Source organism: uncultured Bifidobacterium sp. (assembly GCF_959020155.1).
Lineage (GTDB): Bacteria > Actinomycetota > Actinomycetes > Actinomycetales > Bifidobacteriaceae > Bifidobacterium.
Window position 1 is genome coordinate 1 of sequence record NZ_CAUERC010000012.1, and the last position, 45,587, is coordinate 45,587.

49 protein-coding genes, 1 pseudogene and 1 riboswitch are annotated in these 45,587 nt (G+C 60.7%); of the genes and pseudogenes, 23 read left to right on the plus strand and 27 right to left on the minus strand.

Annotated elements, in window-relative coordinates:
- Positions 1–195: 195 nt before the first annotated feature.
- Complete coding sequence (locus Q5H31_RS04590) at positions 196–564, plus strand: response regulator transcription factor (RefSeq protein WP_007058044.1); 369 nt, start codon at positions 196–198, stop codon at positions 562–564.
- 400 nt (positions 565–964) lie between these two features.
- On the opposite strand, the gene Q5H31_RS04595 is transcribed toward Q5H31_RS04590, so the two are convergent.
- The gene (locus Q5H31_RS04595; protein WP_007056270.1) at positions 965–2,038 is read right to left on the minus strand and encodes a histidine kinase; all 1,074 of its coding nucleotides are present in this window, start codon (positions 2,036–2,038) and stop codon (positions 965–967) included.
- A gap of 65 nt (positions 2,039–2,103) precedes the next feature.
- Positions 2,104–2,790, minus strand: coding sequence for a response regulator transcription factor (locus Q5H31_RS04600; RefSeq protein WP_013140734.1), 687 nt, complete (start codon positions 2,788–2,790; stop codon positions 2,104–2,106).
- Positions 2,791–2,924: 134 nt separating this feature from the next.
- On the opposite strand from Q5H31_RS04600, the gene Q5H31_RS04605 reads away from it, so the two are divergent.
- The 7 genes from Q5H31_RS04605 (at position 2,925) to Q5H31_RS04635 (ending at position 7,264) form a co-directional block, all read left to right on the plus strand.
- Positions 2,925–3,440, plus strand: coding sequence for a hypothetical protein (locus Q5H31_RS04605; protein WP_032685213.1), 516 nt, complete (start codon positions 2,925–2,927; stop codon positions 3,438–3,440).
- The gene (locus tag Q5H31_RS04610) at positions 3,437–4,327 is read left to right on the plus strand and encodes a hypothetical protein (RefSeq protein WP_007056280.1); all 891 of its coding nucleotides are present in this window, start codon (positions 3,437–3,439) and stop codon (positions 4,325–4,327) included. Before Q5H31_RS04605 ends, Q5H31_RS04610 begins: the two co-directional genes overlap by 4 nt.
- Entirely contained in the window at positions 4,324–5,004 is a 681-nt protein-coding gene (locus Q5H31_RS04615) for an ABC transporter ATP-binding protein (RefSeq protein ID WP_003829413.1), read from the plus strand. Before Q5H31_RS04610 ends, Q5H31_RS04615 begins: the two co-directional genes overlap by 4 nt.
- Positions 5,001–6,170, plus strand: coding sequence for an ABC transporter permease (locus Q5H31_RS04620; protein ID WP_007056274.1), 1,170 nt, complete (start codon positions 5,001–5,003; stop codon positions 6,168–6,170). Before Q5H31_RS04615 ends, Q5H31_RS04620 begins: the two co-directional genes overlap by 4 nt.
- Before the next feature lie 184 nt (positions 6,171–6,354).
- Positions 6,355–6,624, plus strand: coding sequence for a type II toxin-antitoxin system RelB/DinJ family antitoxin (locus tag Q5H31_RS04625; RefSeq protein WP_007056990.1), 270 nt, complete (start codon positions 6,355–6,357; stop codon positions 6,622–6,624).
- Positions 6,625–6,627: 3 nt separating this feature from the next.
- The gene (locus tag Q5H31_RS04630; protein ID WP_007056255.1) at positions 6,628–6,963 is read left to right on the plus strand and encodes a type II toxin-antitoxin system YafQ family toxin; all 336 of its coding nucleotides are present in this window, start codon (positions 6,628–6,630) and stop codon (positions 6,961–6,963) included.
- Between the two features lie 16 nt (positions 6,964–6,979).
- Entirely contained in the window at positions 6,980–7,264 is a 285-nt protein-coding gene (locus tag Q5H31_RS04635) for a hypothetical protein (RefSeq protein ID WP_007056282.1), read from the plus strand.
- 202 nt (positions 7,265–7,466) lie between these two features.
- Here the strand turns inward: Q5H31_RS04635 and Q5H31_RS04640 are convergent, their stop codons facing one another.
- Positions 7,467–8,051, minus strand: a complete 585-nt coding sequence (locus Q5H31_RS04640; protein WP_007056278.1) for a Fic family protein — start codon at positions 8,049–8,051, stop codon at positions 7,467–7,469.
- Positions 8,048–8,227: an antitoxin VbhA family protein gene (locus Q5H31_RS04645; protein ID WP_007056286.1), complete on the minus strand. Its 180-nt coding sequence runs from the start codon at positions 8,225–8,227 to the stop codon at positions 8,048–8,050. Before Q5H31_RS04645 ends, Q5H31_RS04640 begins: the two co-directional genes overlap by 4 nt.
- A 213-nt stretch (positions 8,228–8,440) precedes the next feature.
- On the opposite strand from Q5H31_RS04645, the gene Q5H31_RS04650 reads away from it, so the two are divergent.
- Together Q5H31_RS04650 and Q5H31_RS04655 are read left to right on the plus strand one after the other, a co-directional pair.
- Complete coding sequence (locus Q5H31_RS04650; RefSeq protein WP_007056262.1) at positions 8,441–9,082, plus strand: hypothetical protein; 642 nt, start codon at positions 8,441–8,443, stop codon at positions 9,080–9,082.
- A gap of 92 nt (positions 9,083–9,174) precedes the next feature.
- Positions 9,175–9,468 carry a hypothetical protein gene (locus tag Q5H31_RS04655; protein WP_041080539.1) on the plus strand — a complete coding sequence of 98 codons (294 nt, stop codon included), beginning with the start codon at positions 9,175–9,177 and terminating at the stop codon, positions 9,466–9,468.
- A gap of 649 nt (positions 9,469–10,117) precedes the next feature.
- On the opposite strand, the gene Q5H31_RS04660 is transcribed toward Q5H31_RS04655, so the two are convergent.
- From Q5H31_RS04660 to Q5H31_RS04675, 4 genes are all read right to left on the minus strand, one after another.
- Positions 10,118–10,477, minus strand: coding sequence for a carbon-nitrogen hydrolase family protein (locus Q5H31_RS04660; protein WP_016507617.1), 360 nt, complete (start codon positions 10,475–10,477; stop codon positions 10,118–10,120).
- The gene (locus Q5H31_RS04665) at positions 10,470–11,090 is read right to left on the minus strand and encodes an NUDIX hydrolase N-terminal domain-containing protein (protein ID WP_007054239.1); all 621 of its coding nucleotides are present in this window, start codon (positions 11,088–11,090) and stop codon (positions 10,470–10,472) included. The genes Q5H31_RS04660 and Q5H31_RS04665 overlap by 8 nt, the downstream gene beginning before the upstream one ends.
- A gap of 101 nt (positions 11,091–11,191) precedes the next feature.
- On the minus strand, positions 11,192–11,881 hold the full coding sequence (locus Q5H31_RS04670; protein ID WP_307781455.1) for a YidC/Oxa1 family membrane protein insertase: 690 nt from the start codon (positions 11,879–11,881) through the stop codon (positions 11,192–11,194).
- On the minus strand, positions 11,866–12,087 hold the full coding sequence (locus Q5H31_RS04675; protein WP_007054237.1) for a YidC/Oxa1 family membrane protein insertase: 222 nt from the start codon (positions 12,085–12,087) through the stop codon (positions 11,866–11,868). The genes Q5H31_RS04670 and Q5H31_RS04675 overlap by 16 nt, the downstream gene beginning before the upstream one ends.
- A 7-nt stretch (positions 12,088–12,094) precedes the next feature.
- Here Q5H31_RS04675 and Q5H31_RS04680 point away from each other — a divergent pair, with 7 nt between their 5' ends.
- The 3 genes from Q5H31_RS04680 (at position 12,095) to Q5H31_RS04690 (ending at position 14,809) form a co-directional block, all read left to right on the plus strand.
- Positions 12,095–12,250, plus strand: a complete 156-nt coding sequence (locus Q5H31_RS04680; RefSeq protein WP_007056283.1) for a hypothetical protein — start codon at positions 12,095–12,097, stop codon at positions 12,248–12,250.
- A 31-nt stretch (positions 12,251–12,281) separates the two neighbouring features.
- A complete protein-coding gene (locus Q5H31_RS04685; RefSeq protein WP_007054235.1) occupies positions 12,282–12,914 on the plus strand; it encodes an MFS transporter in 633 nt (210 codons plus the stop codon).
- Positions 12,915–13,234: 320 nt separating this feature from the next.
- Positions 13,235–14,809, plus strand: coding sequence for an amino acid permease (locus Q5H31_RS04690; RefSeq protein ID WP_007056992.1), 1,575 nt, complete (start codon positions 13,235–13,237; stop codon positions 14,807–14,809).
- A 204-nt stretch (positions 14,810–15,013) separates the two neighbouring features.
- Here the strand turns inward: Q5H31_RS04690 and lepB are convergent, their stop codons facing one another.
- Positions 15,014–15,664 (minus strand): signal peptidase I, encoded by a 651-nt coding sequence (gene lepB / locus Q5H31_RS04695; protein WP_007056268.1) that lies wholly within the window; start codon positions 15,662–15,664, stop codon positions 15,014–15,016.
- A gap of 77 nt (positions 15,665–15,741) precedes the next feature.
- Positions 15,742–16,170, minus strand: a complete 429-nt coding sequence (locus Q5H31_RS04700) for a hypothetical protein (RefSeq protein WP_007052245.1) — start codon at positions 16,168–16,170, stop codon at positions 15,742–15,744.
- Positions 16,171–16,490: 320 nt separating this feature from the next.
- On the opposite strand from Q5H31_RS04700, the gene Q5H31_RS04705 reads away from it, so the two are divergent.
- The 6 genes from Q5H31_RS04705 (at position 16,491) to Q5H31_RS04730 (ending at position 23,313) form a co-directional block, all read left to right on the plus strand.
- Positions 16,491–17,447 (plus strand): hypothetical protein, encoded by a 957-nt coding sequence (locus tag Q5H31_RS04705; RefSeq protein WP_007056248.1) that lies wholly within the window; start codon positions 16,491–16,493, stop codon positions 17,445–17,447.
- 55 nt (positions 17,448–17,502) lie between these two features.
- A complete protein-coding gene (rhuM, locus tag Q5H31_RS04710) occupies positions 17,503–18,192 on the plus strand; it encodes a virulence RhuM family protein (protein ID WP_131227746.1) in 690 nt (229 codons plus the stop codon).
- Between the two features lie 371 nt (positions 18,193–18,563).
- Positions 18,564–19,754: a pyridoxal phosphate-dependent aminotransferase gene (locus Q5H31_RS04715; protein WP_007052235.1), complete on the plus strand. Its 1,191-nt coding sequence runs from the start codon at positions 18,564–18,566 to the stop codon at positions 19,752–19,754.
- A 39-nt stretch (positions 19,755–19,793) separates the two neighbouring features.
- A complete protein-coding gene (locus Q5H31_RS04720) occupies positions 19,794–21,557 on the plus strand; it encodes a bifunctional ADP-dependent NAD(P)H-hydrate dehydratase/NAD(P)H-hydrate epimerase (protein ID WP_007052234.1) in 1,764 nt (587 codons plus the stop codon).
- Positions 21,558–21,658: 101 nt separating this feature from the next.
- Positions 21,659–22,288 (plus strand): HAD family phosphatase, encoded by a 630-nt coding sequence (locus Q5H31_RS04725; protein ID WP_007056272.1) that lies wholly within the window; start codon positions 21,659–21,661, stop codon positions 22,286–22,288.
- A 101-nt stretch (positions 22,289–22,389) separates the two neighbouring features.
- Positions 22,390–23,313 carry a LysR family transcriptional regulator gene (locus Q5H31_RS04730; protein WP_007052232.1) on the plus strand — a complete coding sequence of 308 codons (924 nt, stop codon included), beginning with the start codon at positions 22,390–22,392 and terminating at the stop codon, positions 23,311–23,313.
- Between the two features lie 154 nt (positions 23,314–23,467).
- Here Q5H31_RS04730 and Q5H31_RS04735 read toward each other — a convergent pair whose 3' ends face one another.
- The 15 genes from Q5H31_RS04735 to Q5H31_RS04805 form a co-directional block, all read right to left on the minus strand.
- Positions 23,468–24,589, minus strand: a complete 1,122-nt coding sequence (locus tag Q5H31_RS04735; RefSeq protein WP_060662159.1) for a DUF2974 domain-containing protein — start codon at positions 24,587–24,589, stop codon at positions 23,468–23,470.
- 214 nt (positions 24,590–24,803) lie between these two features.
- Positions 24,804–24,956 carry a hypothetical protein gene (locus tag Q5H31_RS04740; protein WP_007054223.1) on the minus strand — a complete coding sequence of 51 codons (153 nt, stop codon included), beginning with the start codon at positions 24,954–24,956 and terminating at the stop codon, positions 24,804–24,806.
- Between the two features lie 108 nt (positions 24,957–25,064).
- Positions 25,065–25,760, minus strand: a complete 696-nt coding sequence (pyrE, locus tag Q5H31_RS04745; protein WP_007052229.1) for an orotate phosphoribosyltransferase — start codon at positions 25,758–25,760, stop codon at positions 25,065–25,067.
- 8 nt (positions 25,761–25,768) lie between these two features.
- Positions 25,769–26,740 carry a dihydroorotate dehydrogenase gene (locus Q5H31_RS04750; RefSeq protein ID WP_007052228.1) on the minus strand — a complete coding sequence of 324 codons (972 nt, stop codon included), beginning with the start codon at positions 26,738–26,740 and terminating at the stop codon, positions 25,769–25,771.
- 2 nt (positions 26,741–26,742) lie between these two features.
- A complete protein-coding gene (locus tag Q5H31_RS04755) occupies positions 26,743–27,567 on the minus strand; it encodes a dihydroorotate dehydrogenase electron transfer subunit (RefSeq protein WP_007052227.1) in 825 nt (274 codons plus the stop codon).
- 135 nt (positions 27,568–27,702) lie between these two features.
- The gene (pyrF, locus tag Q5H31_RS04760) at positions 27,703–28,656 is read right to left on the minus strand and encodes an orotidine-5'-phosphate decarboxylase (protein WP_007052226.1); all 954 of its coding nucleotides are present in this window, start codon (positions 28,654–28,656) and stop codon (positions 27,703–27,705) included.
- A 17-nt stretch (positions 28,657–28,673) separates the two neighbouring features.
- Positions 28,674–30,170 (minus strand): dihydroorotase, encoded by a 1,497-nt coding sequence (locus Q5H31_RS04765; RefSeq protein ID WP_007054219.1) that lies wholly within the window; start codon positions 30,168–30,170, stop codon positions 28,674–28,676.
- Complete coding sequence (locus Q5H31_RS04770) at positions 30,167–30,586, minus strand: aspartate carbamoyltransferase regulatory subunit (RefSeq protein ID WP_007052224.1); 420 nt, start codon at positions 30,584–30,586, stop codon at positions 30,167–30,169. Before Q5H31_RS04770 ends, Q5H31_RS04765 begins: the two co-directional genes overlap by 4 nt.
- Positions 30,586–31,548 carry an aspartate carbamoyltransferase gene (pyrB, locus tag Q5H31_RS04775; protein ID WP_007054218.1) on the minus strand — a complete coding sequence of 321 codons (963 nt, stop codon included), beginning with the start codon at positions 31,546–31,548 and terminating at the stop codon, positions 30,586–30,588. Before pyrB ends, Q5H31_RS04770 begins: the two co-directional genes overlap by 1 nt.
- A gap of 141 nt (positions 31,549–31,689) precedes the next feature.
- Positions 31,690–34,920, minus strand: coding sequence for a bifunctional [glutamine synthetase] adenylyltransferase/[glutamine synthetase]-adenylyl-L-tyrosine phosphorylase (locus Q5H31_RS04780; RefSeq protein WP_032746432.1), 3,231 nt, complete (start codon positions 34,918–34,920; stop codon positions 31,690–31,692).
- A 55-nt stretch (positions 34,921–34,975) separates the two neighbouring features.
- On the minus strand, positions 34,976–35,929 hold the full coding sequence (bsh, locus tag Q5H31_RS04785; RefSeq protein ID WP_007052221.1) for a choloylglycine hydrolase: 954 nt from the start codon (positions 35,927–35,929) through the stop codon (positions 34,976–34,978).
- A gap of 133 nt (positions 35,930–36,062) precedes the next feature.
- A complete protein-coding gene (gene metF / locus Q5H31_RS04790) occupies positions 36,063–36,917 on the minus strand; it encodes a methylenetetrahydrofolate reductase [NAD(P)H] (RefSeq protein ID WP_007056718.1) in 855 nt (284 codons plus the stop codon).
- A gap of 58 nt (positions 36,918–36,975) precedes the next feature.
- Positions 36,976–39,279 carry a 5-methyltetrahydropteroyltriglutamate--homocysteine S-methyltransferase gene (gene metE, locus Q5H31_RS04795; RefSeq protein ID WP_129923512.1) on the minus strand — a complete coding sequence of 768 codons (2,304 nt, stop codon included), beginning with the start codon at positions 39,277–39,279 and terminating at the stop codon, positions 36,976–36,978.
- Positions 39,280–39,389: 110 nt separating this feature from the next.
- On the minus strand, positions 39,390–39,947 hold the full coding sequence (locus Q5H31_RS04800) for a histidine phosphatase family protein (protein ID WP_007052218.1): 558 nt from the start codon (positions 39,945–39,947) through the stop codon (positions 39,390–39,392).
- Positions 39,948–40,052: 105 nt separating this feature from the next.
- A complete protein-coding gene (locus Q5H31_RS04805; RefSeq protein ID WP_007054214.1) occupies positions 40,053–41,123 on the minus strand; it encodes a tRNA (adenine-N1)-methyltransferase in 1,071 nt (356 codons plus the stop codon).
- A gap of 82 nt (positions 41,124–41,205) precedes the next feature.
- Here Q5H31_RS04805 and Q5H31_RS04810 point away from each other — a divergent pair, with 82 nt between their 5' ends.
- Positions 41,206–41,838, plus strand: coding sequence for an alpha/beta hydrolase (locus Q5H31_RS04810; protein WP_007056256.1), 633 nt, complete (start codon positions 41,206–41,208; stop codon positions 41,836–41,838).
- 124 nt (positions 41,839–41,962) lie between these two features.
- Here Q5H31_RS04810 and Q5H31_RS04815 read toward each other — a convergent pair whose 3' ends face one another.
- Positions 41,963–42,343, minus strand: coding sequence for a hypothetical protein (locus Q5H31_RS04815; protein ID WP_302457545.1), 381 nt, complete (start codon positions 42,341–42,343; stop codon positions 41,963–41,965).
- Positions 42,334–42,465, minus strand: a riboswitch (TPP riboswitch). (Overlaps the previous gene by 10 nt.)
- A gap of 100 nt (positions 42,466–42,565) precedes the next feature.
- On the opposite strand from Q5H31_RS04815, the pseudogene Q5H31_RS08220 reads away from it, so the two are divergent.
- Positions 42,566–42,817: pseudogene (locus tag Q5H31_RS08220) on the plus strand (hypothetical protein); the annotation flags it as partial.
- A 124-nt stretch (positions 42,818–42,941) separates the two neighbouring features.
- On the opposite strand, the gene Q5H31_RS04820 reads toward Q5H31_RS08220, so the two are convergent.
- Positions 42,942–43,901, minus strand: coding sequence for an aldo/keto reductase family oxidoreductase (locus Q5H31_RS04820; protein ID WP_014485672.1), 960 nt, complete (start codon positions 43,899–43,901; stop codon positions 42,942–42,944).
- 256 nt (positions 43,902–44,157) lie between these two features.
- Between Q5H31_RS04820 and Q5H31_RS04825 the strand changes: the two genes are divergently transcribed.
- Positions 44,158–45,093 carry an alpha/beta hydrolase gene (locus Q5H31_RS04825; protein ID WP_302457546.1) on the plus strand — a complete coding sequence of 312 codons (936 nt, stop codon included), beginning with the start codon at positions 44,158–44,160 and terminating at the stop codon, positions 45,091–45,093.
- A 137-nt stretch (positions 45,094–45,230) separates the two neighbouring features.
- Positions 45,231–45,497 (plus strand): hypothetical protein, encoded by a 267-nt coding sequence (locus Q5H31_RS04830; protein WP_117786975.1) that lies wholly within the window; start codon positions 45,231–45,233, stop codon positions 45,495–45,497.
- The last annotated feature ends 90 nt before the right edge of the window (positions 45,498–45,587 follow it).

The following is a 45,587-nucleotide window of genomic DNA, read 5'->3' on the forward strand; positions in this document are numbered from 1 at the left end:
AGCGAGGGAACACAACAATGAAAACGCCAGTTACACACTTAACGAGACAGGCCCGTTCGCGCCCGCAAGCGCAACATCGTGTCAAGTAATCGCATGATAGCAGGTTTTGTCCGGCTGCGACCGTGGCCACGATGAGCGGCATGGGACATGATGACATGACCGGGGCTGCGGCGCGGTCGATCCGTATCGCCCGTATTGGACAATGATCCGTTCGCCCTGGATGCGATGTGCGCGATGATCTCGGCCGTATCCAAGGACTTCCATGTCATGTGGGGCACGGGTTCGCCCGCGGTGGCGATCGAGCATTGCCATAACCCGCATACCAGGCCGGATGCGCTGGTGTTGGATATGGCGTTGGGGGGAAAAATCACGGGCGCTGACGTGTGCCGGCGCATCCGTCGCAGGAGCGGCGGGACGGGCAGCGTGTTCACGTACGTGCACCGCGTGGCCGACAAGCTGGGAGTCGCCAGCCGCAAGGAGGTGCTGGACGCATGCGCCAGATACGATCTGCTCTGCCCCGGCTTTCCGACCGGCTTGGCCTGCGGCATGCCGGGCATCCGGTGATCGCGGCGTCCTGCGCCGTATTGTACGTGGCGGTGCTCGCGGAGTACGTGTTCTCGATGGCGGCACGGGTCCCCGGCACCGCGACCGTGCGCGATATCATGTTGGCTCTGGCTGTGCTTGCCGGCCTGGTCGGCGGCATGTTCCGCCCGGACCGGTTCCTGTGGCCGGCGCTTGTCACGGGCGTAATCCTCATGCTGGATGTCCCGATGGTCACGCCGGGACCGACGGCATGCCCGCCGACGAACACGAATACCAGCAACAGCTCGACGAATTGCGCGACGCCGCCAGCCGGGCCATGGGCCACACGCACGAGGTCATCGACTCGCTCGAAGAACACACACCAGCGCAAGCCAGCCGGACACCGAACAAGCCCACTGGCAGCTGGAGGCCGTCATTCCCTTTACCGGCGTGTTACAGACAATGGAATGGTGATGTTCGCGTTCCAGTTGTCGGAATCATCGGTGATGTCGAACGTCCCGGACATGGATTCGATAACGGTTCGGTATCTCTTGAGGCCGCTGCCGAGTCCGAGCCGTACCGCTTCGTCCTTTAGTACGTCGCTTGCCGAAATGATGACGTGCCGCCGGTCGAAGGAGATCGTGACGGCGTACCATTCGTGCGGGGCGGCGTGCTTGGCGATGTTCGCGTACAGTTCGTTGAGCAGTCCTTCGAGAAGGTCGAGGATGTCGTCCGCCAGTGGATGGTCGAACGTCCCGAGGATGTCGTCACCTTGGAATCCGAGGCCGCCAAGGCGACGTCGTTGCGATTGAATGATGCCGTCAAGCCGTTCACGCTGCTGTTCGATTTTCCTGTCGGTTTTGTCGTCGTTATTTGTTTTGACGATGCGGCTGCGATCGTCTGGTTTGTCGGTGCGTTCAAGTTGTCGTATCACCTGGTGGGTGTGGTCGAGCGCCGTTTCGGCGATGGCGCGCAGATCGGTGAGTTGGCGCTGATATTGCTCCCGATCGGCGGGGCAATCACTGCGGCTTGCCTGGTCGATGCGCAGGATCATGTAGGCGAGGTCGTTGCTGATGGTATCGTGCAGGTGACGCGCCGTGTGTTCGCGGTCGAGTCGTTGCCTGAGTGTCGCGGTCGCCTGCCGTTGGGCGAACAGCAGGTTGAGACTGAACCCCAGCGACAATGGGCATAGGCACATGATGATCATGCCTACGATGTTCGACGAGGTGAGGTTGTTCTGCATGTTGTTCGCGGCGAGGGCGGCGAGGGCCGCCAGTGCGGAAGCGGCTCCAAGGCGGGGTTTGACGAACGAGAGGACCGCTATGGAGGTCAGTGCGGCGATCATGATGGTCGTCAACGGCGAGAACAGCCACAGCAACGCGTATCCTGAGACCGCGAACAGCAGACAGGCGGCCCATACCGGTGCCGCTCCGAGCATGGCGCACAGGACGGCGACGAGCAGCGATATGCGTATGGTCGACCATGACAGCAGGTTCTGGGATGAGTACACGCCCATCTCTACAGGGATCGCCACTGCGAGGACCAGCCCCGCGGCCAGTATGGCTGGGTGGTGTATACGGTTCAGAGCAGATCGTATCGGGCGCATATGGCGAGGGCCTCCTTGCGGTCGGCGGCATGGAGCTTGCGGCATGCCCTGTTGACGTAGGTGAAGACGCTGCCCTTGCTGACATTCAGGAGCGCGGCTATCTCGTCGGTGGATGATCCATGCGCGTAGAGGCGCAGTACGTCCCGTTCCCTGGAGGACAGCGATGGCTTGTCGTTTTCCGGCAGCCGGCCCTCGGTCGCGTGTCCTTCGTTGAGTTTGCGATTGGCTTCCCGTGCGGTGGGGAATCCGGTGCCGGGGACGGGCTCGCCCTGTGCCGCGCATCGTATGGCCTGCGGGAGCTCTTTGACGATGTCATCTTTGGCTATCAGGCATTGTGCGCCCGCCTCGACCGCGTCTTGCCGATATGGATCAAGGTCATAGGAGGTGACGCACACCAAGCCGATCGTCGGAGTGCGCCGACGGATTCTGGCGCATATGTCCGCGCCGGTGATGCCTCCCAAGGCCATGTCGACGACCAGCACGTCGGGTCGCGCGCCGTGGGTCATGCAGCGCTGCAATGCCATCGCCGGGGACGTGGTGCTCCAGATGATGTGGAACCGCGGGGAGAGACGGCTCGTCATCACGGCTATGGCGTTGAGGGCGAGCGAATCGTTGTCCAGCACCCCGATGGAGATGGTATGCGAGTCCGATAGGTCTGTCATGCCACCCATCGTATGCGCATCCCATGCTCCTCGACGTATCGTTGTCATGCGCGCGCATGACAGTCTTTTGCTCCCGGATCGCCGTCTGTGGGCTAATGGTTGGCGACAGTTGTGCAATCGTCCGAAGGGGCATGATGATGAAATCGGGAACACGACGCAGGGCCGCCATTCTGACCGCAGTGATGCTGCTGTCCGGTTGCGGGACGACTCCGAACCGCGGCACCTCGGGAAGTGGCGGCATGCTGACCTGGCAGCAGGCGAACGAGGAATACAAGGCGACCGTCGAGGATTTCCCCTTTGAACTGATGAACGGCGATGCGTTTCCAGCGAATATACCCAAGGCGCAGGCCGCGTCCTCGCTGTATGCCAAGGGAAGTGGGGAAGGACAGGCGTATGTCTACTGGCAGTGCTCGGTGGAACGCGACATTCTCGACAACAGCCAGACCAACGCGGAAGCAGCCCGAGGCGCCCTCCAGCAGCTGCGCAAGCTGCTGGATACCGACTGGTTCAAGAACTACTACGAGGACAAGGATGGCATATACGAGAACGATGTGATCGGCAAATCCGAACTCGGCGACTATTCGACCATGCGGGACTTCTACACCACGGACTGCACATGGTACCGGCATGAGAACGGACTGACGAAATGAATGCGATCGCACCGTTCAAATGCCTGTTGGCGTGCGTGACGGCCACGACGATGTGCGCGATGATGACGGCTTGCTCGCCGTCGCGGACGCCATCGTCCGACGCCTCCTCCACGGCGAAGCGGCCAGCATCCACGGTCGAGGTGCGTAGGGGCGGCATCACGCCGTTGTCCTCTTCCTCCACCGGCGTGCAGGTGGCTCCTGTGTTCTCGCTTACGACTCCGGCGAAAGGCTGGTTCCACTCCACGACTGATCAAGGAGCATACGTGCATGCGGGCGACGTGTTGGGTACCGTCGGCGATCAGCAGGTCACGGCTCCGGTCGACGGCGTGATCGAAACGGTCGCGCAGGACAACGACATGGCCGCGGACTATCCGCTGTTCTCGATACGGTATGGCGGCATGAGCGCCAGCGTGGATGCGACCGCGCTGCTGGCGACCATAGACCCGGACCAGCCGTTGACGGGCCGATTCCAGATCACCGACGCGCAGGGGCCCACGGACTGTGCCGCGGTAGTGAATGACGGCGTCGCCACTCCGCCCTCTTCAGCGGAAGATACGGCCGGATCGGCGACGACTGCGCATGGGACGGAATCGACTCGCACACTGCAATGCCTGTTCCCAAAGGACGTGCAGGCGCGTCCCGGGCAGAACGCCACCGTGGTACTGACCGCGACTGCGGTCGAGGACGCCTTGATCCTGCCTGTCACCGCAGTCGCCGGCAGGCTCGCCTCCGGCCAGGTCAGCAGGCGTGACGGAGATTCGTTCGCCACCGTGAACGTGAAGTTGGGGGCATCGGACGGCACGTCGATCATCATCCTCGACGGTCTCGAGGAAGGTGACATGGTGTCCGCGACAGCTCCGAATCTCACACCGGGAGCGCAATCATGAGCACACTCATCCGGTTGGAACATCTGAGCGCCGAAGTCCGGCTGCCCGACGGCGAACGCCTGACGACGGTGGACGATGTCAGCGCATCGTTCGAGAGGGGAACGTCCACCGCCATCATCGGGAAATCAGGATCCGGCAAAACCAGTCTCGCCTCCATCGTCGGGCTGCTCAACAACGACTATGACGGAACGCTCTCCTATGACGGGCGGGACTGCGCCGCGTGGAACGACGCCGACCGGGCGCGCTTCCGCTGCCGGCATGTCGGCTTCGTGTTCCAGAACTACTCCCTCATACCGCATCTGAGCGCATGGGAGAACGTGGCACTCCCATTGCAATACCGGGGAGGCATCCCCCTGCGGGTCATCAGAAGACGAGCCTCGCGCATGCTGCACACCGTCGGGCTCGGGAGCCGGACGGTGTGCAGCATGCCGTCGCGCCTGTCGGGAGGCGAACAGCAGCGCGTGGCCATCGCCCGAGCGCTGGTGGGCGATCCCGATCTGCTGATCTGCGACGAGCCAACCGGCGCGCTCGACACCGAAACCGGCGACATGGTCGCCGACATACTGTTCCGACATGTTCGTGAACTCGGGGTCACACTCATCCTCGTCACGCACGACCCGCAGCTCGCCGCCCGATGCGAACGCCGACTGACGATCGACAGGGGGCGACTGTCGTGATCCGCATGATCGCCAAGGATCTGCGCATCAACCCGTTGCGTACCAGCCTCACCGCCCTGTCGATGTTCATCGGCATCATCGCCCTCATCGCCGGCGTTCTCGTCGGCACGCTCGGACGCGACTATCTGGAAGCGGTCAACGCGCGACTGGGAGGCAAGTCACCCACCTATAGCGCCATCGTCGACGTGCCATCATCGGTGAACATACAAGTCGTCACGGCTTTGCAGGAACGCCTCGCGCATTTCCGTCCGGGAATCGCATCGGCGCAATATCACCTCAACGACCTCGCCATATGGGCGTCGTCCGATGACGGCAACACGGAGATACGCCGCGTCACCATCATCATCACCGACGCCGAACGGACAAGAATCATGCCCGCCCCCATCATCGAGGGCACATGGCTGACCGGAGCGGACGAACCCGCCACGCTGGAAACCGCAGTCAACGAAAGCGCCCGCCAATACGTGCACGATGGCACCGTGGCACTCGCCCGGACAGGAAATCCGCAACAGGTGCCGGCACGGGTGAACGGTGTCATCGCCGACGGGACGGACACACCCACCATCTACGTCAACGCGACCACACTGCAACGCTACTGGCCGCAAGCCTGGGAACCGGATGGGCTGACCATCCTCGTCCATCCCAATGAAGGCGTGGACGATCAACACGCCAAAACCGTGTTGGACGATCTGTTGTCCGACGTCGAGACCGGCAGCATATCGTCATGGAACCGTTCCGACAACGCCGATGATTACGAGCAGGTCATCGGTTTTCTCCAACTCGGCGTCACCGTCACCGCGATATTACTGTTGTCGGTATCCGCCATCGGCATGATCAACATCGGATTGGCCGGCATCGAGCAATGCTCGCACGAGCTGCTCATCCGCCGCGCACTGGGCGCGACCAGAGCCAGCATAGCCATACAGGTCATCGGCTCGTCCGTGCTGCTCGGCCTCATCATCGCCTTCGCCGCGGTGCTCATCTCCGCGGTGCTGGTCTGGGCAATTCCGTGGATGATGCCCGCCGACTCGCCGCTGGAACCGCCCGCATACCCATATACGGCGGCGATGATTGCGGCCTGTGCGTCCATCGTCACCTCGCTTGTCGGCTCTCTTGCCCCGGCCATCAAAGCCATACGGCTGCAACCCGCGCTGGCGTTGCGATGAACCAGAAGCCATTCTGGACAAGCCCGCCGACAGCTGGATGGTCGGCATTCCGATCATCGATTGCATCCGGTAAACGATCCGCTTGCGGGATGTGTACCATGGTCGAGATGTCGCAACCGCAGAATGTTGACTACTAGCATACAAATACATACTATTGTCTTACGTAATGATGGTGGAGGTTAATGTGAGCATGGCATCCGTCACAGTCCGCGTGGATGCGGACACCAAGCAGAAAGCCGCAAACATAGCCGAGGATCTCGGTCTGGACTTGTCTTCGGTCACCCGCGCCTTCTACAAGCAGATTGTCCGGGAGAAGCGCATTCCCCTAAACCTTTCCTATACGATCGTGCCGCCTGAAACCATGGAGGCCCTTGACGAGGCGAAGAACAGGCTCGCCGACGGCCAACCTCGCTTCAACAGTGCCGATGAGATGTTCGATTCGTTGGGAATCTGATCAATGCTCAAACCGGATTACACGGCGGCATTCCAGCGAGATATCAAGAAGCTCAAACGCAAGCACACTGATTTACGCCCGCTGAAAGAAGTCATTCGTCTGGTTCTTGAGGACACGGCGGACTCCAAGGAAGTATTGAGGCGTAGGCATCGCGCCCACACACTTACCGGTGATTTAAACGGCGTACTGGAATGCCACATCGGCAATGCCGGCGACTGGCTACTTCTATGGATTCGCGATGATGGTACCGCCATGTTCATGCGAACCGGCAGCCATGACGAACTGTTTGGGCAAATAGCGGGTTTACATCCTGCTTTGAACCAGCCGACGGCGATTTGAGTGCGGCAGCCGGCCCGTGCCCGCAGAAGCCGGCATCGCCGCGCAGCGTGCCGGTCTGCAATCGCTGATCGACGAGGAGGAGTCCAGACTCGAAGCCCCGGGATTCACCGGCGACAACCTGCTCGCCGAACCACACCGGCCGCTCACGCCGGAGACCATGCGACTGCTGTCGGGCCTGCTGGCGGAACTGTACGCGAACATCGCCAAACACACAGATCCGGGCGAATTGGTGCGCCATCTGCGTCACCTTCGACACGGACGCCATTCACGTCTCCGCCAGCGACACCATCGCATCCGATGACACGAGACTCGGCCTGGGCAGCGGCCTCGACCGCTACCGGACCATCATCGAAACACGCGGCGGCACCTTCCAAACCCGCGCCGGACAAGCCCACTGGCAGCTGGATGTCAGCATTCCAATCGATGGCGACCGGTAAAACATGCATTCGCAGACCAGCCATGTCAAGCAATCGCATGACAGCATATTCACGCAGGATCGCGCCTCATTTCGGCTGATCCCGCACGCCCTGTTCCGACGCGAATTGTTCGGCGATTTGCCGTGCGTGGATGTTCTTGGCTTCGTTAACGAAGTCGGCGCATGCCTTGCTGCCGTAGAGCGCCTCACCACACGGGTCAGCGAAACGCGGGTCGCCGGCCAGCGCGGAGCGGATGGCCCCGAGCGAGCCGGACAGCGGCATGGCGTTCATCACGGTCGCGGTTTGATTCTGCGCCTCCTGGGTGCGGGCGGTCTTGATGTCCCGGTCCAGGATTCGTTCGGCGTATTGCACGCCAACATCAAAAAATGCAAGAGGCTGAAAGACCTGGCTGCTTCCCTTCACGATATCTACTGTTCTGATTTGACCGGCCCAGTCGTATATATCCTGAAATAATTGTCGATGAATCTGCTGCAGTTGTCGCAAAGTACCTTGAGCGACAGGAAGATTCGATTGGAATTCCAACATTCTGGCAGATACAAGATCGTTTTCAGCCGCTTCAAGTTCTGTAACGGTTGTGGCACCGATAAGATTGCGCAGTACGTTTGTGCCGGGAATCAGATATGTGTCAAAGGTTTCGGGCAGTTCAATCACACGGATTCCAGACCGTATCGGCGACGTGTACGATTAACCAATTCGTGTGCGTCTATTTGTTCTTCGATATAGTCGCGCGCGTCTGCAAAAAACGAGGATGTGACACCGCCGCCTTCCATACGGGCAGAATGGACGGCTTCCGCCACTCTCATCGCACGTATCTCTTGTTCCGTCATGTCAACCTCCTCATTGCAAACAATCATACCTACCGGAATAGGTTCCTGCAGAATCGGCAATCCCGTTCCGAAAAAGCGAATGCACTAATCAAAAGACACTCGCATAACCACCACTACGCATCGCCAATAACATACCGATGAGCCAGAATGAGGCCCCGGCCATGATGCTAATCCGTGAATGACGCTGGTCAGAGTGGCAGGTACATTGGTCTTATGGCTAAGCGCAAACATACCGGCACTGTTGTTATTGCAATACTGGTCGCTATTCTGCTGGCGGTGGGCGTTTCCGGCTGGCTGTTCTGGCAGTCGGTACAACGGGTGATCGGCGAGGCGCAGCAGGCGGGCGAATATGCGGCTGAAGCACAGCAATCCGTCGGGCAGGGCGACTTCAAGCAGGCGCTTGAGCAGATGGACAGCGCTGGCAGTCACATCGTCGCGGCGCGAGACGAAACCCAGGGCATGCTATGGCAGGCCGCCGAATACGTGCTGTATTACGGTTCGGACGTGAAGGCGGTGCGCGGCATGCTGGATGCGGCCGCCGACGCCGCGACCAACGCCCTGCCCAAAATCGACAGTGCCGCGCAGGGCACGTTGGTGGACTTCAATATCGAAGAGCTGCTGTCCGGCATGAACTTCTCCGACGGCACGCTTTCCATTCCCAAAATCGCTTCCATCAAGCAGGACCTGTCCGACGCCGGTGCGGTCTTGAAGCGCGTCAAGACGTCGATTCATGCGCTGCCGCAACCCCGCACGGAACAGATCACCGAAATGGTCAACCAGGGCAAGCAGGTAGTGGACCAAATCGATGAGACTTTCGACACCTTGAACACCATCGTCGAAAAGATTCCGGGCTGACGTTGGTTCGTTCTTGTCGTATATTGGCGTAACCTCCGCATAAGGCTAGTCCATACAAATTTATGTTTAAATTTGGGATAGGAGGTGCCAATATGCCGACACGCACACCAATCCCGGTCAGTCGGGCGATGCGTCAGATATCCGTCAACCTCGATTTGGCGCGCAGACAACAGCGCATTCCCGTAGCCTTGCTGGCCGAGCGGGCTGGATTATCCATGCCAACGGTCACCAAAATGCTGCGTACGGGTAATGGCAGCTTTGAGAACTTCCTCCGCATTGCTCGTCTGCTTGGACTGCTGGACGGCGTACAGCAAGCGACGGACCCTCTTAACACAGATATCGGCAAATTACGCGCCGACGAAGACACTCCAAAACGTATTCGATAGTACAGCAGGAGGCGCAACACATCATGGAAGCAATCGTCACCCTGCAGTTCAACGGCACAGACGTCACCGTCGGGAAATTATTCACCAGTATCAGGCGCGGCATCGAATCGGCACATTTCACATACGATACGGCCTATATGCGCTCTTCAAACGCAGTATCCCTCTGTCCAGAGATGCCCCTCTCCCCCCGGAACGTTCCCGGCCGAGCATAATGCGATGCATCGCATCTTTCAAGACTGCATGCCGGATCGTTGGGGCAGGAACCTCATGCTTCGTGCAGAACATCAAGATGCTCGTTCGGAGCATCGCACAGCACGCACACTATTTGAGGGAGATCTCTTGCTATCCGTCAACGATGAGACCCGACAAGGCGCATTGCGCTTCTGGAACAACGACGGTGACGCGCTAGCTCCCAGTGAGACCGGCGGTCCAAGAGAAGTGACCATTCAGTCCCGCATCCATAGCAATGATGAGCAGCTGCTTTGAATCCGGCATTGCGCGGCTTCGCGAAGCAAACGCACAATGACTTCACATTCCCGCCTTGCACCAGCTGGCTGCAATCTGCGTATGGTCATGTATCTGTAGGCCGGCACGAATGCGGCTGATGGGTGCGGCGAATCGTGACATTGCTTATTGCCCATTCGCCCCTTCAGTCGTACCATTCGGGTCGTCGCAGTTCCAGGAATGGCCGCTGTTTGCGCGCTGCTGCGGTCTGTGTGAGATCGATGTCGGCGATAATCAACTGTTCTTGGTCGTCGGCCTTGCTGACGACGTTGCCGTACGGGTCCACCACCACCGATTGGCCGGCGAACGTCACATCGCCTTCCTTGCCGACCCGGTTGCACATGACGATGGCCACCTGGTTCTGCATGGCCTGGACACGGATTTTCCACAGGAACGGCTTCGACGGTTCGGCGTCAGTGTTCGGAACCGATGCTCGCCGTCGGCACGATGACCAGGCGGCGCCGCGCAACGCGCATGTGCGGATGCCTTCACGGGGTTCACTCAAATAGCGTCATCCAGTCGGGATCGCGGTGGGCCGCAAAACACATGGCGATTTGTTCCGCGGTGTTTCTTGTTTCCGAAAGCCGCGGCAACCGGTCTTCCTCGAAGTAGCGGATTTCCGTCGTTTCGATGTTGGCCGAGAACCAACCGCCGGCGCGGCTGCACAATACGAAGAACTTGAGCACCCCGTACGGATAGGTCAGCGCGTTGTGATTGGCGCAGTCCTGCACCGCGATGAGTCGCTCGCCCCTCACATCGAGCCCAGTCTCCTCCTTGACCTCCTTGACGGCGTTGGACCGAATGGACTGGTTCTCGTCGACCCAGCCTCCGGGCAGTGACCATTCCCCGCTGTTCTCATGCGTCATGAGGATCCTGCCTTCTTCATCGAAGATGGCCGCACGAGTGTCGAGTTTCGGCGTCGGATATCCGGCGCTGAGCAGTCGACTCACCTGTCCGGCCGGCGCATCAACCTGCGTGGAGAGCATGTCGACCGCCATCGCGCGGATACGCTCGTAGCGCTCCCGGTCGAAGGGGTCCTTGCAGTACATCAGTCCGGTCTGGGCCAGCGCCTGCAATTCTCGGGCCTGTTCCAGTAATGTGCGGTTCGTGGCCATCATCGTTCATCCTGTCATCGTAAGGTCTTGGATCCGTTTGCACTCAGGCATCGCAGCGTAGTGCAAGCAGTATAGCACTTCGAACCGTTCCGGGGACGAGGGTCTCAGCGCATCCCCCGTAACCTCTCCCATGTGCCATCAACGCTTGGCGAGCTGCACGTTCTTGCGCTGTCTGCGATTGCGGCTGGCGACCGACTTTTCACGCTCGCGGCGCACGTGGGCCTCCTCACGCGCGGCCGCCGCGCGCTCTTCTTCCAAAGACGGCAATCCGGAGGCGGCGCGGTGCCGGTTCTCCCGCTCATGGTCGCGTTCGGCCTTGCGCTCCCCGCCTCGGATCCGGGCGCCGGAAACCATCGCAGTTGGCAGAGCGTCTGGCCGAAGTTCCACAGGTTATTGGTCAGCCAGTACAGCAGCACGCCGAACGGCAAGGTGCCGCCCGACACCACGTAGATGGCCGGGAACACAAACGCGGTCAGCTTCTGCGTGCGGAACTGCGGTGAATCCATGGCGTCCTTCGGCGTATTGCGATGGATGAGCAGCCACTGCATCGCGAACAACATCAGACACATCAACGCCACGGCCACGCCGATGACGACGTGCGACTGCGGCGAGACGACCGTGCCGAACGAGTCGGCGATGCGCACGCCGAATATGGACGATGATTCGATGTCGCCCGCCATGACGCGGTCGATGCCGCTCAACGGTTCCGCATTCCCGGCGGCGCTTGCGGGCAGGGATTGCAGCGTGTAGAACAGCGAGCACAGAATCGGCGCCTGAATCAGCGAAGCAGGTATGAACCGAGCGGATTGGCGTTATGCCGCTGCTGCAAAGCCATAATTTCACGTTGCATGGCTTCTTTGGAACGCGGATCCTTACGCGCGGCGTACTTGCGTTGGATACGTTGGATTTGCGGTTGGAGCACCTGCATACGCTGCGTCGCGCGCATTTGGGAGAAGAAGAGAGGCAATAGACAGATACGGATGATGAGCACGAGGCACATAATCGCGATGCCTAAGCTGTGCGGCACCGACTCCTTCTACGGCGGCGGCATGGTCACCGGCCAGCCCATCGGCACCATGATCGGCTCTCGCATGATCAACAATGCGCAAGCCGGCTTCATCATCGGCGCCGTGATCATGGGCTTCCGGATTCGTGGCGCTTGACATCTGACCTCGCGAGGAATCCTCAAAGGACATGGAACGCACCAAGATGACGCTCAAGGATCTCGCTGTCTCCTTCCACTTCCCGAAGTTCTCCACCTCGCGTGACTTCTACAAGGCGTTCGGCTGCCGAGTGTGCATGTTGCTCAGCTACCAGATGATCTCCGTGTACCAACTCTACATCGTCGAGGATTACGTGCACCAGACCAAGACCGAGGCTGCCGGCACCATCGCCACCATGTCCATCATCACCATGGTCGTTTCCCTGACCGCTTCGCTGATCTCCGGCCCGATCTCCGACAAGATGCACACGCACAAGGTACCAGTCATCATCGCCTCGCTGCTGTTCGCGATTGGCACCGCGATGCCGTGGATCATGCCGAGCGTCACGGGCATGTACCTGTATGCGGGCATCGCCGGCTTCGGCTACGGCGTGTACTCAGCCATCGACCAAGCGCTCAACGTCGACGTGCTGCCGAACAAGGAAGAGGCCGGTAAGGGCCTCGGCATCCTCAACCTGGCCACCACGCTCGGCCAAGCAGTCGGTCCCACCATCACCTCCGTGGTCAAGACCACGACCGGCACCTACACGCCGGCGTTCGCCATCTCCATCGTCATGGCCGTGTGCGCTGCCGTGTTCGTGCTGCGTATCCAGAAGGTGAAGTAGCCGCTGCGAGTGCCTATCTCCGTTTCAAGGGGCTGATTTTGACTTTGCGGAACATCTACTTCCGTTTCAAGGGGCTGATGCCAAAGTAGCCACTGGTTAAAAACGGCGGAATAGCGATAGAACAATGCCATTTCTATCTGCGTTCCGCCAGTTGACCAGCCCCTTGAAACGGAAGTAGACCTCCGGCAAACGCCAAATCAGCCCCTTGAAGCTGATTTTGACTCAGCATCATGCAGCGCAGCTATATCCTCGGTGCGGGTATACTATTCCGGGCCGTCACGACGACGCCTATGGAACGCACGCATGGCAAAGAGAGAAACATGAGTCAGCCCGACACCGACACGGCGGCACAGTCGCCGTCCTCGCAACAGGAACCGCAGATTCAGACGGATGGCCGTCGAAGCCATTCGGAACAGATGAATCAACCAGCGCAAACCAGCCAGTCCGAGTCGTCACATGATGGCAAAGACGAGCACGCCCTACATACCAACCTGAAGCGCGGCATGGAATCCCGCCACCTGCAGATGATCTCATTAGGCGGCGTGATCGGCACCGGCCTGTTCCTGAGCTCCGGATACACCATCCAGCAGGCGGGCCCCATCGGCACGATCCTGGCATACAGCATCGGCGCGCTGATCGTCTACCTGGTCATGCTCACGCTCGGCGAACTGTCCGTGGCCATGCCGGTGACCGGCTCCTTCCATGTGTATGCCGAGAAGTTCATCGGCCCTGGCACCGGCTTCGTGATCGCAATCCAGTATTGGCTCACCTGGACGGTGGCGCTCGGCTCCGAATTCACCGCCGCCGGCCTGCTCATGCAACGCTGGTTCCCGGACAGCCCCACATGGGTGTGGAGCGCGGCGTGCATCATTCTCATCTTCACCTTAAACGCCTTGTCGGTGCGGCTCTTCGCCGAAGCGGAATTCTGGTTCGCCTCGATCAAGGTGTTCGCCATCTGCGCGTTCATCGTCATCGGATCGCTCGCCATCTTCGGCGTCATCCCGGTCGCCGGCTACCAACATGCCCCGATGTTCGTCAATCTCATCAAGGACGGCGTCTTCCCCAACGGCTTCATGCCGGTGTTCGCCACGATTCTGACCGTCAACTTCGCGTTCTCCGGCACCGAACTCATCGGCGTGACCGCCGGTGAGACGAGGGACCCGCAAACCGCCGTGCCGAAAGCCATCCACACCACCCTGTGGCGTCTGGTGCTCTTCTTCATCGGCTCAATCACCGTGATGTGCGCGCTGATCCCGTGGCGCAAGGCCGGCGTGGGCGAAAGCCCGTTCGTGCTCGTGTTCAACGGCATAGGCATCCCCTATGCGGGAGACATCATGAACTTCGTGGTGCTCACGGCCGTGCTCTCCGCCTCGAATTCCGGCCTGTACGCCTCCACGCGCATGGTGTGGTCGATGGGCAACGAAGGCATGATTCCGCGCTGGTTCGCCAAAACGAACCGTCGCGGCGTGCCGATGCTCGCCTTGTGCGCCGCGATGGCCGGTGGCCTGCTGGCGCTCCTGTCTTCCGTGATCGCCGCCTCGACTGTGTACCTGGTGCTGGTGGCGCTTTCCGGCCTGTCCGCCGTGGTGGTGTGGATCGCCATCGCCTACTGCCAGATCGTGTTCCGTCGCCGTTGGCTGGAGTCCGGCCATTCCACCAGCGAACTCAAATACCGCACGCCCGGCTATCCGTACGTGTCTTGGGCGGCGTTCATCCTGTGCACCGCATCGTTCGTATTGGTGATTTTCGACGTGGAGCAACGGTTCGCGCTCGTGGCCGAGCTCGTGTTCATCGTGGCCTGCTATGGGGCGTATTTCCTGCAACAGTGGGTACGCAAGCGCAAAAAGGCGACCGAGGCCGACGACCTCGATACGCTTTGGGTCGCGCGCGACTGAACACATGACCATAGTGTGATACACGTCACTTCCTGAAGTACGTAGTCGTTATGGAATCACCCGCACGTTTCCCGTATCGGAGCTGTACGATAGCTGTGAGACAGGGGGGTCGTCAGATTTCGGGGGGGAGGGTTCCGGTAACGGTCCGGCTGCAGGATGCACCGGACCGTGCGGCACGTATCAACTCGTGGATTCACGCCAAACTCAGTTCAGTATGCCGATTCTCGTAAATGGCCAGAAGCGGAACAACGCCACACCTTGGATATCGTCGTATGGCACTAGCCCATTGTTGCCGTCGTCAAGATGGTATCGAGAATCTCTGGAATTGGAGCGATTATCACCAAGCACGAACACGTTGCTGTCAGTAACGGTTACGGAAAAAGGGCTGTCGCTTGGATTCACGCCGGACTTAAGATAAGCGCTTTCATCAATGGGTTTGCCGTTGACCGTGATGGGCTCCCCGGATCCCTTGCAGGCGACGGTATCGCCGGGCAGACCGATGACACGTTTGATTAGGTAACGATTGCTGTCGATTATCGACATCAGATTGGTGGGAAGCTGCTCCCCCTCCATCCAGTCTGCGGGATCTTTGAACACGATGATGTCGCCACGGTGCAGTGTAAAGAGTCTCGGAGTCAATCGCGAGGCAAATACGCGGTCGCCGATTTGCAACGTGTCTTCCATGCTGCGGGATGGAATCACATATACGTTGAACACGAAGGTACGTCCCAGCAACACGACCAGCATCACCGCGATCACTGTCAGCAGATAGCCGCGAATTTCGCTCCAAACGGAGGGCTTTCGCGCATATCTCCTCGACTGGCCACGCGCTTTTTTGCTATGACGCCCCACCATCACATCCTTTCCGACCGATAACGCAACACCATAGTCCTCAAACCATGCCGTTACCTACGCATGTTTGAGCTCAGCTGTCACACCAGCGGTTCGCGCACGTCCAGTTCACAGGCGATGCCGGTTTCCTTGCGGGCCCATTCGGCCGCCTGCAGTGCGGCGATGTTCCATAATGCGCACGGCACTCCGCCAAGGTCCGGATGCGATGCCCAGAATGTGAGGTCATCAGCGTATGCGGTGATGACCGATTCTTCCGTGACTGGCATAATCGTGTGGTACAGGCGGTCCGCAAGCGTGGCCACGAATTCGTTGGCCGCGGCGAACGTGTCGATGAGATGCTGTTCGGCGGTCACCGGCGGGCCGACCAGCTCCCAGGATTCGACATCCGTGGCGCTCCAATGCGCGGCTTCGCCGTCCACTTCACGCTGCAAAGAGACGAACAGCCTGGCGAACTCATCCGAAGTCAGTCCCGTAACCCGGCGTCGGGTTGACAATTCAATCGGAGTCATCAGATACCGTTCCTTTCGCTTCGTTCATTCCGTTGTTTCGCTGCTTGGATTTGCTGCCAGCCGGCACAAAGCCCATCTCGCACACCTCACGATAGCCCAAACTACCGGCATGGCCATGATTGCCAGCCCTACGACCAGTAGCTATGAGGAGCCGGCGTAATGGCCTCATCGAGCATTGTCGGATGATTCGCGTGGCCCACAATCGAGACAGTATCGGTTTCCGTTCGGTTCGTGCGGCCAGACTATCGCCCGTTCTTGCCGATTGCCTGTGAGCAGGTTCGGATAGACTGGCGCGAGAACAATGCGAGAAAGAGGTAAGGATGACCCGGAAACAGTCGCAACAGCACGACGCACAACGCAAACCGTCCTGGCGCGTACGCTGGAAAACCATGAGCCGAGCCGTGGGCATGGAAATCCGCGAACACAAAAGCTCATTCGCGGTCTATGTGGTGCTGCGCATGCTGGTGCTCGCCATGGCAATACTCCAGTTCTTTAACGGCGACTACGAAAATGTGTTCCTGTGCATCCTGACGTTGCTGCTGCTGTTGGCGCCGGCGTTCATCCAGGTGCAGTTCCGCATCGAGCTGCCTTCGGTGCTGGAAGTCATCGTGCTGGTGTTCGTGTTCTCGGCTGAGATTCTTGGCGAGATCAGTTCGTTCTATGAGATCTTCCCGTTCTGGGACACGGTGTTGCATACGATGAACGGCTTCCTCGCTGCGGCGATCGGCTTCTCGCTGGTCGACCTGCTCAACCGGTCCGACCGGGTGAAGTTCGAGCTTTCGCCCCTGTATCTGGCGATCGTGTCCTTCTGCTTCTCCATGACCATCGGCGTGATCTGGGAGTTCTTCGAATTCGGCATGGACCAGTTGTTCGGGTTCGACATGCAGAAGGACGCCATCGTGCATTCCATCAGCTCGGTGATGCTCGACCCCACGCACACCAACCATGCGATTCGCATCAACGACATTACCCAGGTCACGGTCAATGGCCAAGACCTGGGCCTCGGCGGCTACCTCGACATCGGTCTGATCGACACGATGGAGGATCTGGTCGTCAACTTCATCGGCGCGGTCGTGTTCTCCGTGTTCGGTTTCCTGTACGTGAAGAACCGCGGCAAGAAGGACTCCATCATCAGTCGTTTCGTGCCACGCCGCAAGTCCGCCGACCGCGATTACCTGCGACTGGTGATTGATGGCGGGAGCCGGGAAAGTCATACAAATATGAGAGATACAGTAATCGAACAAACGTTCGACTGCCCTGATAAACTGGATGCATAATTTAGCGACGACAACGACATGATTTACAGACGCCCGAAAAAAGAAAGGCGATCTCATGACTGGCGAGGAACTGAAGCGGCAGATTGCTTTGTATGAGAGCGCGGACCACACCGTGCACCTCGATGTGAAGGTAGACGAGGACACGGTGTGGCTTAACAGACAGCAATTGGCCTTGCTGTTTGGCCGCGATATCAAAACAATCGGCAAGCATGTCGGCAATGCATTAAGGGAAGAGCTCAATGGATTTTCAGTTGTCGCAAAATTTGCGACAACTGCATCTGACGGTAAGACATACCAAGTCGAGCATTACAACCTGGATATGATCCTGTCGGTCGGATACCGCGTCAAATCCAAGGAAGGCATCTATTTCCGGCGATGGGCCAACTCAGTTCTGAAGCAGCATCTCGTTGATGGTTATACCATCAATCGCAAGCGGCTTGACGCACTTCACGCCGTCATCAAGGTGCTATCGAGGTCCACCGAACCGGAAATTGCTGGCACCGCCGAGATCTTGGAACGATATTTGCCGAGTCTTGTGCTGCTTAACGACTATGACACAGGCAATGTCCCTATACCCAAGGGCGACGAGTCCCAGTGGGTCTTGACCTATGAGGACGCGATGCTGTTCATCCGGTCGATGCCGTATATGCCAATCACTGTTGTGTTTGCGAACTCCTTCGCTCATGGTGCCGAAAATGCATACATTTGGTTATTCGCTGTTTGCGGTGGGGCGTGCATGGGTTAGTGTTTCGGGTTCGATTCCCTGTCAGAAAAAATAATCGAGTGCGGGATTACGGCCGGTAAGGCTCCTGTCGTGGATGCGGATGCGCGCCGGTCTTACGGTGGTGCTTTCCCGAAACGTGGATTGCACGAGGTGTGGGACGGCACGCGGATTCGGCCGTTTTCCGCCCGCCGTCCCACAGCGCTCGCTATGAACGGTTGTGGATAATCATGGAGCTGTAGCGGAAATCGGCGTTATTCCGCGGTTTCGACAGTTAATAGAACAAATAGAACAAATAGAACAGCCAGCTTAGGCACGGCGCGGCAAATGGCGCAAACCGGCCGCGATAGTAGTAGCGTGGTGCATACCAGTACAACCATGCGAGGAGAACAGCCATGATCAATGAGGAATACAAGGCCATGCTTGGCGGCAAGTCCGTGATTCGCGAGCTGAGCGAGTACGCCACGAGCCGCGGTGCCGAAATCGGCTACCAGAACGTGTTCGATTACAGCCTTGGCAATCCCTCGGTGCCGGCTCCGAAATCCTTCACCGACGCCATGGTCGACCTCTACGAAAACGGCGATCCGGTGGCCATCCACGGCTACTCCCCCTCGCTCGGTATCCCATCCGTCAAGGACGCGATCGCCGAAAACCTCAACGAACGTTTCGGCATGGCATACACCGGCAACCACATCTTCCCGACCACGGGCGCGGCGGGCGCGCTGTCCCACGCGATGCGTGCGGTGACCAAGCCGGGCGATGAGATCATCACCTTCGCCCCCTACTTCCCCGAATACCAGCCGTACGTCAAGGGCGCCGGCGCCAAGCTGACCATCGTGCCGGCCGACACCGAGAACTTCCAAATCAACTTCGACGCATTCGAGGCTGCACTTAACCCGAACGTGCAGGTCGTGCTTATCAACACCCCGAACAACCCGTCCGGCGCGGTGTATTCAGCGGACACGCTCAAGCGTCTGGCCGCGATCCTGACCGCCAAGCAGGTCGAATACGGCCACGATATCTTCCTGATCAGCGACGAACCGTACCGCGAAATCGTGTTCGACGGCGCCACCCAGCCCTACCCGGCCAGCTTCTACGCGAACTCGCTGACCTGCTACTCGTGGTCGAAGTCGCTGAGCCTGCCTGGCGAACGCATCGGCTATGTCGCGGTGAATCCCACAGCCACCGACGCCGACCTGCTCGTGCCCATGATGGGCCAGATCTCGCGCGGCACCGGCCACAACTGCCCGCCGAGCTCGATTCAGCTGGGCGTGGCCAAGGTCATCGACCAGACCGCCGATCTCAACGTCTACGAGACGAACATGAACCTGCTCTACGATGCGCTGACCGGCATCGGCTTCGACGTGGTACGCCCCGGCGGCACGTTCTACATCTTCCCCAAGGCGCTGGAGGACGACGCCGTGGCGTTCTGCATGAAGGCCAAGGAATACGACCTGATTCTTGTGCCGTCCGACAGCTTCGGCGTGCCCGGATACTTCCGCATGGCCTACTGCATCGACACGGAGAAGGTCAAGCGCTCGATCCCCGTGTTCGAAAAGTTCGCCCACGAGGTGTACGGCCTGTAAACACGGACCGCAAGTAACAAACACAAGAAAGGGGTTGCCATGGAATACACCGAAGACGCCGATCGTCGCGAACTGCTGCTGCACAGCGCCTATGACTCCGATACGGTCCGGGCCATGGAGCGACCCCTGCTGGACAAAGGCGTGCCGCTGATGCGCATGGCCGCCCAGGCCGCGGCCCACATGGCGGCCGGTATGCTGGACGACGAGGATCTGGCGCTGGAGGACACGTCGATCGTGCTGCTGGCCGGGGCCGGAGACAATGGTGGCGATGGTCTGTTCGCGGCCGCCGCGCTGGCCCAGGAGGGCGCGAACGTCACCGCCATCGCCGTGGGCCGGTCGTTGCATGAGGCCGGATTCGCCTCATTCGTGCGCGCCGGAGGCAAGGTGCTGGTGCTTGATCCCGCGGCTGATATTCCCGGTTGCGCGTCCGGGTTTTCCGCCGGTGAGGCCGGCGAGCGATTGCAGACCGCCATCGCCGTGGCCAGGAAATCGCATCTGATCATCGACGCGATGACCGGCATCGGCATCCAAGGCTCGCTACGCGGCATCCCCGCCGCGCTCGCCTCCGCCCTTGGTCTCGACGGCGAGGCTCCCGATGAGCCCGCCCTGCCAAACCGTGAGTCGTCAGGCGATTTTCCGCTGGTACTTGCCGTGGATACGCCATCCGGCGTCGGTGTGAACGATGGTTCTCTGCCCGGCCCGTACATTCCGGCCACGGTCACGGTCACGTTCGGCGCGATGAAGCCGTGCGCGGTGCTGCCGCCCGCCACGTTCGCCTGCGGCCGTATCGAGTTGCTCGATTTCGGATTCGATATCGACGACAAGGATCCGGACGTCGAGGTGGTGGATAATTCGTTCGCGTCCGACGCGGTCCGTCTCCCCAGGTTCGAGGATTCCAAATACTCCCGGGGCGTGGTTGGTCTGGTGACCGGCTCGCAGCGCTACCCCGGTGCCGCCGTGCTCACCGCCAGCGCCGCCGCCCGCGCGAACACCGGCATGGTCCGGTATCTGGGCCCGGAGCGCGCGCAGAACATGGTGCTCGCCGCACTGCCGGAAGCCGTGATCGGCAAGGGACATGTGCAGTCCTGGGTCGTGGGGTCCGGCGTGCCCGAGGCTAGCGTCGAGGGCACCGACGGCGATATGCAGCGGGACACCATCGCCGCATTGCTCAAGCATTACGCGCTCGGCAGCGAGGATGAGAACAAGGACGCCTACGACATGCCGCCAATCGTGGTGGATGCCGGCGCACTCGACCTGCTGCCGGAGCGTGTGCCCGGCCAGGTGGTGATCACGCCACATGCCGGCGAGATGGCGAAACTGCTCAACCGGTTCGAAACCGCCGCCAGCACCGCGGAGCATGCCGATTCGCACGAGCCGTACACCGCCGACGACGTGCGGTTGAACCCGTTGGCCAGCGCGAAGCGTGCCCACGAGCTCACCGGCGCCACCGTATTGTTGAAGGGCGCGGTGACCATCGTGGTGGATGAGGACCACGTCTATGCGTCGGGTAGCGCACCGGCCTGGCTGGGCACCGCCGGCGCGGGCGACGTGCTGGCCGGTCTGACCGGCGCCCTGCTCGCCCAGCAGGATGACGTGGCCACCACGGGCGAGACCGTGGCCTCGGCCGCCTACCTGCATGGCCTGGCGGCGGCGATCGCCTCCGAATCCGAGCAACAAGGCTGGCAGGAGCCGGAACTGATCGGCCGCGAGCATCGCCAGCGCTTCATGACGCTCGGCCACCCGATTGTGGCCGGCGACGTGGCCCACGCCATCCCCGAAGCCATCGCCGACGTCATCGCATGATTCCGTACGTTGGCTCCCCTCAGAGAGGGGAGCCAACGTATGAAACCCCCTATACTAAATCGCAGACCCCACTCAACGGCCCCAACAACACAAGGAGCATCATGGCCAACTCCCCCATCACCGACGTGATTTTCGACTTCTGCGGCGTGCTGCTGGACTGGAACACCCGCGCATGCCTGGAAGGCCGATTCCCCGATGAGATCGTGGAACGCATCTGCGCCGACGACGACCCCTGCGGCTTCTTCCGCTACGAGGACCGCATGGACACCGGCGAGGATTTCGCGGACATCTACCCGGATGTGGTACGCGAACAAGGCCAGGAACTCGCCGACATCTTCAAGTTCTACATCGGCCACTACGCGGACGCGCTGCCCCGCACGCTTCCGGGCATGGTCGAGCTGCTGGCGGATTTGAAGGCCCACGGCTACGGCGTATGGGGTCTGACCAACTGGTCGCATGAGACCTTCCACCTGGCCTTCGAGAAGTACCCGCGCCTTGAACAGCTGTTGCAGGGCACCGTGGTCTCCGGCGTGGAGAAGATGCATAAGCCGAACGCCGACATCTACGAGCTGGCCCTGACCCGTTTCGGCCTCACGGCCGAGCGCTGCGTGTTCTTCGACGACACCGCCAAGAACATCGTCGGCGCCAACGAGGTCGGCATCCACGGCATCCTCTTCGAGAACGCGTTGCAGGCACGCGAATCGCTCGCAGAACTCGGCGTACGTCTGTAAGTCGCCAAACGTTGCATCGCGGCAGTTGAAGTCTATGGACCCGTCCTTGACGACGGTGACCGGCCGTGTGGCGACTATCCCTAGCGATATAAATAGACTTTATGACACTGCTGCAGCTGAAATACATCGTCAAAATCGTCGAGTGCGGCTCGATGAACGAGGCCTCCCATGCCCTGTACGTCTCCCAGCCGGCCCTGAGCTCGTCGGTCAAGGAATTGGAGAACGAGCTGGGCATCGAGATCTTCACCCGCTCCTCGCAGGGCATCGCCCTGACCGTGGACGGCGCGGAATTCCTGACCTACGCCCGCCAAGTGCTCGACCAGGCCGACCTGCTCGAAGAGCGCTATAAGCATGCCAAACCGCGCAAGCAGCTGTGCCAGGTCTCCACCCAGCACTACATGTTCGCCGTCGAGGCGTTCGTGGAGATGATCAACTCCATCAAGTCCGACGAATACGAGTTCACCATCCGCGAGACCCGCACGCGCGACATCATCAACCAGGTCGCCAACATGCAGTCCGAAATCGGCATCATCTACCTGTCCGATTTTAACAAGGACGTGATCGGCAAGCTCCTGCGCGAGAAGCACCTCGAATTCCACCCGCTCTTCCGCGCGCCGCTGCACGTGTTCATCTCGCGCAACAACCCGCTGGCCGCCAAGAAGGTCATCACCATGGAGGACCTGAAACCTTATCCGTTCATCCAGTACGAGCAGGGCGAGGAAGGCTCGTTCTACTTCTATGAGGAAGCGGTCTGGCCGGAGTACTCCCCCAAGCAGATCAACGTGACCGACCGCGCCACGATCCTGAACTTCATCATCGGCCTCAACGGCTACACGGTGTGCACCGGCATCGACAACGGCGACCTCAACAACGAGAAGATCGTCACCGTGCCGCTCGACACCGACGAAACGATGTTGGTCGGCTGGATCACGAACGAGCGTTCCAAGCTCTCCAAGGCCGCCGAAACCTATCTCGACAAGCTCAAGTCCGTAGTCTCCGACCACGGCTACAAGCTCATTGATTAGGAGTAAGTAAAACAGGCATGGTCAGCAGTGAGATATACTGCGATTAAGCCAACCCCGCTGGGGAAATGGAAGTAAGGGCCGGCTCCTGAGTATCTCAGGGGCCGGCTTTTGCGCTATTGAGACTGACTGGCAAAACCAGTTTGATGGCCTCCGACTACTTGGCCAAGATTACCGACGCGGCGGCTGTCGCGGCGAAGCCTTTGAGCACTTCAATCATCACGTCGCGATCTTCGACATCAATGTTGCGGGCCGCGGCGAGCATAATCGGCAGTGACTGTGTCAAATGCGAAGTGAGGTCGCCGAATGTGTCGTATCCGCCAGCCTCGAAGATGGCAAACAGGTTTTCGATGAACTTGCGGCGATGCTCGTCGTCGTATTTTGCCATCCATCCGTTGATCGTGCGTGCCAGGTATTGCGCGCTACTTGTCAGTCCATCAGCCTGTACGAATTGGCCATGATCGACTTGCCAGTGCAATGCGAAATGCTGCATGATGCTGGCACCGTCGCTGCTGACCACCGTATAGCCGTCTTCCACATGCTCACGAGTCTCAAACAGCATGCCGATGATCGACGAGCCCGGTACCGATTTATGAATCTTCGACGCAATGCGTACGTACCCGTCCTCATCGAAGAACGCCTTATCGAATCCAGGCCCATCGTGCGAATATACGACCGTGATACGTTCCTGAATCTCGCTAGGCACATTGGCCGCCGCATACACCGCCAGATTGCCGCCTTTGGAATGGCCGCCGACCATAATCGGCCCGGCCCAATGGCCAGCCAGCTCGGTCAGATAACGCGCGGCGGCCTCCTGCGAGGCGACCGGGCGGCGGAACGCCATCATGAAGTCCTCTTTCCACCCGACGATTGAGCTGTCGGTACCGCGAAAAGCCACATAGAGCGTGCCGTTACCCAGTTCGAACACGCAGGCCGAGAACTGCTTGGTGGTTTCGGCATCGAATTCGTCCACGTATGCGCCCACGCGTAGGTTCCTCCAACGTGGGCTCTCGCTCATCGCACGTAACAGATCGACATTCATCGAAGGCGACCACACCTTGCCGAACATGTCGTCATAGCATTCGGCACGCAGCAAATCGTGAATCGGAACCGTGGCGATCATGCCGTCGGCGGTCTCTGCATTCTCGTGATAGCGCGGCACGTTATCCGGCATGCGAGCATAGGCCAACTGGGACAAAGCGAGGCTATCCGCCTCGGTGAACGGCAGTTCGGCGAAAGTGTCGAAATGTTGCCGAATATCGTCGGTGATGTTCCCCATAGCGGCCTTCCTTGTTCGAATGCAACGAACCTACGGTAATTCTACGCCGAGCGGGTTTTCATCACAGGCGAGTCGGTCCCAGAGTTTAGAACCCTATCTCGCTTTCAAGGGAGCTGATTTGGCCTTCTGGAGACATTTATCTCCGTTTCAAGAGGCTGTTCATCCGTCATATCCCGAGTATGAGCGGCGTCACCCCAACGTCATTCCGCCATTTTCATGCTGCTTCTACTTGGGCATCAGCATCTCGGCGGTCTTCTTCATTACCTTGCGACAACTTGTTCGCTTTGCTGTCCAGATGATGCTCGATGCCGAAGTAACTGCATATCCCCACGAGCGCAAACAGCCCTATATCAACTAACCAGTTCATAGCACGCTCCTTGCCAAAGCTTTTGCCTTAATATGGTGCTGCTGTTCATGGAACGTAATAAAAAAAGCGGGCTCGCAAGCCCGCTTTTGGTTTTTAGATTGAAGACGATCAGGCGCCGTATTCCTCAAGGTAGGCGGCGGCGCGCTGCTGGATGTCGTGGCTGAGCAGCGGGGTGCCGTCGGGGTTCTTCATCTTGGCGGCGGCGTCGAAGATCTCGCGCACGTTGGCGATGGAGAGCACCGGGAAGCCGAATTCGGCTTCCACGGCCTTCACGGCGGACATGTCGGAGTCCTTGGTCTTCTCCATGCGGTCCACGGAGAGCACGAGACCCACGACCTCGACGTTCGCCTCGGCCTTGAGTTTGGGGATGACTTCGCGCACGGCGGTGCCGGCGGTCATCACGTCGTCCACGAGCAGCACCTTCATGCCGTCGGTCAGCGGGGTGCCAACCATCCAGCCGCCGTCGCCGTGGTCCTTCTTCTCCTTGCGGTCGAAGGTGTATCCGACGGTCATGTTGTGGCCGGCGGTCAGCGCGATCGCGGTGGACACGGCCAGCGGAATGCCCTTGTAGGCGGGGCCGAACACGGTGTCGATGTTGCGGGGAATCGTGTTGTGCACGATGGCCTGGCTAATCTTTTCGGCGTAGAACGCGCCGAGCGCGGCGATCTTCTTGCCGTCGTCGAAGGCGCCGGCGTTGATGAAGTACGGGCTCTTGCGGCCGGACTTCAGCGTGAAGTCGCCGAACTTCAGCGCGTTGGATTCCAACAGGAATTCAGTGAAGCGATGTGCGAGTGTTTCTGCCATGATGTTCCTTACCTCCAAGTCTGTCCTGCGGCCAGTTTAGCAGCGAGTTCGGGACGGCTGTCCAACAGGTCGTCGAGTTCGCGGGCGACGCGCAGCGGGGCCACCGGGTCGAAGAGCGCGGCCGCACCCACTTCGACGGCGTTCGCGCCGGCGTACAGGTATTCGAGCGCCTTCTCGCCGCTGTCGATGCCGCCGAGGCCGATGATCGGAATCTCCGGCAGTGCGGTGCGCACCCGATAGACGGCTGCCAGGCCGACCGGCAGCACGGCCGGGCCGGATACGCCGCCGGTGACGTTGGCGATGATCGGCTTGCCGGTGCGAATGTTAATGCGCATGCCTTTGAGCGTGTTGATCATGCTCAACGCGTCGGCGCCATGTTCCACGGCCGCGCGCGCCGGCACGGTGATGTCGGTGACGTTCGGCGTGAGTTTGACGATCATCGGCTTGTCGGTCATCGGGCGCAGCCGGTCCATAAGATTGGCGAGGGCCACCGGGTCGGTGCCCACGCTCATGCCGCCGGCGGAAACGTTCGGGCAGCTGACGTTGATTTCCAGCATGTCCGCGTCGGAGTCGGCGAGCTTTTCCACGACCGCCGCGTAATCGTCATCGCAATGTCCGGCGACATTGGAGATGACGAACGCGCCCGCGGCCTTGAGCTTGGGCAGGTCCTCGGCCAAGTAATGGTCGATGCCGGGATTCTGCAGGCCCACGGCGTTGATGTTCGCGGCCGGCGATTCGGCGGTGCGCGGCGAGGGATTGCCTTCCCACGGTACGGGCGAGGCGCCCTTGGTGCATACGGCGCCGAGCTGGCTGACGTCGTAGAACCAGCGGACGGCGGCGTACTGGAAGGTGCCGGAGGCGGTGCCGACCGGATTCTTCCATTCCAGACCGGCCACCTTGGTGTGGTGCTTCCACACGTGGGGCTCGTACAGGTTGATGTGGTTGTCGCCGCCCTGCGCGGACTGGTTGTTTGCGCTCATCGTCACTTCCCCCATCCGAGCTGTTCGCGGGTGAACACGGGTCCGTCGGAGCAGACCTTGAGGCGGCCGTCCACGGTGTCGATGGTGCACAGCACGCAGGTGCCATAGCCGCAGCCCATGCGCTGTTCCATGCTCAGCTGCGCGGGGATGCCGCGTTCGGCGGCCCAGTCGGCCACGGCCTTCATCATAGGCAGCGGTCCGCAGGACAGAATGATCGGCTTGCGATCGTAGGCCTTCAGGTCGTCGCCTTGTTCCAGTTTGTTGAGCAGGTCGACCACGTTGCCTTCGGCGTCGTCGATGCTCCACGACCAGTCCGCGTACCGGGAGACGTATTCCTCGGCGAAGTGGTCGTTGCGGTAACCGAATACGGCGGTGGCAAAGGAGGCGTCGTGTTCGGCGAGCTTTTGCGCGGCGTAGATTAGCGGGGGCACGCCGAGTCCGCCGCCGACAAGAATGTAGTTGGCGTCTTCCTTGAGGTTGAAGCCGCGGCCGAGCGGGCCGAGCACGTCGACGGTGTCGCCGGCCTGCAGTCCTGCCAACTGTTCGGTGCCGTGTCCCACGACGGCGAAGATCACGCTGACTTCGTCGCCGTCGACTTCGCTGACGCCGAACGGACGCGGCATGAGCATGAAGTCGTCGTGCGTGAACAGGTTGACGAACTGGGCGGGCTTGGCATGGGAGGCGATGAACGGGTCGCGGAACGTCAGTCGCATCACGCGGTCGGTCAGTTCCGTAACCTGCGTGATTTCGACGTTGTGGCGCGGCGGGAAGAATCCGGCCGCAGTCGCTTCCGTAACCACATCATGGGTGGGGGTGAAAGTTGTCATTTCATTCCTATTCAGCACATCAAGCTCCCCCTATCAGGGGAGCGGTCAACCGCAGGTTGACTGAGAGGTAGTTAAACACACTCGGCTCCGGTTTCCAGCCCACACTCACGTATAGCCCACAGCCGGACAATCTACCTACCTATATACGGCAACCCGCAGATTATCGCGCATGTCGAGCGCCGCCTGGCGCGCGCTGCTCGCCACAAGGTCCAGCGCCTCGTCGGCGGTCATGGATTCGGAGTACTTGCCGCTCTTCTTCCATGCGCCGATAATGCCGCGCGACGAGTTGACGATGGCGCCGCTGCCCTGCTTGTCGAACATGCCTGCCACGTCCGCGGCCGTGCCGCCCTGCGCACCGTAGCCCGGCACGAGGAAGAACGTGTGCGGCATACGTTCACGCAACGCCTTGCCTTCCTCGGGGTGGGTGGCGCCGACCACCGCGCCCACGCGGGAGTAGCCGTGGCTGCCGATGGTCTCGGCGCCCCATCCTTCCACAAGATCGGCCACGTGCTCGTAGACCTTCGTGCCGTCGGCCAGGTCGAGCATCTGCAGTTCGCTGGAGGACGGGTTGGAGGTGCGCACGAGCACGAAGATGTCCTTGTCGGCTTCGGCGGCGGCCTCGACGAACGGGGTGATGCCGTCGGTGCCGAGATACGGGTTGACGGTCACCGCATCCTCATGCCACGGGTCGAAGTCGCCCACGCCGTTCAGGTGGTGGGCGTAGGCGGCTGCGGTGGAGCCGATGTCGCCACGCTTGATGTCGCCGAGCACGTAGAGGCCCTGCTGGGCCGCGTATTCGCAGGTCATCGTGTAGATGTCCACGCCGGCGGGGCCGAGCGCCTCGTACATGGCGATCTGCGGTTTGACGGCGGGCACGATGTCGGCGATGGCGTCAATGATCGTGCGGTTGTATTCGAAGTAGGCGACGGCCAGCTGCGCGGATTCGACTTCCTCCGGGGATTCGACCGAGTCACGCACCTCGTCGGCAAAGCTCGCCACGACCTGCGGCGGCACCAGCGCCTCAGTGGGGTCAAGGCCCACGACGCTGGGGTTCTGAGTGTTGTCAATCGCTTCGATCAGGCGATCCATGCTGCTCCTTGTGTTATCTACAGACGGCTGAACATCAGCTGGGAGCCGATGATTGTGGCGAGGGGGCGTCCGGTGACCTGCCAGCCGCCGAACGGGGTGTTACGAGCCTTGGAGTGGAACTGTTCGGGGTCCACGGTCCATTCCTCGGCGGCGTTGAGCACCACGAGGTCGACATTGTCGGCGTCATCCACGCGGCTCAAGTCGAGCAGTCGGTTGACGCCTTCACGCTGCGGCTGAGCGTCGCTCTCCCCCGCAATCACGCCATCCGGATCATCCCCGGTGGGCGCGGGTTCGGCGTAGTCCTCGACCAGCGCGGCTACGTCGGTTGGCACATGCCCCATGAGTTCGGCAGGTCCAACGGACATGAGCTCGATCAGACGCTCATCGGAAATGAAGCCGCCGTCGACGAGCACCTTGTGGCACACGCCGTACGCGCATTCCAGTCCGATGATGCCGTTGGGCGCCTCAAGGAAGCCGAGTTCCTTCTCTGCCAACGTGTGCGGCGCATGGTCGGTGGCCAGCAGATCCACGGTGCCGTCGGCGATGGCCGCGATGGTGGCTTTGCGGTCCGCTTCGGAGCGCAGTGGCGGATTCATCTTGGCGAGCGTGCCGTACTTGAGCAGCGCCTCGTCGCTCAACGCCAGATAGTGCGGCGCGGTCTCGCAGGTAATCGGCAGTCCTTCGGCCTTGGCCCTGCGAATCGCCTCGAACGAGATGGCAGTGCTCACATGCTGGAAGTGCACGTGGACACCGGTGCGGCGGGCCGCTTCGATATCGCGGGCCACGATCTTGAGCTCGGTGTCTTCCGGAATGCCGGGCACGCCAAGCTCGCGGGAAACGGGGCCTTCGTTCACGGCACCTGTATCGTGATGCTCGCAATGCTCGATCAGGTACAGGTCGGAGGCCTTGACGTTCTCCAGCACCTGGTCCAGGATCTCCGGCGTCACAGCGGAACCGTCGTCGCTGATTGCGGTGATGGGGTGCGTGAGCATGGCCGGCGTCTTGGCGTCGTCCTCGAATCCGGGCACGTACTTGAGCCAATCGGCAACGTCGCTTGCCTCATGACCGGCGCGATCCTTGGACGCGCACACGCACAGATCGTAACGAACCGGCAATTGAACGTCATGCGCAGTATCGTACTGCTGCAGGAAGTCGATGACGTTGTCGAAGCCGGCATCCAGAACCTCTTTTGCACCGGTCGCTTCCGGGCCAGACACGGTCTGCCCATCCAGTGCCGGCAACGTGTTCGGCATGATGAGCACGTTCGTGTATCCGCCGGATGCGGACGCACGGCAGCCGGAGACCATCGATTCCTTGTAGGTCTGGCCGGGATCGCGGAAGTGGACGTGTGGGTCTTCGAAACCGGGGGCCACGGTCAGGCCGGTGGCGTCGATGTCGGCGCCGTCAGCCACGGCGGAGGTGTCGGCGAAGTAGGCGGCAGCGGTCCCGGGCACCACGAGGTCGATGACCTCGCCGGTGTTCCAGACCTTGATGTTGCGTAGGGTGATGCTCACAGTTTGGCTTCCTCGTCGCAGTAGTCGCAGCGGTATTCGAGCCGCTCGGAGTGCACGAGGTGGAACATCTGCTTGATGCCGGGCTCGGCGGTGGTCACGCAGCGCGGGTTCACGCAGGAAATCACGCCGACGATGTGCTCGGGCAGGTTCGGCTGCTTCTTTTCGACGATCTTGCCGCCGCGCACCACGTCCACGGTGGCTTGGCGGGCCACGAAGCCGAGCACGTCGAGGTCGATGTCCTTGTCATCTTCGATTTTGATGATGTCCTTGGAGCCGTAACGCTTGGAGTCGGCGTTCATGATGAGCGCAAGCTTGGTTTTGGCCGGGTCGATTTTCAGGTATTCGAGAACCTTCAGCGAGGTTCCGGCCGGCACATGGTCGATAATGATGCCGTTCTGAATGCTGGTGACTTCCATCAGGCCTGAACCTCCTTGGGGTTGAGCGGTTCGTATCCGGGCAGTTCGTCGCCCACCACGGTGCTTTCGAGGGCCATGCGCACGAGCATGCCGTTCTTGACCTGTTCGAAGTAGGCGGCACGCGGGTCGTCGTCCACGTCCACGGCGATTTCGTTGACGCGCGGCAGCGGGTGAAGCACGGCCATGGACGGCTTGGCGAGCTGCAGCTTCTCTTCGTCGAGAATGTAGGTGTCGCGCAGGCGCAGGTAGTCGTCTTCGTTGAAGAAGCGTTCCTTCTGTACGCGGGTCATGTACAGCACGTCGAGGTCGCCGATCACGGAGGCCAGGTCGCGCACTTCCACGTAGGAGCAGCTGTCGGTGGCGTTGATGCGGTCGATCACGTACTGCGGGGTCTTGAGCTCGTCCGGGCTGATGAGCACGAAGCGCACGTTGCCGAAGCGGCACAGGGTCTCGATCAGGGAGTGCACGGTGCGGCCGAAGGTCAAATCGCCGCACAGTCCCACGGTCAGGTCGGTGATGCGGCCGAAGCGCGACTGCAGCGTGGCCAGGTCGGCCAGCGTCTGCGTGGGGTGCATGTGGCCGCCGTCGCCGGCGTTGATTACCGGCACGGATGCGGCGCGGGAGGCCACCAGCGCGGCACCCTCCTTCGGGTGACGGATGGCGACCACGTCCACGTAGTTGGACACGGTCTTCAACGTGTCGGCGATGGATTCGCCCTTGGTCACGGAGGCCAGCTGCGCGCCGGCGAATCCGATGACCTTGCCGCCGAGACGTAGCATTGCGGTCTCAAAGCTCAGGCGCGTACGGGTGGAGGGCTCGTAGAACAGCGTGGCCAGCACTCGCCCATCGCAGGTATGGGCAATCTCTTTGCGGTGGGAATCGATGTATTCGGCCTTATGCAGCAGGTCGAGAATCTGGTTTGTAGACAGGCCGTCCAGCGTTACGACGCTTTTGCCGACCATTGGCGTTTCTTCAGACAAGGCTCACCTTTTCGCTCGTGGTTTTCAGGTGGCCACCCTTGCGTGACCTAATCTAACTTACGCCATTTTTCGGACAGCCGCATTCACCGAGTGTCCACCTGAAAATCCAACGAATATGCTGCCTTATCGCTGCGCGCGGCGTCGATTTCGTTCCAGTCGCGGTGCGATCACGTGCATACGCGGGCGAGGGGCGGTTTGCGGCTGCTGCGTTGCGGCGGAGGCCGTGGCGGTGGTTGCCGCAGCCGCCTCGCCTTCGGTCTTCCCATAGAACAAGCGCTGGCATACGTCACGGCATTTGCGCATCACGGCCAGCAGGTCGTTCTCGAAATGCTGGCCGCGGTGGGCGCCGTAGCCGAGGTAGACGGCGATGCCGCCCAGCGAATAGATGTCATCAGGCAGAATATCGGCCTGGTTGGCGCGCCCGCTCCACAGATAGCTGCCGTTGCGGGCCGCGGTGCACAACGTCCATGCCTTGCGCAGCTGAATCGCGTCGATAGCGCTGATGAGCTTCTTGGCTTCCAGCACGTCCAATGCCTCCAGCGTGCCGTTGACGCGCAGATCTTTGATATCGCCGGCGTGCTGGAGCTGCATGAGTTGCACGGTCCATTCCACGTCAGACAAGCCGCCCTTGCCGAGCTTCAGATGCCGTTCACGGCGCACGCCGCGCGGCAGACGCTCGGCTTCCATGCGGGCCTTGAGCTTGCGGATGTTCTGCAATTCTGCTTCAGTCAGTTCCGTGGTCGGGTAGCGCAGCGGGTCGGCGATGTTGATCAGGAAGTCCCGCGCCAGTTCAGCGTCGCCGGCCGCGTACCGGGCGCGCAGCAGCGCCTGGCGCTCCCAGGTCGAAGCCCAGGATTCGTAGTATTCCTCGCAGGAGGCATAGGAGCGCACGAGCGGGCCGTTCTTGCCTTCCGGGCGCAGGTCCAGGTCGAGTTCGATCTTGGGTTCCAGCGTCGTCGGTCCTTGCAGGATGTTGCGCAGGTCTTCCACGACCTTCTTGGCGAAGGCGTTGGCTTGGCCGTCGTCGGCATCGTCGGCCGGACGGTAGATGAGAATGGCATCCGCATCGGAGCTGAAGTTCACTTCGCGCCCGCCGTAACGGCCCATGGCGATGACGGTGATGCCGGCCGGCGCGGTTTCGACGCCGAACTCGGCGATCTGGTGGCGCACGGCCCAGGTCAGGGAGGCATCGATGATCGCGTCATACACGTCGGTCATGGCCTTGAGACTGTCGGAGTCGCTGATCACACCGCTCATCCAAGACAGGCCGATGCGTTCGATTTCGTGGCGGCGCATGGCGCGCATGGAGGTGGCGAACTCGTTGATGTTCGAGCCGAAACGTTCCAGCGCCGAGCCGGTCTGCACGTCCAAGGCCTCGCGCGTGCGGGCCTGCAGATTGTCGTCGTCGCCAAGCCAGCTGATCGATTCGACCGACTTGTTGAGCGCGTCGCCCAGGAATCGTGAGTTGGACAGGATGTGGCACAGGCGCTGGGCGGCGGAGGTGGAGTCGCGCAGGAAGCCGAGGTAGCCGGATTCGGTGCCGAAGTTCTCCTCCAGTTTGCGCCAGTTGAGCAGGCCCATGTCCGGGTTCTGGCCCTCGCCCAGCCACTGCAAGACGGCGGGCAGAATGATGCGGTTGATTTTGGCCGCGCGCCCCACGCCGGCGGTGAGCGCCTGCACGTGGCGGATGGCGGCGTCCGGGTCGCCGAAACCGATGGATTCGAATCGTTCCTGTGCTGCCTCGACGCTCAGGACGATCTGGTCGTTCTCCATCTGGGCGTTGACCGGCAGCATCGGGCGATAGTAGATGTCGAGGTGCAGGTGGCGTACTTCGCGGCGGGTGTCGTCGTACTTGTCGACGAGTTCTTCCGGGTGCAGGCCGAATGCGCGGGCGAGTCGGCGCAGCTCCTGGTTCTGGTTGAGCTCGTCCACGTCGATGTCGCGCTTCTTTTCGAGGCCTCCGACCGAGGCCCGGCCGAGGTCCGGGAACAGGTGCGTGCGCTTCAGGGACCAGATCTGCTGGCGATGTTCCATCACGCGCTCGAAGCGGTAGTCCTGGGACATGCGCACGGCCTGCTTGCGCGAGACATAGCCGCCTTCGGACAGGCGCTGCAGCGAGTCGAGCGTGTTGCTGGTGCGCAGCGATTCGTCGGTGCGGCCGTGTACGAGCTGGAGCATCTGCACGGTGAATTCCACATCGCGCAGACCGCCGCGGCCGAGCTTAATCTCGCGGTCCTTCAGGGGCGCGGGAATCAAATCCTCCACGCGCTTGCGCATTTTCTGGCAGTCGTAGACGAAGTTCTTGCGCTTGGATGCGCTCCACACGAACGGCCGGGTCATGTCCATGTAGGCCTGACCGAGGTCGGGGTCGCCGGCCACCGGGCGGGCCTTGAGCAGCGCTTGGAACTCCCAATTCTCGGCCCACTGCTCGTAATAGTTCTTGTGCGAGGAGAGCACGCGCACCAGCGCGCCGTCCTTGCCTTCCGGGCGCAGGCCGCCGTCGATCTGCCACAGCGGCTGCTCGGCCACGCCCATGATGGCGGACTGGCAGACGCGCTGTAACATGGTGCCCATCTTGGTGCCCACGCGAATCAGCGTCTGATGGTCCACATCCTTGTCGGCCGGTTCGACCACGTAGATGAGGTCCACGTCGGAGACGTAGTTCAGTTCCTGTGCGCCGAGTTTGCCCATGCCGATGATGGTGAAGCGCACGTGCTCGCTGCCCTCGGTTTCGTGGCGGGCGATGGCCAGCGCGCCTTCGAGCGCCGCGTCCGCGAGGTCGGACAGTTCGCGGCTGATGGTCGGTTGGATGGAGGTCGGGTCGTCCGCCACGGCATCCTGGGCGATGATGGCGGCCAGTTGGTTCCGGTAGCTGGAACGCAGGGCAGTGGCCGCTTCGGCCAGATCCTTGGAGGCGACGGGCATGGCCGGTTCGTCCGGGTCCGCGCCGACCGCCTTGAGCAGACGTGCACGGCGTTGCGCGTGATTGAACAGATGGCTGTTGCAGTTGTCGACTGCTGCCGCCTCCACAAGCTGCGGCTTGAAGCGCATGAACTTGCCCATCGCGTCGGAGACGCCGAGCACCGTGACCAGACGCTTCAGGGCGTCGTTGTCGGGGATGACGTGTTCCAGATCGCGCTGGCTGGATTGCATCGCGTTGACGATATCCACGAAATTGCTCAATGCCATATCGGGGTCGCAGGCGTGGGCCAGCGCGCTCAGCAGTTCGGCGCATCGCTCATCGGGAATGTCGTCCGTCTTGAGCTGGTCGAACAAGGTGCGGGCCTTGTCGAGGTCTTGCAGACCTGCCCTGATGAGGTCCATGGAGCTGGGTTTGAACATCGACGATTCCATAAGATTCCACTATATACGCTCATGCCCTCCGAATGGGGCATGAGCCGGGAAGGAGTCATCGGGCGACGCTGATGAGCTCCGAGGAATCCATATCGTAATCGGCCATGGCGTAGGAACGGATGGCGGGGTCATCATAGGTGTTCATGTAATAGGTGTTGGTCTTGGACGAATATCCGCTGGTGAACAGCGTGCGTTCGAACTGGCCGTCGCCCATCTTCGCCATGCCGTCCACCATCTGCACGGAGCCGAGGGTGTGGAACAGGCGCGACACATTGGCGGCTTCATCGTTCTGCTGCGGGTAATGCGCGTTGGTGTAGGCCACACGAACGAAGCGCGATGGGGAACTCACGTCGCCCGGGATGCCATGCATGCCCACACCCGCACCCCAGGCGGTCAAGGAGGCCTTGCCCCATGAAGTCGGTTCGGCCATCTCGTTGCTGACGCACATGTAGTTGCGCAGGTTTTCCATATGGAAGTCGAACGTCGGCTGATTGGTCAGCACATCGACGTCATCATGATGCACGTGCATGCCATCGGCCATCTGCTCGACGACGATGCTGCGCTTGCCGTCGCCGATGAACCAGTGCAGCAGAGACTCCTGCTGTCCCGGCACGATCTGGGAGACGAGCGTCACGTTCCTGAGCGCCTCCTCGACCTCGTCGACGGAGTCGAAATTACGCGCCACCCACAGCGGAAATTCGAACGTGGCGACGTTTTCCGTGCCTTCGACCGGTTCGTGGACGAACGAGGCGTAGCCGGGGAAATTCAAGCCGGCGATGGCCAGACCATGTTCATTGGCGCAGTCGAAATACATCGGCCTATCGGCCATGACCACGCCCACGCCGATCACCGCGTTCGGCTTCGCCTTGCCGCCCGCACCGAACACCGTGTCATAGTGGTAGCCGCGCGGAGTGACCAGGATGGTCTCCCCATATGAGAAACTCCAGTCGAGATTACGGCCGAAATAGGTGTTGCCCTCATCATCGGAGAAACGGACACCAGTGCACATAACGGACTCCCTTCCATCGCTTTGGTTGGATTGCACGTTCATGATACCCATCGGCCGCTGGGGGAACTCTGGGTTTCGCCAGCAGATTAACGTGCGGCGCGACGCATTGAGATGCGCCGCGCCGCGATATGCGTCAACCTTGCGTACCGCGGAACAACGGTTCCGCATTGCGCCAGATACGGCGCGTGGTGGCGGGGTGGTTCATCGAATACAGGTGGACGCCGTCCACGTCGTGGGCCACGAGGTCGGCGATCTGCTCGGAAGCGTAGAGGATGCCGGCGGCACGCAGGGACTGGATGTCGTCCCCCCACTTGTTCAGCAGGGTGTTGAGCTTGTCCGGGATGCGCGAGGCGTTGCGCTCGGCCATGCGACGCACGGACTTGGCGCCACGCACCGGCATGATGCCCGCCTCGATCGGCACGGTGATGCCGGCGGCGCGCGCCTTGTCGAGGAAGCGGTAGAAGTCCTCATTGTCGTAGAAGAGCTGGGAAATCAGGTGAGTGACGCCGGCATCGACCTTGATTTTGAGGTTTTCGATGTCCTGGTCCAGCGAGTCAGCCTGATAGTGGCCTTCCGGGTAGCAAGCACCAAACACCTTGAAGTCCGGCTTCACGGAGCGGATGTATGACACGAGGTCGCTGGCGTGGTTGAACTCGCCGACCAGCTGCTCGCCGTCGATGTAGTCGCCGCGCAGCGCGAGCACGGCGCTCACGCCGGCTTCCTCGAACATGTCGAGAGCCTCATCGATCTTGGCCTTGTCGGAGTAGAGCGCGGTCAGGTGGGCGACTGCAGGGATGCCGTATTCCTTGCTGATCGTGTGGGCGATGCGCGCGGTGGCGGTGCGGTCGGAATGGGTGCCGTGACCGTAGGTCACGGAGATGAAGTCGGGGTTCAGCCCTTCGAGTCCGTCGAGGGTGTCGTAGATGGTGCCGACAGGCGCGTTGCGCTTCGGGGGAAAGACCTCAAGGGTGAACATCGGGGAATGCATGCTGATTTCCTTACATAAACCCGAGCTCCCTCATCCAGAGGGAGCTCGGTGATTTCCGCTACTTGTCGAGCTTGGCGCGCACGGCCTTGGCGGCGGCGACCAGGTTCTCCAGGCTCGGCCAGGTCTCGGCGTTACCACGGGTCTTCAGACCGCAGTCGGGGTTGATCCACACCTTCTTGACGTCCATCTTGTCAAGAATCTCGTAGATACGATCCTCGATCTCCTTCTCGGAAGGAATACGCGGGGAGTGAATGTCGTAGACGCCCGGGCCGGCCTCGGTCTCAAAGTGCGCGTCATGAATGGCGTCGAGCACCACCAGATCGCCACGGGAGGCTTCGAAGGAGATCACGTCGGCATCCATCGCGTCGATGTCGCGGATGATGTCGTTGAACTCGGAGTAGCACATGTGGGTGTGGATCTGGGTGGTCGGCTTGACGGCGGAGTGCACCAGACGGAAGGCCGGAACGGCCCAGTCGAGGTACTTGACGTGCCAGTCGGACTTGCGCAGCGGCAGCTTCTCACGCAGGGCGGCCTCATCGATCTGGATGACCTTGATACCGGCGGCCTCGAGATCGAGCACTTCGTCGCGGATGGCGAGGGCGAGCTGCTTGGTCTGCTCCTCGTGGGTGATGTCCTCGCGCGGCCAGGACCAGTTGAGGATGGTCACCGGGCCGGTGAGCATGCCCTTCATCACATGGTCGGTCTTGGACTGGGCGTACGCGGACCATTCCACGGTAATCGGGTTGGCGCGGGAAACGTCGCCCCAGACGATCGGGGGCTTGACGCAACGGGTGCCGTAGGACTGGACCCAAGCGTTCTTGGTGAACAGGAAGCCGTTGAGGTTCTGGCCGAAATATTCGACCATGTCGTTACGCTCGAACTCGCCGTGGACCAGCACGTCGAGGCCGATCTCCTCCTGCTTCTTGATGACGGCGTCGATCTGGGCCTTGATGAACTCGTCGTAGGCTTCCTTGGTGACCTCGCCCTTGCGCAGCTTGGCACGCTCGGCGCGAATCTCCTTGGTCTGGGGGAAGGAGCCGATGGTGGTGGTCGGCAGCAGCGGCAGGCCGAGGGCCTTGCGCTGCAGGGCCTGACGCTCCTCGCGGGCAGGCTGACGCACGTAGTCGGCGTCGGACAGCTTGCCGATGCGCTCGGCGACGGCCGGGTCGGCGGCCACGCGGGTGCCGTCGAACAGAGCCTGGTTGGCGGCGAGGGCGGCGGATGCCTTCTTCTCGTCCTCGGTGGCGTCGGCCAGGGCGGCGACTTCCTTGAGCTCGTCGAGCTTCTGGACGGCGAACGCGAAGTGCTTGAGGTCTTCGGCCGGGATGCCGGTCTCGCCTTCGGTGCTGAACGGCACGTGCAGCAGGGAGGATGCGGTGGAGACGGCCACGTTGGCGGTGACCTGCTTCAGGGCGTCGACCAGGCCGAGGGAGGTGGCGTAGTTGTTGCGCCAGATGTTGCGGCCGTTGATCACGCCGGCGAAGATGGTGGTGTTGGAGGCCACGCCGTACTTGGCGACGGCTTCGAGGTTCTCCTCGCGACCTTCGTTGAGGTCCAGGCCGATGCCGTCGAAGCCGAGCAGGTTGACGGTCTCGTACACGTCGGCGATGTGGCCGAAGTAGGTGTTGAGCAGCACCTTGACATTGCCCTTGGCGGACAGGATCTTGGTGTACAGGGTCTTGAAGAGTTCAACGTCGCCCGGCTCCTTGTCGAGCACGAGGTACGGCTCGTCGAGCTGGACCCATGCGGCGCCGAGCTCGTTGAACTTGGCGAGCACTTCGGCGTAGACGGCGGCCACGGCGTTGACCAGGCCCTTGTCGAGCTCGAGTTCGGTGGCTTCCGGGGTACGGGCGAGCTTCAGGAACGTGTACGGGCCGATGAACACGGGCTTGGTGTCGATGCCCAGCGCCTTGGCCTCGTTGAACTCGTCGAACGGCTTGGTGGAGTTGAGCTTGATCTCCGCGGCCGACTCGACTTCGGGCACCAGATAGTGGTAGTTGGTGGTGAACCACTTCTTCATCGGCAGGGCGGTCACGTCGCCCTTGTCGCCCTGGTAGCCGCGGGCCATGGCGAAGAGCGTGTCCTCCTGGTTGTCGAAGGAGAGACGTGCGTAACGCTGCGGAATCACGTTGAGAAGGATGGCGGTGTCCAGCATCTGATCGTAGTAGCTGAAGTCGTTGCTGGGAATGAGGTCGATGCCGGCGGCCTGCTGCAGCTTCCAGTGCTTGGCGCGCAGTTCGGCGGCGGTGGCCTTGACGGCGGCGAGGTCGTTGGCACCCTTCCAGTAGCCTTCGATGATCTTCTTCAGTTCGCGGTTCTGCCCGATGCGGGGGAAGCCGGAGACGGAAGTCAGAGTGGACATGAATCCTCCAATGTATGCGTTCGTAACCCGACTTAGGGTAGCAAAACATCCGGATTCCGGCCCTTATAAATGGCCGCAGAGTGTCGTTATAGATGGAATTTATATCCGCTTTAGTCGAAGTCTTTCACATTGATGACCGCGAGCAGTTCGCCGCTGTGCACCTGCCATTCGTCGAACGGTTTGTTCGATCCCATGATCACGATGGATGCGGGCGAAAGTCCCAAATTCAGCAGGTCGAGTCGTTCGCCGTCGGAGTCGGCGGAGGCGAGCCATTGGGCGCTGATCGACACAGTCGGCTCGTGGCCCACGATCATGAACACGCGATTCTTGGCCTTGACGTGGGCGAGCTCGTCGAACACCGCCTGCACTCCCCCGTCATACAGGCTGATGCGGTAGTCGACGATTGGCTTGTCGCCAAAGGTCTTGAGCATGCGGTCCAACGTCTGGCGCGTGCGGGTAACGGACGAGCAGGAGATTTGGTCGGGCACCAGTCCCAACGACTCGATGCCCTTGCCCACGGCCTTCGCCTGTTTCAGACCTTTGTCGGTGAGCTCGCGCTCCGAGTCACCCTTGTCGCCGAACGGCTCAGCCTTGGCATGCCTCATGATGATGAGAATATGGTCGTATTTCTTCGCCGCTTTGGCGACTTTACTCAGCTTGATGCCCATCCGTGGCTCCCTTCACGAACCGTCTGCCCGGTGTGGCGGTGTGGCGGTGTGGTATTGCTTCCAGTATAGAGGTGTGTGAGCGTTCACAAACTCATCGTTTGGCGGTTATTCGTGCGTATTGCCGAGTTCTCCCACCTGACGGTCGAGGTCGCGCAACACCTTACGTAGTTTGTGGTCGGAGATGTCGCGCAGTTCCAGTTCCTCGATCTGCGCTTCACGCTGTTCGTCGGTGAGCGAGTCGATGTCGGTCTGTGTGTCCTTGGTCACGCGATCGCGCTTTCTGAGCGCCTCGAACCCGGAGGCCATGGCGCGCGAGATAACAAGGAAACCGGTATGACCGATCATCTGGTGGTCGGGGCGTACGGCGAGGCCTTGGGCCTTCCATGTGCGTTCGAACGATTCCTGGATCTGCGGCTCGGTCCAGCAGCCGGCCGCGCGCAGGGCTTCGGCCATGCGGCTCATCTGCGTGGTGGTAGTTACGTAACTGACCAACACGCCGCCGGGGGCAATCACGCGGTATGCCTGCTCGAGCCTGTTCCACGGGTCGAGCATGTCGAGCATGATGCGGTCGAACCAGTGTTCGGGCAGTTCGGCGGCAACGGAATCGAAGTCGCCGGTTTTGAGATCCCACCAGCTGGGGGCTTCACCGTAATACAGCGTGGCGTTGGCCTGAGCCACTTTGGCGAATTCGGGGCGCAGCTCGATCGTGGTCAGGTGGCCGCGCTCGCCCACGGCGTCCAGCAGGTTCACGCTCATCGCGCCCGAGCCGGCACCGGACTCAAGCACGCGCATGCCGGAGCGGATGTCGCCGAGCTGAATAACTTGGGCGATGTCCTTCGGATACATGATCTGCGCGCCGCGCGGCATCGAAAGCACATAATCGGCCAGTCGCGGGCGCATCACCGCATACTCCCAGCCGCCGATGGCGCGCGACGATTTCCACGGCTTGTTCTTGTCTTTCTCGGGGTAGACCTGATTGACCTGTGCCTCGCGCTTGGCATGCACGGTGAGGATTACGGTGCCTTCGGTCTTGCCAATCACATCGTCATGCAGAATCAGGCCATGCTCGGTCTGCGTGGAGCCGCCGGCCACAAGCTGATCGGTGATCTTCTTGCCCTTGCGGTCGGTGAACTGCACTTTCTCGCCTGCGGTGAGAGGCCCGCGCCTCGGCTCCATAACTTGCTCCTTGCGTGCTCGGTGGGTCAATCGCTACAAGTCTAATGCATGTAAGCTCGCTGGTGAGGTGATGACGATGCGAATGCAGATGACAAGCCAGATTGATGCCGGCGGCAATGACCCCATTTTCCTGATGTTCCACGGTTACGGCAACGACGAAAGCGAGATGATGCGGATTCTCGACGCCGTATATGCGCCGGCGCGAGCCGATGCGGCCCCGGCTGCAATTGCCGCCGTACCCAGCTATATCTCGTTCCGCGCCACCTACGCGAGGCCCTATATGGGCGGCAATTACTGGTATCCCGACGGCTGCGGCGTGGACGAGCGCCAACGCGAATGCGCGGCGGTCGGGGATGCGGTGGCTTCACTGCTGGACGCCTCGGCATTCGCCCATCGCAGGAAGATATTGATCGGTTTCTCCCAAGGCGGTTATCTGTCGTATCGTCTGGTCAAGGCGCATCCGACGTTGTTCGATGCCGCGATCCTGCTCAGTCCTTCGTTCATGGGCGAGGAACAGGCGGCGCTTGACTCCCCTACCCGATTCTTCCTGGCGTATGGCGCGCAGGACCGCACGATTCCGCTGCCCGACCAGCAAACGGCCCATCAGGTCCTTGAACGGGCCGGGCATCTGACCTATCGCGAGTATTCCGGCATGGCCCATGCCATCTGTGATGAGGAAATCGCCGATATCCGGGATTTCCTACGTGCCATATGATGCCGGAATAGCTTCAATATGGAATATCTCCGTTCAAAGAGGTACCGGTCCAAGTAGAAGCGGTTCAACAATGGCGGAATGTGTTGGCCACGCCCATTCATCGCGCGATGGTTCTGCGATCAGCTCAATTCCCCTGCCGGCTGATGCCGCCCTTATGACCGGTGGCCTTGAATGGCGTGGCGCGTGCCGTCACCTTCGGCCCCGGCAGATTCGTACTGGTATTGGATCGACCGCGGAGCCCGGCAGCCGGCTGGGACTCGGAGCGTCGACCAGTACCCGTGATGTCGGTATGCCGTTTGCCGTCGTGTGCCCGTTTCTCACCAGCACCGTCAGCCTCGTCAATATCAATGCCTTTGGCGCGCAAAGCACGCGCCCACCGCTCATCCATCGTGCGCCTCACACGTCCCATTCGGGTTTCCACGTGTACTGCATGTCGTAGGCGCTGGGCGAACGGCGGCAGGTGGTTCAGGGTGATCGGGCCGAATGCGGCGGCGTCAAAAGACATCGTTTGCTCCCTTCGATGGTGTTGGCCAACAGGTTCCAAGGGTCAGGCACAGCGCCTTTCTCAACCCGTTCGCCGCCACGATGGCCGGCAGCTTGCGTTCACGGGTTCCCCTGCAATGCGCCTCATTATGGCAACACGAACCGACAGGTGCCGGCTGCGCCTAGGATGGGAAATGATTGCTGCACGCCGAAAAGGGAAGGCGACTGCCATGAGGTATTTCACGACTGGTGGTTGGAAGACCGCCCCGCACTTAACCTGTTCGAAAGTTTGGAGCCGCACGATACGGTTGAGATTGAGGGACTCGGTGGTGCACGCCCGGAGGCACTGAATGTTGGCTTGGATGCTTGGGATTTGATGCCGGTGAGTGAAACACGGGTTGTCGAGTGGTTCCGCAATCACGATGTCGACTCGCCCGCGAACGGGACCAGTAAGGCCGATGATTCAGTTCCCTCGCTCGATATGCCGTCGTTCTGATGTGATTCGCGGAATGTTCGTGTCGTTGTTCTCGTCGTGGGTGGATTGACACAGCATTGACTGCCGTTGAGATGTATGCACGCTGAACACGCGCCTCAACGGCAGTGGTCTCGTCATCTCTCGCTCACACCAACGGATTGCCGGCTGCCTGATACAGCGACCACCAGTCACGGCGTTCGAGTTCGATATCGGCACCGGCCGCCATCTGGCGGATGCGCTCCGGTGTCATTGAGCCGAGCAACGGTTGGATACCGGCGGGATGACGCAGAATCCAAGCGACGGCAATGCCGTTGGGCGTGGAACCGTATTTGCCGGCAAGACGGGTCAATTCGGCGTTCAGCTCGGGGAAATGCTCGTTGCCGACGAACGGACCGTATTCCGTGCCGGATTGGAATGGGCACCATGCCTGAATGGTCATATGCTTCAGCCGTGAATAAGGCAGGATGCCACCGGTGCGATCGGCTGCGGGATCGCTCGCCATATTGAATTGGATTTCAGCGTCGAGCATCTGCGTATGCATCAGGCCGAACTGCAGTTGGTTGATTTCCAATTTCTGACGAAGGCCGCTTTGCAATAGTTCGATCTGCCACGGGCCCATATTGCTGATTCCGAAATGACGCACTTTACCGCTTGATTCCAACGCGTCGAATGCTTCGGCGACCTCGTTCAACTCAAACAGCGTGTCAATACGGTGCAGCAGCACGGCGTCGACGTAATCCGTCTGCAAAGCCTCAAGCTCGTGATCGAGTGCGTCAATCAGATGCTTGGCGCTGAAGTCATATCCGTTGGCGCCGCCATCGTTTTCGCCGAAACTGTAGTCGATGCCGAACTTGGTTTGGATGAAGATGGTGCTGCGGTCGAGTCCTGCGTCCTTCCACGCTTGGCCGAAACGCTTCGAACTGGCGTGCGCGGCATGATCATGGAATCCATAGATGTCCGCCGTGTCGAAATAGTCGATGCCAGAATCATGGGCCACGGCCACGGTACGTGCCGCATCGGCGGCATCCAGCGCGTCCATGCGCATCACACCCAGCGCCACTCGTGACGCAATCATGCCGGATTGTCCGATTTCCTGAGTCTTCATAGTGTCTCATTTCTGTTATCGTGAATCGGCGAACGGGCACTGTCCGCCTCGTTGCCGGACAGCAATCTCCATTGCCGCGGCTTATGTCACCTTATCGCTTGAAGTGCACTTGAAGACAACTCGCAGGCAGGCAGCGCGCGCTGCCGGGCGCGTCTTCGCGTCTTTATGTCTTCGCTGTGATCGAGACATCGTTGTGCCGTAATCATGCCTATTTCTTGTATGATGACCTCTATAGCAACAAAGCTAGGGGGATTCCATGAACACTACCGATTCAGCCAAAGTCAGTGATGCCAACGCCGGCGCAAACAATGTCATCCATATCCCGCACAATCCCACGCTTGCCGGATTGGCCACGCTGACCCGCAACGTGGCGTACAAGACCGGGGCCGATAACCTGGTGATGGATATCATCGCCCCGCAATCCACCGGCGATGACGATGACCGCCGCTACCCCACCGTGGTATTCGTGCAAGGCAGCGCCTGGACCACGCCGCATCGCGACTACGAGATCCCGCAGCTCTCGGCTTTGGCCCGCGAAGGCTTTGTGGTGGCTACGGTGAATCATCGCGATGCCTCGAGCGATCCCCACGACGTGTTCCCCGCATATCTCGAGGACGTCAAAGCAGCCATCCGCTATCTCAGGGCAAACGCGCGCCAATGGCACGTGGACCCCGACCGTCTCGGTATCTGGGGCACGTCGTCCGGCGGCAACACGTCGCTGCTGGTGGGGTTGACCGCCGACGAGCCGCGGTATGAGGACGGCACCAATGCCGATGAGAGCGATGCGGTGAAGTACGTGGTCAGCTGCTTCCCGCCCACCGACATGCTTGAAGCAGTCGACGCATTCGACGATGAGACCAATCCATTCCGGCTGTATTATTTCGGCCCGTTCGCGGCCGTGGTGGGCGCGACCCATGAGACCGGCATCAATGCCGAGGTCCGTCAGCGCGCGGCTGACATGAGCCCCTACCTGCAGGTGCGGGATGACCAACAGTATCCGCCGATGCTCCTGTTGCACGGTACCGCCGACACCGTGGTCCCCTACCATCAATCCGTCAAGATGCGCGACCGGCTGGCCGAGCACGGCGTGGACGCGCAGCTGGTGCTAGTCGACGGCGCCGAACATGAGTACGATTTTTGGAGCCAGCAGGTCTTCGACGTGATTTTCGATTTCATTCGTGAGCGGAGCTGAACGATAAGGGCACACGGGCGCGCCCTTTTTATAGGTTGCCGAGTTCTCTTTTAGCCAATTTTGTTGGAGCCCTTATCTGCGCGAACATACCATGACAGTTCTAGACTGTGTTCTAGGACTGTCAATCGGCAATGTGTATGAAGCGTGATGTGATGGGTCAGACGGCGATTGATGGAGTTGAGGGACTTAATAGGGCCGGTGAACTCGATGAACTCGGCAGATTTAGCCGTTCGCGGCAGCTGATGTGGGGTCATGCGCTGTATCTGATTTGGTGGTGTATTTTCTTCCGCCCGAATGCGCAGGTCAAAGGCGGCGCGCTGCGCGTATTCGGTATTGCGTGCATTCTTGTGGCCGCGGTGGCGGGGCATCGTCGGAGTAGTGTTAGAATGTTTTGGTATCAGTAAGTTACTTTAGCACGCGGCCGATTTCCTCTTTGAGTGCCCGTTGTCTAAATGAAAGTGCAACACCCGTTAGATTGGAAATTGCCTAGAAAA

Excerpts from the sequence above, each read along its gene's own strand:
- Q5H31_RS04595 (WP_007056270.1), bottom strand. The coding sequence starts at position 2,038 with ATGGGCGTGTACTCATCCCAGAACCTGCTGTCATGGTCGACCATACGC.
- Q5H31_RS04600 (WP_013140734.1), bottom strand. The coding sequence starts at position 2,790 with ATGACAGACCTATCGGACTCGCATACCATCTCCATCGGGGTGCTGGAC.
- Q5H31_RS04605 (WP_032685213.1), top strand. The coding sequence starts at position 2,925 with ATGATGAAATCGGGAACACGACGCAGGGCCGCCATTCTGACCGCAGTG.
- Q5H31_RS04610 (WP_007056280.1), top strand. The coding sequence starts at position 3,437 with ATGAATGCGATCGCACCGTTCAAATGCCTGTTGGCGTGCGTGACGGCC.
- Q5H31_RS04615 (WP_003829413.1), top strand. The coding sequence starts at position 4,324 with ATGAGCACACTCATCCGGTTGGAACATCTGAGCGCCGAAGTCCGGCTG.
- Q5H31_RS04630 (WP_007056255.1), top strand. The coding sequence starts at position 6,628 with ATGCTCAAACCGGATTACACGGCGGCATTCCAGCGAGATATCAAGAAG.
- Q5H31_RS04645 (WP_007056286.1), bottom strand. The coding sequence starts at position 8,227 with ATGACGGAACAAGAGATACGTGCGATGAGAGTGGCGGAAGCCGTCCAT.
- Q5H31_RS04650 (WP_007056262.1), top strand. The coding sequence starts at position 8,441 with ATGGCTAAGCGCAAACATACCGGCACTGTTGTTATTGCAATACTGGTC.
- Q5H31_RS04655 (WP_041080539.1), top strand. The coding sequence starts at position 9,175 with ATGCCGACACGCACACCAATCCCGGTCAGTCGGGCGATGCGTCAGATA.
- Q5H31_RS04665 (WP_007054239.1), bottom strand. The coding sequence starts at position 11,090 with ATGATGGCCACGAACCGCACATTACTGGAACAGGCCCGAGAATTGCAG.
- Q5H31_RS04675 (WP_007054237.1), bottom strand. The coding sequence starts at position 12,087 with ATGTGCCTCGTGCTCATCATCCGTATCTGTCTATTGCCTCTCTTCTTC.
- Q5H31_RS04680 (WP_007056283.1), top strand. The coding sequence starts at position 12,095 with ATGCCTAAGCTGTGCGGCACCGACTCCTTCTACGGCGGCGGCATGGTC.
- Q5H31_RS04685 (WP_007054235.1), top strand. The coding sequence starts at position 12,282 with ATGGAACGCACCAAGATGACGCTCAAGGATCTCGCTGTCTCCTTCCAC.
- Q5H31_RS04690 (WP_007056992.1), top strand. The coding sequence starts at position 13,235 with ATGAGTCAGCCCGACACCGACACGGCGGCACAGTCGCCGTCCTCGCAA.
- lepB (WP_007056268.1), bottom strand. The coding sequence starts at position 15,664 with ATGGTGGGGCGTCATAGCAAAAAAGCGCGTGGCCAGTCGAGGAGATAT.
- Q5H31_RS04700 (WP_007052245.1), bottom strand. The coding sequence starts at position 16,170 with ATGACTCCGATTGAATTGTCAACCCGACGCCGGGTTACGGGACTGACT.
- Q5H31_RS04705 (WP_007056248.1), top strand. The coding sequence starts at position 16,491 with ATGACCCGGAAACAGTCGCAACAGCACGACGCACAACGCAAACCGTCC.
- rhuM (WP_131227746.1), top strand. The coding sequence starts at position 17,503 with ATGACTGGCGAGGAACTGAAGCGGCAGATTGCTTTGTATGAGAGCGCG.
- Q5H31_RS04715 (WP_007052235.1), top strand. The coding sequence starts at position 18,564 with ATGATCAATGAGGAATACAAGGCCATGCTTGGCGGCAAGTCCGTGATT.
- Q5H31_RS04720 (WP_007052234.1), top strand. The coding sequence starts at position 19,794 with ATGGAATACACCGAAGACGCCGATCGTCGCGAACTGCTGCTGCACAGC.
- Q5H31_RS04725 (WP_007056272.1), top strand. The coding sequence starts at position 21,659 with ATGGCCAACTCCCCCATCACCGACGTGATTTTCGACTTCTGCGGCGTG.
- Q5H31_RS04730 (WP_007052232.1), top strand. The coding sequence starts at position 22,390 with ATGACACTGCTGCAGCTGAAATACATCGTCAAAATCGTCGAGTGCGGC.
- Q5H31_RS04735 (WP_060662159.1), bottom strand. The coding sequence starts at position 24,589 with ATGGGGAACATCACCGACGATATTCGGCAACATTTCGACACTTTCGCC.
- Q5H31_RS04740 (WP_007054223.1), bottom strand. The coding sequence starts at position 24,956 with ATGAACTGGTTAGTTGATATAGGGCTGTTTGCGCTCGTGGGGATATGC.
- pyrE (WP_007052229.1), bottom strand. The coding sequence starts at position 25,760 with ATGGCAGAAACACTCGCACATCGCTTCACTGAATTCCTGTTGGAATCC.
- Q5H31_RS04750 (WP_007052228.1), bottom strand. The coding sequence starts at position 26,740 with ATGAGCGCAAACAACCAGTCCGCGCAGGGCGGCGACAACCACATCAAC.
- Q5H31_RS04755 (WP_007052227.1), bottom strand. The coding sequence starts at position 27,567 with ATGACAACTTTCACCCCCACCCATGATGTGGTTACGGAAGCGACTGCG.
- pyrF (WP_007052226.1), bottom strand. The coding sequence starts at position 28,656 with ATGGATCGCCTGATCGAAGCGATTGACAACACTCAGAACCCCAGCGTC.
- Q5H31_RS04770 (WP_007052224.1), bottom strand. The coding sequence starts at position 30,586 with ATGGAAGTCACCAGCATTCAGAACGGCATCATTATCGACCATGTGCCG.
- pyrB (WP_007054218.1), bottom strand. The coding sequence starts at position 31,548 with ATGGTCGGCAAAAGCGTCGTAACGCTGGACGGCCTGTCTACAAACCAG.
- Q5H31_RS04780 (WP_032746432.1), bottom strand. The coding sequence starts at position 34,920 with ATGGAATCGTCGATGTTCAAACCCAGCTCCATGGACCTCATCAGGGCA.
- bsh (WP_007052221.1), bottom strand. The coding sequence starts at position 35,929 with ATGTGCACTGGTGTCCGTTTCTCCGATGATGAGGGCAACACCTATTTC.
- metF (WP_007056718.1), bottom strand. The coding sequence starts at position 36,917 with ATGCATTCCCCGATGTTCACCCTTGAGGTCTTTCCCCCGAAGCGCAAC.
- metE (WP_129923512.1), bottom strand. The coding sequence starts at position 39,279 with ATGTCCACTCTGACTTCCGTCTCCGGCTTCCCCCGCATCGGGCAGAAC.
- Q5H31_RS04800 (WP_007052218.1), bottom strand. The coding sequence starts at position 39,947 with ATGGGCATCAAGCTGAGTAAAGTCGCCAAAGCGGCGAAGAAATACGAC.
- Q5H31_RS04805 (WP_007054214.1), bottom strand. The coding sequence starts at position 41,123 with ATGGAGCCGAGGCGCGGGCCTCTCACCGCAGGCGAGAAAGTGCAGTTC.
- Q5H31_RS04810 (WP_007056256.1), top strand. The coding sequence starts at position 41,206 with ATGCAGATGACAAGCCAGATTGATGCCGGCGGCAATGACCCCATTTTC.
- Q5H31_RS04815 (WP_302457545.1), bottom strand. The coding sequence starts at position 42,343 with ATGTCTTTTGACGCCGCCGCATTCGGCCCGATCACCCTGAACCACCTG.
- Q5H31_RS04820 (WP_014485672.1), bottom strand. The coding sequence starts at position 43,901 with ATGAAGACTCAGGAAATCGGACAATCCGGCATGATTGCGTCACGAGTG.
- Q5H31_RS04825 (WP_302457546.1), top strand. The coding sequence starts at position 44,158 with ATGAACACTACCGATTCAGCCAAAGTCAGTGATGCCAACGCCGGCGCA.
- Q5H31_RS04830 (WP_117786975.1), top strand. The coding sequence starts at position 45,231 with ATGAAGCGTGATGTGATGGGTCAGACGGCGATTGATGGAGTTGAGGGA.